The organism is Pseudarthrobacter cellobiosi (assembly GCF_023913755.1).
GTDB lineage: Bacteria > Actinomycetota > Actinomycetes > Actinomycetales > Micrococcaceae > Arthrobacter > Arthrobacter cellobiosi.
On sequence record NZ_JAMXBJ010000043.1, the window covers coordinates 1 to 55,819 of the forward strand.

At 65.6% G+C, this 55,819-nt stretch carries 57 protein-coding genes and 3 tRNA genes (1 of these 60 cut by a window edge); 41 read left to right on the forward strand and 19 right to left on the reverse strand.

All coding sequences use genetic code 11. The annotated features are described in order from the left end of the window. Positions 1-97: 97 nt before the first annotated feature. Positions 98-946: an SGNH/GDSL hydrolase family protein gene (locus NG696_RS09550; protein WP_252564981.1), complete on the reverse strand. Its 849-nt coding sequence runs from the start codon at positions 944-946 to the stop codon at positions 98-100. Between the two features lie 95 nt (positions 947-1,041). Between NG696_RS09550 and NG696_RS09555 the strand changes: the two genes are divergently transcribed. Continuing rightward, positions 1,042-1,692, forward strand: a complete 651-nt coding sequence (locus NG696_RS09555) for an alpha/beta hydrolase (RefSeq protein WP_252564932.1) — start codon at positions 1,042-1,044, stop codon at positions 1,690-1,692. 82 nt (positions 1,693-1,774) lie between these two features. Here NG696_RS09555 and NG696_RS09560 read toward each other — a convergent pair whose 3' ends face one another. After that, positions 1,775-2,008 carry an RNA-binding S4 domain-containing protein gene (locus NG696_RS09560; protein ID WP_056348226.1) on the reverse strand — a complete coding sequence of 78 codons (234 nt, stop codon included), beginning with the start codon at positions 2,006-2,008 and terminating at the stop codon, positions 1,775-1,777. A gap of 33 nt (positions 2,009-2,041) precedes the next feature. Here NG696_RS09560 and NG696_RS09565 point away from each other — a divergent pair, with 33 nt between their 5' ends. The 3 genes from NG696_RS09565 (at position 2,042) to NG696_RS09575 (ending at position 5,609) form a co-directional block, all read left to right on the forward strand. Beyond that, complete coding sequence (locus NG696_RS09565) at positions 2,042-3,064, forward strand: DMT family transporter (RefSeq protein ID WP_252575280.1); 1,023 nt, start codon at positions 2,042-2,044, stop codon at positions 3,062-3,064. A gap of 128 nt (positions 3,065-3,192) precedes the next feature. Further along, positions 3,193-4,578, forward strand: coding sequence for a glycine--tRNA ligase (locus NG696_RS09570; RefSeq protein WP_252564928.1), 1,386 nt, complete (start codon positions 3,193-3,195; stop codon positions 4,576-4,578). Between the two features lie 2 nt (positions 4,579-4,580). After that, the gene (locus NG696_RS09575; RefSeq protein ID WP_252575281.1) at positions 4,581-5,609 is read left to right on the forward strand and encodes a GNAT family N-acetyltransferase; all 1,029 of its coding nucleotides are present in this window, start codon (positions 4,581-4,583) and stop codon (positions 5,607-5,609) included. Between the two features lie 16 nt (positions 5,610-5,625). On the opposite strand, the gene NG696_RS09580 is transcribed toward NG696_RS09575, so the two are convergent. Together NG696_RS09580 and NG696_RS09585 are read right to left on the reverse strand one after the other, a co-directional pair. Next, positions 5,626-6,426, reverse strand: a complete 801-nt coding sequence (locus tag NG696_RS09580) for a DUF1295 domain-containing protein (protein WP_252575282.1) — start codon at positions 6,424-6,426, stop codon at positions 5,626-5,628. Then, positions 6,423-7,163 (reverse strand): alpha/beta hydrolase, encoded by a 741-nt coding sequence (locus NG696_RS09585; protein WP_252575283.1) that lies wholly within the window; start codon positions 7,161-7,163, stop codon positions 6,423-6,425. Before NG696_RS09585 ends, NG696_RS09580 begins: the two co-directional genes overlap by 4 nt. Positions 7,164-7,243: 80 nt before the next feature. On the opposite strand from NG696_RS09585, the gene NG696_RS09590 reads away from it, so the two are divergent. The 6 genes from NG696_RS09590 to NG696_RS09615 all read left to right on the forward strand — a co-directional run bounded on the left by NG696_RS09590 (position 7,244) and on the right by NG696_RS09615 (position 13,565). Beyond that, complete coding sequence (locus NG696_RS09590; protein ID WP_252564921.1) at positions 7,244-8,719, forward strand: YibE/F family protein; 1,476 nt, start codon at positions 7,244-7,246, stop codon at positions 8,717-8,719. A 64-nt stretch (positions 8,720-8,783) separates the two neighbouring features. Continuing rightward, positions 8,784-9,962 carry a tRNA dihydrouridine synthase DusB gene (gene dusB, locus NG696_RS09595; RefSeq protein WP_252564919.1) on the forward strand — a complete coding sequence of 393 codons (1,179 nt, stop codon included), beginning with the start codon at positions 8,784-8,786 and terminating at the stop codon, positions 9,960-9,962. Next, the gene (locus NG696_RS09600; protein WP_252575284.1) at positions 9,946-11,244 is read left to right on the forward strand and encodes a deoxyguanosinetriphosphate triphosphohydrolase; all 1,299 of its coding nucleotides are present in this window, start codon (positions 9,946-9,948) and stop codon (positions 11,242-11,244) included. Before dusB ends, NG696_RS09600 begins: the two co-directional genes overlap by 17 nt. 52 nt (positions 11,245-11,296) lie before the next feature. Next, positions 11,297-13,228, forward strand: coding sequence for a DNA primase (dnaG, locus tag NG696_RS09605; protein WP_252575285.1), 1,932 nt, complete (start codon positions 11,297-11,299; stop codon positions 13,226-13,228). Between the two features lie 67 nt (positions 13,229-13,295). After that, positions 13,296-13,368, forward strand: a tRNA-Asn gene (locus NG696_RS09610). 124 nt (positions 13,369-13,492) lie between these two features. Beyond that, a tRNA-Asn gene (locus NG696_RS09615) sits at positions 13,493-13,565 on the forward strand. A gap of 52 nt (positions 13,566-13,617) precedes the next feature. On the opposite strand, the gene NG696_RS09620 is transcribed toward NG696_RS09615, so the two are convergent. The 3 genes from NG696_RS09620 to NG696_RS09630 form a co-directional block, all read right to left on the reverse strand. Further along, positions 13,618-14,025 carry a hypothetical protein gene (locus NG696_RS09620; protein ID WP_252564913.1) on the reverse strand — a complete coding sequence of 136 codons (408 nt, stop codon included), beginning with the start codon at positions 14,023-14,025 and terminating at the stop codon, positions 13,618-13,620. An 81-nt stretch (positions 14,026-14,106) separates the two neighbouring features. Continuing rightward, on the reverse strand, positions 14,107-14,286 hold the full coding sequence (locus NG696_RS09625) for a hypothetical protein (RefSeq protein ID WP_099093422.1): 180 nt from the start codon (positions 14,284-14,286) through the stop codon (positions 14,107-14,109). A 26-nt stretch (positions 14,287-14,312) separates the two neighbouring features. After that, entirely contained in the window at positions 14,313-15,542 is a 1,230-nt protein-coding gene (locus tag NG696_RS09630) for a multidrug effflux MFS transporter (RefSeq protein ID WP_252564911.1), read from the reverse strand. Between the two features lie 183 nt (positions 15,543-15,725). On the opposite strand from NG696_RS09630, the gene NG696_RS09635 reads away from it, so the two are divergent. From NG696_RS09635 to NG696_RS09660, 6 genes are all read left to right on the forward strand, one after another. Continuing rightward, the gene (locus NG696_RS09635) at positions 15,726-16,580 is read left to right on the forward strand and encodes a phage holin family protein (protein ID WP_252564909.1); all 855 of its coding nucleotides are present in this window, start codon (positions 15,726-15,728) and stop codon (positions 16,578-16,580) included. Positions 16,581-16,640: 60 nt separating this feature from the next. After that, a complete protein-coding gene (locus tag NG696_RS09640) occupies positions 16,641-17,264 on the forward strand; it encodes a CDP-alcohol phosphatidyltransferase family protein (RefSeq protein WP_252564907.1) in 624 nt (207 codons plus the stop codon). Then, positions 17,264-18,172, forward strand: coding sequence for a DMT family transporter (locus tag NG696_RS09645; RefSeq protein ID WP_058929538.1), 909 nt, complete (start codon positions 17,264-17,266; stop codon positions 18,170-18,172). Before NG696_RS09640 ends, NG696_RS09645 begins: the two co-directional genes overlap by 1 nt. Before the next feature lie 126 nt (positions 18,173-18,298). After that, the gene (locus NG696_RS09650) at positions 18,299-19,495 is read left to right on the forward strand and encodes a glycosyltransferase (RefSeq protein WP_252564904.1); all 1,197 of its coding nucleotides are present in this window, start codon (positions 18,299-18,301) and stop codon (positions 19,493-19,495) included. A gap of 142 nt (positions 19,496-19,637) precedes the next feature. Next, a tRNA-Ile gene (locus NG696_RS09655) sits at positions 19,638-19,711 on the forward strand. Between the two features lie 190 nt (positions 19,712-19,901). Then, entirely contained in the window at positions 19,902-21,092 is a 1,191-nt protein-coding gene (locus NG696_RS09660; RefSeq protein WP_252564902.1) for an acyl-CoA dehydrogenase family protein, read from the forward strand. A 47-nt stretch (positions 21,093-21,139) separates the two neighbouring features. Here NG696_RS09660 and NG696_RS09665 read toward each other — a convergent pair whose 3' ends face one another. After that, the gene (locus NG696_RS09665) at positions 21,140-21,637 is read right to left on the reverse strand and encodes a M23 family metallopeptidase (protein ID WP_252564900.1); all 498 of its coding nucleotides are present in this window, start codon (positions 21,635-21,637) and stop codon (positions 21,140-21,142) included. A gap of 403 nt (positions 21,638-22,040) precedes the next feature. Here NG696_RS09665 and rpsB point away from each other — a divergent pair, with 403 nt between their 5' ends. The 6 genes from rpsB (at position 22,041) to NG696_RS09695 (ending at position 27,057) form a co-directional block, all read left to right on the forward strand. After that, positions 22,041-22,943, forward strand: coding sequence for a 30S ribosomal protein S2 (gene rpsB, locus NG696_RS09670; protein ID WP_252564898.1), 903 nt, complete (start codon positions 22,041-22,043; stop codon positions 22,941-22,943). 129 nt (positions 22,944-23,072) lie between these two features. Then, complete coding sequence (tsf, locus tag NG696_RS09675; RefSeq protein ID WP_058929534.1) at positions 23,073-23,909, forward strand: translation elongation factor Ts; 837 nt, start codon at positions 23,073-23,075, stop codon at positions 23,907-23,909. Between the two features lie 127 nt (positions 23,910-24,036). Beyond that, entirely contained in the window at positions 24,037-24,774 is a 738-nt protein-coding gene (gene pyrH, locus NG696_RS09680; protein WP_252564896.1) for a UMP kinase, read from the forward strand. Positions 24,775-24,899: 125 nt separating this feature from the next. Beyond that, entirely contained in the window at positions 24,900-25,457 is a 558-nt protein-coding gene (frr, locus tag NG696_RS09685; RefSeq protein ID WP_056348274.1) for a ribosome recycling factor, read from the forward strand. Further along, positions 25,457-26,380: a phosphatidate cytidylyltransferase gene (locus NG696_RS09690; protein WP_252564894.1), complete on the forward strand. Its 924-nt coding sequence runs from the start codon at positions 25,457-25,459 to the stop codon at positions 26,378-26,380. Before frr ends, NG696_RS09690 begins: the two co-directional genes overlap by 1 nt. A 92-nt stretch (positions 26,381-26,472) precedes the next feature. Further along, on the forward strand, positions 26,473-27,057 hold the full coding sequence (locus NG696_RS09695) for a DivIVA domain-containing protein (protein WP_056348278.1): 585 nt from the start codon (positions 26,473-26,475) through the stop codon (positions 27,055-27,057). Positions 27,058-27,102: 45 nt separating this feature from the next. Here NG696_RS09695 and NG696_RS09700 read toward each other — a convergent pair whose 3' ends face one another. The 5 genes from NG696_RS09700 to NG696_RS09720 form a co-directional block, all read right to left on the reverse strand. Continuing rightward, complete coding sequence (locus NG696_RS09700) at positions 27,103-27,792, reverse strand: hypothetical protein (RefSeq protein ID WP_252564892.1); 690 nt, start codon at positions 27,790-27,792, stop codon at positions 27,103-27,105. 66 nt (positions 27,793-27,858) lie between these two features. Further along, positions 27,859-29,325: a sodium/solute symporter gene (locus NG696_RS09705; RefSeq protein WP_252564891.1), complete on the reverse strand. Its 1,467-nt coding sequence runs from the start codon at positions 29,323-29,325 to the stop codon at positions 27,859-27,861. 7 nt (positions 29,326-29,332) lie between these two features. Further along, a complete protein-coding gene (locus tag NG696_RS09710; RefSeq protein ID WP_252564889.1) occupies positions 29,333-29,683 on the reverse strand; it encodes a hypothetical protein in 351 nt (116 codons plus the stop codon). Beyond that, a complete protein-coding gene (locus tag NG696_RS09715; protein WP_252564887.1) occupies positions 29,680-30,402 on the reverse strand; it encodes a LytR/AlgR family response regulator transcription factor in 723 nt (240 codons plus the stop codon). The genes NG696_RS09710 and NG696_RS09715 overlap by 4 nt, the downstream gene beginning before the upstream one ends. Positions 30,403-30,448: 46 nt before the next feature. Beyond that, positions 30,449-31,639 (reverse strand): sensor histidine kinase, encoded by a 1,191-nt coding sequence (locus tag NG696_RS09720; protein WP_252564885.1) that lies wholly within the window; start codon positions 31,637-31,639, stop codon positions 30,449-30,451. 178 nt (positions 31,640-31,817) lie between these two features. Here NG696_RS09720 and NG696_RS09725 point away from each other — a divergent pair, with 178 nt between their 5' ends. Together NG696_RS09725 and NG696_RS09730 are read left to right on the forward strand one after the other, a co-directional pair. Continuing rightward, positions 31,818-32,198: a DUF485 domain-containing protein gene (locus NG696_RS09725; RefSeq protein WP_252564883.1), complete on the forward strand. Its 381-nt coding sequence runs from the start codon at positions 31,818-31,820 to the stop codon at positions 32,196-32,198. Continuing rightward, positions 32,195-33,811 (forward strand): monocarboxylic acid transporter, encoded by a 1,617-nt coding sequence (locus tag NG696_RS09730; protein ID WP_252564881.1) that lies wholly within the window; start codon positions 32,195-32,197, stop codon positions 33,809-33,811. Before NG696_RS09725 ends, NG696_RS09730 begins: the two co-directional genes overlap by 4 nt. A gap of 166 nt (positions 33,812-33,977) precedes the next feature. On the opposite strand, the gene NG696_RS09735 is transcribed toward NG696_RS09730, so the two are convergent. The 4 genes from NG696_RS09735 to NG696_RS09750 form a co-directional block, all read right to left on the reverse strand. Beyond that, positions 33,978-34,565 carry a hypothetical protein gene (locus NG696_RS09735; RefSeq protein ID WP_252575286.1) on the reverse strand — a complete coding sequence of 196 codons (588 nt, stop codon included), beginning with the start codon at positions 34,563-34,565 and terminating at the stop codon, positions 33,978-33,980. A gap of 6 nt (positions 34,566-34,571) precedes the next feature. Next, the gene (locus tag NG696_RS09740) at positions 34,572-34,976 is read right to left on the reverse strand and encodes a DUF4383 domain-containing protein (protein ID WP_252564878.1); all 405 of its coding nucleotides are present in this window, start codon (positions 34,974-34,976) and stop codon (positions 34,572-34,574) included. A 132-nt stretch (positions 34,977-35,108) separates the two neighbouring features. After that, the gene (locus NG696_RS09745; protein WP_252575287.1) at positions 35,109-35,783 is read right to left on the reverse strand and encodes a collagen-like protein; all 675 of its coding nucleotides are present in this window, start codon (positions 35,781-35,783) and stop codon (positions 35,109-35,111) included. 139 nt (positions 35,784-35,922) lie between these two features. Beyond that, the gene (locus NG696_RS09750) at positions 35,923-36,396 is read right to left on the reverse strand and encodes an Lrp/AsnC family transcriptional regulator (protein WP_111906416.1); all 474 of its coding nucleotides are present in this window, start codon (positions 36,394-36,396) and stop codon (positions 35,923-35,925) included. A 195-nt stretch (positions 36,397-36,591) separates the two neighbouring features. Here NG696_RS09750 and pdhA point away from each other — a divergent pair, with 195 nt between their 5' ends. From pdhA to NG696_RS09765, 3 genes are read left to right on the forward strand one after another with little or no spacing between them, the layout of a single operon-like run. Next, positions 36,592-37,701, forward strand: a complete 1,110-nt coding sequence (gene pdhA / locus NG696_RS09755; RefSeq protein WP_252575288.1) for a pyruvate dehydrogenase (acetyl-transferring) E1 component subunit alpha — start codon at positions 36,592-36,594, stop codon at positions 37,699-37,701. Continuing rightward, the gene (locus NG696_RS09760) at positions 37,701-38,711 is read left to right on the forward strand and encodes an alpha-ketoacid dehydrogenase subunit beta (RefSeq protein WP_252564872.1); all 1,011 of its coding nucleotides are present in this window, start codon (positions 37,701-37,703) and stop codon (positions 38,709-38,711) included. The genes pdhA and NG696_RS09760 overlap by 1 nt, the downstream gene beginning before the upstream one ends. Next, positions 38,708-40,126, forward strand: coding sequence for a dihydrolipoamide acetyltransferase family protein (locus NG696_RS09765; protein WP_252575289.1), 1,419 nt, complete (start codon positions 38,708-38,710; stop codon positions 40,124-40,126). The genes NG696_RS09760 and NG696_RS09765 overlap by 4 nt, the downstream gene beginning before the upstream one ends. Before the next feature lie 223 nt (positions 40,127-40,349). On the opposite strand, the gene NG696_RS09770 is transcribed toward NG696_RS09765, so the two are convergent. Continuing rightward, positions 40,350-41,102: an SACE_7040 family transcriptional regulator gene (locus tag NG696_RS09770; RefSeq protein ID WP_308291960.1), complete on the reverse strand. Its 753-nt coding sequence runs from the start codon at positions 41,100-41,102 to the stop codon at positions 40,350-40,352. A 167-nt stretch (positions 41,103-41,269) separates the two neighbouring features. On the opposite strand from NG696_RS09770, the gene NG696_RS09775 reads away from it, so the two are divergent. The 7 genes from NG696_RS09775 (at position 41,270) to NG696_RS09805 (ending at position 49,369) form a co-directional block, all read left to right on the forward strand. After that, positions 41,270-42,877, forward strand: coding sequence for a carboxyl transferase domain-containing protein (locus tag NG696_RS09775; RefSeq protein ID WP_252575290.1), 1,608 nt, complete (start codon positions 41,270-41,272; stop codon positions 42,875-42,877). Between the two features lie 7 nt (positions 42,878-42,884). Beyond that, positions 42,885-45,107 (forward strand): acetyl/propionyl/methylcrotonyl-CoA carboxylase subunit alpha, encoded by a 2,223-nt coding sequence (locus tag NG696_RS09780; RefSeq protein ID WP_252564866.1) that lies wholly within the window; start codon positions 42,885-42,887, stop codon positions 45,105-45,107. A gap of 2 nt (positions 45,108-45,109) precedes the next feature. Next, positions 45,110-46,273, forward strand: a complete 1,164-nt coding sequence (locus NG696_RS09785) for an acyl-CoA dehydrogenase family protein (RefSeq protein WP_252575291.1) — start codon at positions 45,110-45,112, stop codon at positions 46,271-46,273. 85 nt (positions 46,274-46,358) lie between these two features. Then, positions 46,359-47,153 (forward strand): CoA transferase subunit A, encoded by a 795-nt coding sequence (locus NG696_RS09790; protein ID WP_252564862.1) that lies wholly within the window; start codon positions 46,359-46,361, stop codon positions 47,151-47,153. Positions 47,154-47,155: 2 nt separating this feature from the next. Continuing rightward, positions 47,156-47,923 (forward strand): CoA transferase subunit B, encoded by a 768-nt coding sequence (locus NG696_RS09795; protein WP_252564861.1) that lies wholly within the window; start codon positions 47,156-47,158, stop codon positions 47,921-47,923. Then, entirely contained in the window at positions 47,920-48,525 is a 606-nt protein-coding gene (locus NG696_RS09800; protein WP_252564859.1) for a MaoC family dehydratase, read from the forward strand. Before NG696_RS09795 ends, NG696_RS09800 begins: the two co-directional genes overlap by 4 nt. Before the next feature lie 4 nt (positions 48,526-48,529). Further along, positions 48,530-49,369, forward strand: a complete 840-nt coding sequence (locus NG696_RS09805; protein WP_252575292.1) for an HpcH/HpaI aldolase/citrate lyase family protein — start codon at positions 48,530-48,532, stop codon at positions 49,367-49,369. Between the two features lie 94 nt (positions 49,370-49,463). Here the strand turns inward: NG696_RS09805 and NG696_RS09810 are convergent, their stop codons facing one another. Then, the gene (locus tag NG696_RS09810) at positions 49,464-50,930 is read right to left on the reverse strand and encodes a lipase maturation factor family protein (RefSeq protein WP_252575293.1); all 1,467 of its coding nucleotides are present in this window, start codon (positions 50,928-50,930) and stop codon (positions 49,464-49,466) included. 46 nt (positions 50,931-50,976) lie between these two features. Here NG696_RS09810 and NG696_RS09815 point away from each other — a divergent pair, with 46 nt between their 5' ends. The 7 genes from NG696_RS09815 to NG696_RS09845 all read left to right on the forward strand — a co-directional run. After that, positions 50,977-51,723: a TSUP family transporter gene (locus tag NG696_RS09815; RefSeq protein WP_252564852.1), complete on the forward strand. Its 747-nt coding sequence runs from the start codon at positions 50,977-50,979 to the stop codon at positions 51,721-51,723. 34 nt (positions 51,724-51,757) lie between these two features. Further along, positions 51,758-52,942 carry a 1-deoxy-D-xylulose-5-phosphate reductoisomerase gene (dxr, locus tag NG696_RS09820; RefSeq protein WP_252575294.1) on the forward strand — a complete coding sequence of 395 codons (1,185 nt, stop codon included), beginning with the start codon at positions 51,758-51,760 and terminating at the stop codon, positions 52,940-52,942. Between the two features lie 18 nt (positions 52,943-52,960). Next, a complete protein-coding gene (locus NG696_RS09825; protein WP_252564848.1) occupies positions 52,961-54,292 on the forward strand; it encodes a M50 family metallopeptidase in 1,332 nt (443 codons plus the stop codon). A 48-nt stretch (positions 54,293-54,340) separates the two neighbouring features. Then, positions 54,341-54,730 (forward strand): hypothetical protein, encoded by a 390-nt coding sequence (locus NG696_RS09830; RefSeq protein WP_252564846.1) that lies wholly within the window; start codon positions 54,341-54,343, stop codon positions 54,728-54,730. Further along, complete coding sequence (locus tag NG696_RS09835; RefSeq protein ID WP_252564844.1) at positions 54,727-55,023, forward strand: hypothetical protein; 297 nt, start codon at positions 54,727-54,729, stop codon at positions 55,021-55,023. The genes NG696_RS09830 and NG696_RS09835 overlap by 4 nt, the downstream gene beginning before the upstream one ends. 100 nt (positions 55,024-55,123) lie before the next feature. Beyond that, the gene (locus NG696_RS09840; protein WP_252564842.1) at positions 55,124-55,789 is read left to right on the forward strand and encodes a MarR family transcriptional regulator; all 666 of its coding nucleotides are present in this window, start codon (positions 55,124-55,126) and stop codon (positions 55,787-55,789) included. Next, a protein-coding gene (locus tag NG696_RS09845; RefSeq protein ID WP_252564840.1) for a hypothetical protein crosses the window boundary here: on the forward strand, positions 55,786-55,819 show its start. Its footprint extends 506 nt past the window's final position; only the first 34 of its 540 coding nucleotides appear in the window; its start codon is at positions 55,786-55,788; the stop codon falls past the right edge of the window. Before NG696_RS09840 ends, NG696_RS09845 begins: the two co-directional genes overlap by 4 nt.

Below are 55,819 nucleotides of genomic sequence, written 5' to 3' on the forward strand. Positions count from 1 at the left end.
GCCGTGCCGCCGCTCACGCCGTGCCGCCGCTCACGCCGTGCCGCCGCTCACGCCGTGCCGCCGCTCACGCCGTGCCGCCGCTCACGCCGTGCCGCCGCTAGCGCCGGGCGTCGATAGTACCCAGGGGCCCCTCGCCGGATCCCAACGGAACGCCCGGGCCGAACACAGGGCCCGGCGTCGGACGCTTTGCGGTGATTCCGTCGCCGGAGGAGCGGTGGCGCAGCCGCCGCACCACCCACGGGACAAAATACTCGCGGGCCCACACCAGGTCTTCGGAGCGGGCTGCCCGCCACGTGCGGGCGGGCAAGGGCTTGGGCCGGAGCGGCTCAAGCGTGTGGTTCAAGTTCAGCGATTCCAGCACCATGGCGGCGATGGTGTGGTGTCCCAGCGGCGAAAAATGCAGGCGGTCCTCGTCCCACATCTGCGGATCGTTCAGCTGCTTGAGCGACCACATGTCGGCGATGATGGCGTCATGGCGCGCGGCCACCGTGCGGAGGTTCTCGTTGTAGATGGCCACCTTGCTGCGGATCCGTCCCAGGACCGAGGAACCGGTATCCGGACCGTTGAACAGCACCACCGTGGCACCGCCCATGGCCAGGATCTGGACCACGGAATCAAGTTTTTCGGCGAGGGCGTCGGGGTCGCCGCCGGGCCTGATGAGATCGTTGCCGCCGGCGGAAAGGGTTATCAGGTCCGGCTTAAGCGCCAGGCACGGAGCGAGTTGCTGGTCCACGATCTGCTGCAGCAGCCGGCCGCGGACGGCCAGGTTGGCATAGGCGAAGTCCGCTTGGCCCCTGCCCAGTTCCTCGGCCACCCGGTCCGCCCAGCCGCGGAAGCCGCCGGGGCTTGTTGGTTCGGGGTCGCCGATGCCCTCGGTGAACGAATCTCCCATCGCCACGTAGCGGCTCCAGGGATGGGCTTCCGTGGCCCTGGGCGGGCTCTGCATGGCTTTTGCTTCATTCACGGTCCTATCCTGCCTCCTTGCTCACAAGCTACGCCACCGTAGGTAGTTACCGCCGGGTAACTGTAAGAATGGAAACCATGACTGACGCCCAAGTATTTCCCGCCCCTGTTGTTCTGTGGTCCCGGCCGGAGGACCAGCGCGCCGGAAAGCCGCTGCTGGTGCTGCTCCACGGCTACGGCGCCAACGAACAGGACCTCCTGAGCCTGGCGGATATGCTTCCCGAAGATTTTGTTGTTGCCTCACTCCGGGCGCCATTGGCCACGGGCCCCGGCTTTATGTGGTTCCCCCTGACGGCCTCCATCGAGTACACGCTCGACGCCGTCAAGGCTGGAGCCGGTTATGTGCAGGACTGGATTGACACCGTCAAAGCCGACCACCCGTCGGTGACGCTGCTCGGCTTTTCCATGGGAATGGCCATGGCCACCACGCTGCTCCGGCAGCGCCCCGCTGACTACGCCGCCGTCGTCGGGCTTTCCGGTTTTGTGGTCAACGCGGACGGGGACCCCACCTTCAAGGATGGCGACCTGGACGGTACAGTGCCGCTCTTCTGGGGCCGGGACCAGCAGGACCCCGTGATCACGCCCGACAAGATCGACTACACCATGGGCTGGGTGCGTGGGCATGTCAAGCTCACCAAGGTGCTCTACACGGGCATGTGGCACGGCATCAACCAGCAGGAAATCGGGCACGTCTCCGAGTTCCTGACGCACGAGGTGCTGAACAAATAAGCGTACGACGGCGGCCGGCGGCACAGTGCCGCCGGCCGCTTACGCTGTCCACGCCGCCTGAGGCTGAGTCAGGCCTGTTAAATCAGGCTTCCGGGGCCACTACCTGCACGGTTTGCCCGTTGACGGTGACGGTGTCGCCGTTGTGCAGCTGGCGTCCGCGGCGGTCATCGATCTCGCCGTTGACCTTGACGAGTCCGTTCTTGATCAGCTCAGCGGCTTCCACGCCGTCCTCCACCAGGCTGGCGAGCTTCAGGAGCTGGCCAAGACGGATCATGCTGTCGCGGATGGGGATCTCTTGAATGTCCTGGTTGCTCATACAAGTAATAATGCCTGACGTAAGGTGAATCCGATGACCCACACCCCACGGCTGCCGCGGTTCGCGGGGCTCCCGCTGGCCGTCGGCGCGGGACTGGCCATTCCCGTCCAGGGCCGGATCAACGGCGCCCTCGGCGTCCGGCTCAACGACGGCATCGCCGCGGCCGTGGTGGGTTTCAGCACCGGCCTGGTGGTGATGATGCTGATCTCCCTGATCCTGCCCAGCGGCCGCGCCGGTCTGGCCAGGATCCTGCCGGCGGTCCGGACCCGGGCTTTCCCGCCCGTGTACGTGCTGGCCGGCGGCATTGGTGCCCTTTTTGTCTTCGCGCAGTCCTTCACCGTGGGCATCCTGGGCGTGGCGCTGTTTACCGTGGCCGCCGTGACCGGGCAGACGCTGAGCGGGCTGCTGGTGGACCGGCTGGGCATCGGACCTGCCGGCAAGAGGGCCGTGACTCCCATGCGGATCATCGGGTGCGTGCTGACCGTCGCCGCCGTGGCGTGGGCGGTTTCGCCGCGGCTGGCCGGCTCCCCGGGCTCGCCGGGCTCGCCGGGCGCTCCCGCGGACGCAGCGGGCGGGCTGGAAGCCTTGATTCTGCCGTTGATCCTCCCGGTCCTGGCCGGGTTCCTGATGAGCTTCCAACAGGCGATGAACGGGACGGCCACAGTCCACTACGGATCGCCCGTCGCCGCCACGCTGGTGAACTTCGTGGCCGGCTCGGTGTTCCTGTGGATTGCCTTGGCCGTCAAGGTGGCAGTTTTTGGGCCGGGCAATCCGTTGCCGGCCGAGTGGTGGTACTACCTGGGCGGGCCCATGGGCTGCGTGTTCATCGGCCTGGGTGCGCTGCTGGTCCGCAGCCTGGGCGTGCTGGTCACAGGGCTCGGCATGATCGCCGGACAGCTCCTTGGCTCCCTGGGGCTGGACCTCGTGGTGCCGGCCCCCGGGAGCATCGTGGCCCCGGCCACCGTCCTGGGCACAGTGCTGACGCTGGCCGCCATCATCCTGGCCACACTGCCGTGGCCGCGGGGCGCCTTCCGGAGGCAGCGGCCGGTAGGCTAGGACACGCAGTTCTCTGCATCTTGTTCCTTCGCCCGCCCCGCCCGCACCCAGCGGTGAAGCACCCACGTGCAGCGGGGCCAGATACCCGCGGACCGCACCCAGCGGCCCTGTAGAAATTGGAGTCCACCATGGCAGCAAAATCCGTACTCGACCAGGTCATTTCCCTTTCCAAGCGAAGGGGTTTTGTGTTCCAGGCCGGTGAAATCTACGGAGGCTCCCGCTCTGCCTGGGACTACGGACCCCTCGGCGCTGAGCTGAAGGAAAACATCAAGCGCCAGTGGTGGCAGTCCATGGTCCGCGGCCGCGAGGACGTGGTGGGCCTGGATTCCTCCGTCATCCTGCCCCGCCAGGTATGGGAAGCCTCCGGCCACGTTGACGTCTTCTCCGATCCGCTGGTTGAGTGCCTTTCCTGCCACAAGCGCTACCGCGCGGACCACCTCGAGGAAGAGTACGAGGAAAAGAAGGGCCGCCCCGCCGAGAACGGCCTGAAGGACATTGCCTGCGTCAACTGCGGCACCCGCGGCGAATGGACCGAACCCCAGGAATTCTCCGGCCTGCTCAAGACCTTCCTCGGCCCGGTGGCCAGCGAGGAAGGAATGCACTACCTGCGCCCGGAAACGGCCCAGGGCATTTTTGTGAACTTCAGCAACGTGCTCACCACGTCCCGCAAGAAGCCGCCGTTCGGCATCGGCCAGATCGGCAAGTCCTTCCGCAACGAGATCACACCCGGCAACTTCATCTTCCGCACCCGTGAGTTCGAGCAGATGGAAATGGAATTCTTCGTCGAGCCCGGCACGGACGAAGAGTGGCACCAGTACTGGATGAAAGAGCGCATGTCCTGGTACACCAGCCTGGGCATCCGGGAAGAGAACCTGCGCTTCTTCGAACACCCGCTGGAAAAGCTGAGCCACTACTCCAAGGGCACCACGGACATCGAATACCGCTTCGGCTTCCAGGGTTCCGAATGGGGCGAGCTCGAAGGCATCGCCAACCGCACGGACTTCGACCTCTCCACGCACTCCAAGGCTTCCGGCCAGGACCTGAGCTACTTCAACCAGGCCACCAACGAGCGCTACACCCCGTACGTGATCGAGCCGGCCGCGGGCCTGACCCGTTCCTTCATGGCGTTCCTGGTGGACGCGTACACCGAAGACGAGGCACCCAACGCCAAGGGCGGCGTCGACGTCCGTACCGTCCTGCGGCTTGACCCGCGCCTGGCCCCCGTCAAGGCTGCGGTGCTGCCGTTGAGCCGCAACGAGGACCTCTCGCCGAAGGCCAAAGACCTAGGCGCGCAGCTGCGCAAGAACTGGAATATCGACTTCGATGACGCCGGCGCGATCGGCCGCCGCTACCGCCGCCAGGACGAGATCGGCACCCCGTTCTGCATCACCGTGGACTTCGACACCCTCGAGGACCAAGCCGTGACCATCCGTGAACGCGACACCATGAGCCAGGAACGCGTCTCGCTGGACAAGGTGGAAGGCTACCTGGCCGCCCGCCTGATCGGCGCCTGAGAATGGCCATCGAATACCGCGAATGGCTTGAGGGCGATGACCTGACGCTGCTGGAAATCTGGGGCGGCCCGGAGACCGAACAGGCCAGGCAGTTCCGCGGTGCCCTGGCCGTCTCCTCGCCCGGCACGGACGGCACCCCCTGGCGCCGCTGCATCGTGGCCGAGGACGTCATTGACGGCGTTGGCATTCCGGTGGCGGCGGGCGTGGTCTACGAGGCTTCGCTGCACCCGGAGCGGCTGTGGACCTACATCGAGGTGGCGCGCGATCATCGCCGCGCCGGCATCGGTGCCACGCTCCTGACCATGCTGCGCCGCGAAGCCGAGCAGGCGCCGTCGGGCGTTGCCAGGCTGCGGGCGAAGGTGCAGCCGGGCACTCCGGGGGCCGCGTTCGCCGAGGCGTTCGGGCTCGCGCCCATCCAGCGTTCCCGGCTGGTGGTGGTGGAGCCGGGCGCCCTGAAGCTGCCCGTATTCCCCGCGAAGAACGACGGCGGCGGGCCGGCCAACGACGAAAACGCCGGTTCCGACGTCGTGATGGATCTCGCTACCGGCTCGGTTGAGCTGACCGACGTCGTGGGGCGGTATTACACGTCCATCCATGGCTGGGATTCGCCGGGCGTGCTGTCGGTGGGGCAAGTGCAGAAGCTGTTCTTGGATGACCTCACCGGCGCCCACGGTGCGCTTGTGCTGCGCGCCGAGCCGGAATCCGCCTTTGGCGCCGGGGTTTCCCCCAGCAAGAAGGGCCGGATCCGCGCCTTTGCGGTGAGTTATGCGGAGGCAGCCCAGGACCCGGCGGCGGACGCTTCGGCCCAGGGCGCGAAGGCCACGGATGTGTTTGTGGGCCACGAACCCGCGCTGGAAGCGGACGACGCCGCAGCCGCCGTCCGTGACCTGCTCTCGCTCCTCGCGTACCAGCACCCGGTCATGCTGGAACTGGACGATTCGATGACGGCGCTGCGTGCCGCCGTCGAGCCCTTGCTGGAAGCTGGCAAAGCGCGCCAGGCCGGCGCCGAAACGCTGATCGTCTCGGACTGACCCCACCCGGGGGAGGTCACCGGCGTTTGGGCGGCCACGGGATGAAGCCGCTGGTCCCCTCAACATATTCCCGGTAACCGGGCCGGCCCGACATCGCCTTTTCCGTCAGGGGCTTCCCGGTCTTCCCGGCGAGCGTCCACACCATCAGGGCCGGTGACAGGATAGTCAGGACGCCCGGCCACGAGTCTGCGGCGATCAGGAAAAGCCCCGTCCAGATGGCCGCATCGCCGAAATAGTTGGGATGCCGGGTGTACCGCCACAAACCGGTATCCAGCACCGTGCCGTGGCGGGCCGGATCCTTCTTGAACCGGGCCAGCTGCCAGTCGCCCACGGTCTCGAACACAAACCCCGTCATCCACAGCAGGACGCCGAGCACGGCCACCCACGCCACAGGCCCGGTGGCGAACATCCCCACCTGCAGCGTCAGGGACACAAAAAACATAACCACACCCTGCGGCAGGTAGACACGGCGGAGCGCAAACGCGTTCCTGGATCCGGGCGCCGGGTCCAGCAGGGCCTTGTAGCGCGGGTCTTCATGTCCGTCGCGCGCCCGCCAGCCAATATGGCAGCCCAGCCGCAACCCCCAGACCGCCGTCAGCAGAAGCAACAAGGCGCGGCGGGTGTCATCGCCCGATCCGGCAGACAGGAACCAGGACACCACGGCCACCGCAACGAAGCCGGGGCCCCACGCGATGTCCATCACCGAGTGCCGGCCCTGCCGGACGGCCACGCCAAACGTCAGCGCCAGGACCGCCAGGACTGCCAGTGCTGTCCAGGGCAACGACGCGGCGAACGCCGGCCAGGGAAAAGAGCTCACAGGGCCACCTCAGCGGCGGACCAGGGCACCAGCCCAGCCAGCTTGCTCGAGGCCTGGTGCGTGAATCCGGTGCGCAGAGCGAAAGCCTTCATCACAAAACCGGTGGCCAACGTGTGCCACAGCCGGCCGCGGCGCACCATAAAATGCCCGGAACCGCGCAGCGAAACATACTGTATGGAGGCTGCTGTCCCGGTGGCTCGGCGCGCAAACGCCAAGGACTGGGACGGGCTGGTCATATGGTCTCCCGTGCCGTGGACAATCAGGACCTTGCGTCCGGCGAGCGGCGTGGCGGGTGTCTCCGGGCTGAGCCACGGGGCCAGCGCCACCACGGCGTCCACCTGAGGATGGTCCGCGGCGGTCACGGCGGTGAGGCCGCCCATGGAATGCCCCACCAGATACACGGGAACCCTAGGGTGCTGCGCACTGATTTGCTGGAGGGCCCAGCGGGCATCCTGCAGTGCGGACCTGTCCGGCCCGTTCCAGCCACGCACGCTGTTCCGCAGGGACCACACCGCCAGCCCGTGGTCCTTCCCGGCACGGTGCAGGTGACGGGCGAACGTGACCATGCGCAGCGGGCTCAGGTGGCGGGCCTCCACGGGCTCAAAGCTGTGTGCCTTGCCCCCGTGCAGGACCAGGGCGACGCCCCGCGTTGTCCCGGGGGCCGCCAGCACAGTGAGTGCCGCCTCCCGCCTCGCAGCAGGTTCGTTGGTGTGGAATTCAGTCCTGCGGTCCGTCACGCGTGGTTCCTCTCGGTTCCTGCCATTTACCAACCCTAAGGCGCCGGACGTAGAGTTCAAGGTATGAGGTTCAACTGCTGATGGGCTCCGGTCACACCCACGTTTCAACAGATCATTCGGAGCCGACGGCCCAGGCGATTGCTGCCCGCCGGAAGGCAAACCGCATCCTGGCCGCGGTGCTGGTGCCGCTGACTCTTCTGACCCTGGCGGGCATGGCCGTGCTGTGGCCGTCCGGGTCCAAGGACGGCATCTCCCTCGCCAACCCCTATTCGGCGGCGCCCGGCGTCACCTTCGATACGGGCAAGATCCAGAGCGTCGTGGAAGAAAGCTGCATGCAGGGCTCCACCGCCCCCGGCCAATCCTCGGACACCAGCGGCCAGCCCGCCCCCGCCGGCTCCGACTGCATGTTTGCCTTCACGGAACCGGACCAGGGCGGCAGTCCCGTCAAAGTGGTGATCAATCCCGACGTCGCCAAGTCCCATGGCGTGAAGCCGGGGGACCAGATCAGGTACCTGAACCTTTCCAACGCCCAGGGCGCCGCGGCGTCGCAGGGGTCTCCGGCCTACATCTTTGTTGACTTCGTCCGGACCCTTCCCATCGTGATCCTGGCGCTCCTCTATGCCCTGGTGGTCATCGCGGTGGCGCGCTGGCGCGGATTCCGGGCGCTGCTGGGGCTAGTGGGCGCGTATTTCGTCCTTGCCGGCTTTATGTTGCCCGGGCTGGTGGAGGGCAAACCTCCGCTGCTGCTGGCCCTGGTGGGGTCAACGGTGATCATGATCGGGGTCCTGTATTTTGCCCACGGCTTCTCCGCCAGGACATCAACGGCGCTGCTGGGCACCATGTTCGGCCTGGCCATCACGGCGCTGTTGGCGGCCTGGGCCACCGACGCCGCCAACCTCGCCGGAGTGGGCAGCCATGACGCCACCACCCTGATCAATACCTCGGCCAACATCTCCATTTCCGGGGTGATCCTGTGCGGCCTCATCATCTCCGGCCTTGGTGTCCTGAACGACGTCACCATTACGCAATCGTCCGCCGTCTGGGAACTCTATGAGTTGGCTCCCGGCACCAGCGCCCGCAAGCTCTTCACCTCCGCCATGCGGATCGGCCGGGACCACATCGCCTCCACGGTCTACACCATCGCGTTCGCCTACGCCGGCGCAGCCCTGCCCATCCTGATCATTGTGATGCTGTACGACCGGCCGCTGGGGGACACCCTGACCAGCGCCGAACTGTCCGAAGAAGTCATCCGCACGCTCGTTGGCTCCATAGGCCTGGTCCTCGCCATTCCCGTGACCACTCTGATCGCCGTGCTGGTGGTCAAGGCCACCGGCGTCCGGACGGCCGGACAGGTCGCCGTCGGCGTCCCGGACGGAGACCGCCGCCCCGACGGCACCTCGGGCGCCGCCGCCATCAACGCGGACGACGTCGACGATACCGGTGCGCTCGCGGCGGCCGCGTTCGAGAGGCGGTCACGGCAGTCCACGGAAGGTTCCGACGATCCCGCCACCACCCGGAGGGGACGCCGGGCAGACCGCGGCTGGACGGGCAGCTGAACGACGCCAGGGGACCCAAATGGGCCCGGCGCGCCGATTTGCCCGCCTTTGCGACAATGGACAGGTGACTGTTACCGCAACGCCTCCCGCCCCCAAGCTGGAACTCCCGCCCCTGAAGCTGGGCCCCATCACGGTGGACACCCCCGTGATCCTGGCTCCGATGGCGGGCATCACCAACTCCGCTTTTCGTCGTTTGTGCCGTGAATACGGCGGCGGCCTGTACGTTGCGGAGATGGTCACCTCCCGCGCCCTCGTTGAACGCACGCCCGAATCACTGCGCATCATCTCGCACGACGACGACGAAAAAGTCCGCTCCGTCCAGCTGTACGGCGTGGACCCCGTCACGGTGGGCCAGGCAGTGCGAATGCTCGTCGAAGAGGACCGCGCAGACCACATTGACCTGAACTTCGGCTGCCCCGTTCCCAAGGTGACCCGGCGCGGTGGCGGCTCCGCCCTGCCTTGGAAGATCGACCTCTTCACCTCGATCGTCCAGACCGCGGTCAACGAAGCGTCCAAGGGCAATGTCCCGCTCACCATTAAAATGCGCAAGGGCATCGACGATGACCACCTGACGTACCTCGACGCCGGCCGGATCGCCCGCGATGCCGGGGTCGCCGCCGTCGCGCTTCACGGCCGCACCGCGGCGCAGTTCTACTCCGGCCAGGCCGACTGGACCGCGATCGCCCGCCTGCGCGAAGCCCTGCCGGACATTCCCGTCCTGGGCAACGGCGACATCTGGTCCGCGGAGGACGCTGTCCGGATGGTCCGGGAAACCGGTGTGGACGGTGTAGTGGTGGGCCGCGGCTGCCAGGGACGCCCGTGGCTGTTCGGTGACCTCATGGCGGCCTTCGAAGGAAGCGACAAACGCTACACGCCGGACCTGGGCAAGGTGGCCGAGAGCGTCTTCCGGCATGCCGAGCTGATGGTTGAGACCTTTGGCGATGAAGGCAAAGCGCTCCGGGAGATCCGCAAGCACATGGCCTGGTATTTCAAGGGCTACGTGGTGGGCAGTGAACTGCGGACCAAACTGGCCATGGTGACCAGCCTCGAGGTGCTGCGCGACACGCTGGACCAGCTGGACCTGGGCTCGCCGTACCCCGGCGTGGATGCCGAGGGCCCGCGCGGCCGCGCAGGCTCGCCCAAGAAGCCGGCGCTGCCCAAGGACTGGCTGGAATCCCGTGCCCTGAACGCGGCGCAGTCCCAGGACATCTCCGCCGCGGAACTGGATGTTTCCGGTGGCTGAAACGCGCACTACGGCACAGGCCCTGCCGGGCTACGAGGCCCACGATTCCGCCCGCTGGGTGGAGGAACCGCCCAAAAACAACTACCGCTCCGACTTTGAGCGGGACCGCGCCCGGGTGCTGCACTCGTCCGCCCTGCGCCGCCTCGGAGCGAAAACGCAGGTAGTTGCCCCGGACACCGACGACTTCGTCCGCACCCGCCTGACCCACAGCCTCGAGGTTGCCCAGGTGGGACGGGAACTGGGCCGCGCCCTGGGCTGCGACCCGGACGTGGTGGACACCGCCTGCCTGAGCCATGACCTGGGGCACCCGCCCTTCGGGCACAACGGCGAGTCCGCCCTGAACGAGGTGGCCCATGCCATCGGCGGCTTCGAAGGCAACGCCCAGACCCTCCGGCTCCTCACCCGGCTGGAGCCCAAGGTCCTGGCCACCGACGGGCGCCCGGCCGGCCTGAACCTCACGAGGGCCAGCCTGGATGCGGCGGCGAAATACCCTTGGTCCGCGCTGAACGCACCGGTGATCCACGGCCAGCGCACCAGCAAGTTCGGCGCCTACGAGGACGATCTGCCCATCTTCAACTGGATCAGGGAGGGTGCGCCGGAACGCCGCTCGTGCCTGGAGGCGCAGGTCATGGACCTGGCCGACGACATTTCCTATTCCGTGCACGACGTCGAGGACGCGATCGTGGCCGGGCACTTCCAGCTGCGCTGGATGGACAACCCGGACCACCGGGCCCGTGTGGTGGGCTACGCCAGGCAGTGGTACCTCCCGCACAACGACCCCGCCGCGATCGATGCCGCCCTGGCCCGGTTGGAAGCCACCGACGTGTGGGTCCGCGAGGCCGACGGCAGCCGCAAGTCTATGGCCGCCCTGAAGAACATGACCAGCCAGCTGATCGGCCGGTTCTGCCAGAGCGCCCTGGAGGCCACGCGTGCTGTCTACGGCCCGGAAAACCTCACGCGGTACAGCGCTGAGCTGATGGTCCCGGACGAGACGGTTATGGAGATCGCGGTCATGAAGGGCCTGGCCACCACGTTCGTGATGACCACCGAACACCGCCAGCCCATCTACGAGCGCCAGCGCGAGGTGCTGCACGCCCTGGTCACCGCCCTGAACGCCACGGGGGACCGCCACCTGGAGCCGATGTTCGCGGCTGACTGGCGGGACGCGCCCGACGACGGCGCACGGCTCAGGGTGGTCATCGACCAGGTGGCGTCGCTGACAGACGGCTCGGCGCTGGCAATGTACGAACGGCTCGTGGGGAGCCTTCCCTCGCTGTGGTGACGAACGCCTCACGGCGGATCGGCTTGTCGTGCCCCCGGACTAGGATGGCTTTGTGGCTGGCCTGATCAAACGTGAAGATATCGACGAAGTACGCCAGCGCACGGACATCAAGGAAGTGGTTGACGGCTACGTCACGCTCAAGGGTGCCGGGCTGGGAACCTACAAGGGGCTGTGCCCGTTCCACGACGAGCGGTCGCCGTCGTTCACCGTGCGTCCCCAGGTGGGCAGGTACCACTGCTTCGGGTGCGGCGAAGACGGGGACGTCATCGCCTTTGTGCAGAAACAGGACCACACCTCATTCCATGAGGCCCTGGAAAAGCTGGCGGCCCGCATCGGGTACGAACTACGCTACGAGGACGGCGGCACCGGCCCCAACCGTGAGGAAGTCGGCAAGCGCCAGCGCCTCCTGGATGCCCACAAAATCGCCGATGAGTTCTTCCGCGCCCAGCTGCTGACGCCCGGGGCCGCCGAAGGCCGGAACTTCCTGTTCGGCCGCGGCTTCGACCGCGCCGCGTCGGAGCAGTTCGGCGTGGGCTACGCACCGCAGGGCTGGGACGCGCTGCTGAAACACCTCCGCGGCCGTGGCTTCACGGACCAGGAGCTGAAGCTGACGGGCATGTTCTCCGAAGGCAACCGGGGCATCTATGACCGGTTCCGTGGCAGGCTCATCTGGCCCATCCGTGACATCGCCGGCGACACCATCGGCTTCGGCGCGCGCAAACTCTACGAGGATGACCAGGGGCCCAAGTACCTCAACACCCCCGAAACCACGCTGTACAAGAAGTCCCAGGTGCTCTACGGGATCGACCTCGCCAAGCGCAGTATCGCCAAAGACCGCCAGCTCGTAGTGGTGGAGGGATACACGGACGTGATGGCTTGCCACCTGGCGGGAATTCCGACGGCGGTGGCCACCTGCGGCACGGCATTCGGCACCGAGCACATTAAGATCGCCCGCCGCCTGCTGTCCGACGACGGCACCGGGGGAGAGGTCATCTTCACCTTCGACGGTGACGCCGCCGGGCAGAAGGCGGCACTGCGCGCCTTCGAGGAAGACCAGCGCTTTACCGCCCAGACCTATGTGGCGGTGGAGCCCACCGGCGCCGACCCCTGCGACCTCCGCCAAAGCAGAGGGGACGCCGCCGTGCGGGATCTGATCGCCACGCGCCGGCCGCTGTTCGAGTTTGCCATCAAGGCCACGCTCAGGCGCCACAACCTGGACACCGTGGAGGGCCGGGTGGCCGCGCTGCGGGAATCCGCTCCGGTGGTGGCCCAGATCCGCGACGCAGCCATCAGGCCCGAGTATGCCCGGGAACTGGCCGGCTGGCTCGGCATCTCGGTTGAAGACGTCAGCCGGGCTGTGGGCGTCGCCATGAAGCGTGCCGCCCCGGGCGGGCCGGCTGCACCGGGAACGCCTTCCACAGCCGGCGCCCCGGGTCAGATGCCGTCCGCCCAGGCGGGCGGACCCGGCGTGGCTGCCGGGCCGACGTCGGGCGCTGTCCCTTCCTACCAGCGGCCCGACCCCCGCGACCCCGTGGCCTCCATGGAGCGGCAGGCGCTGGAAGTGGCGCTGCAGGAGTCCGCCCTTCTGGGCGGCGGCATCTGGGAGCGCTTCGCGGCCGCACGGTTCGTCACGCCGGCGTTCCAGGCCGTGCACGACGCCATGCGCGCCTCGGGTCCCGGACTTATCGGTGAGCCGCTGCGCTGGGTGGAACAGGTGATGCACGAAGTCCCGGAACCCCTCCGGCCGCTGGTGTCCGAGCTTGCCGTGGTGCCGCTTCCCGCGAGCACCGCTGAAGCCGTCCAGAAGTACTGCAAGGACATTCTGTCCCGGCTGTTCGAGCTCCAGATCACGCGGGTCAAGGCGGACAAGATGGGCCAGCTGCAACGGCTGGATCCGGCAGCGAACCCGGAGGATTTCCAGCGGCTCAACAGGGAACTGATGATGCTCGAAATGGAGCGCCGGGCACTGCGCTCGGACGCCTGAAACGCGCCGATTTCACTCCTGATTTCGCTTCCAGCCGGTGTCTTTGCTAGGCTGGTACCCGCTTCATTCCTCCTTAGCTCAATTGGCAGAGCATTCGACTGTTAATCGAAGGGTTGCTGGTTCAAGTCCAGCAGGAGGAGCGCACAATCCCCGTTCCGGGTATCCGGAACGGGGATTTTTTATACCCGGGGAGGGTATTTCGTGGTGCACCGCCGCCGATTTCCCATTCCCGGGAAACCTTTGCTAATGTCATACCTGCTTCATTCCTCCTTAGCTCAATTGGCAGAGCATTCGACTGTTAATCGAAGGGTTGCTGGTTCAAGTCCAGCAGGAGGAGCAAACAAACAAAAGATCCCCGGCCTCTCTGTGAGGGCGGGGATCTTTTGCATTCACACAAAGTCCATTTCCACCTGCAGGAACCGTTCAGCCTCGGCGATGGCCGCGTGGAAGGCGTCCTGCTCGGTGGGGAACTTGCGGGGCTCCCGCGGATGCCACTCATGGGGTGCTGAGTACACCCGGACGAAGCCGGAGGCCGGGGGTGCGTAGAAGATGCCGAAGCGCTGCACGGGCCACTCAGGCGAGGTCTCCGGGGCCACCAGGAGGGCGGAGTTGAAGGCGGCGTTGAACCACTGCGCGATGGGCCGCCGCCGGTCGTCCGTGAAGAGTCCGGCGGCATAGAGGGCGGCGGACTGCTGGCCGGTTTGGGCGCACAGCCGGTCCCACCACATGGGCAAAATGCCTGAGTCGCAACGTTGCCATGTGGCCGGGGGCGGCGAGTGGAACTGCCAGCTGGGCACGGAATTATTTTATCGTGGGAAAGCTCCCGGGCGGCAGGGGTGGGCCTCGGTGGACCGGGATTTGGCGCCAGGTCCCAACAGCTACGGACGGTTCCAGGGGCCCGGGTTGACCCGGTACAGCAGGGCAGCACCTGCCAGCGCGCCGAGGATGATGCCGATGGCGCCACTGCCGAACACGCGCCCAAGGAAGTAACCGGCGACGGCGCCCAGCACCGCCCCGAGGAACAGTCCCCGGGGGTTCCGGTGCGGTTTGCGTTTCATGGGTTTCATCATTGGATCGACGGGGTTCAGTGGATCGAGGGCACGGTGCGCGGCCTGACGACCAGCCAGAGGCCCGCCATCGCCAACAGGATGCACACGGCCTGCACGGCACCCATGGGGGTGGAGCTGGTGATGCCCAGCCAGCCCGCCACCGGTGAAACCAGGCCGGCCATCAGGAAAGTCGCGGCACCCAGGAGCGAGGCAGCCGTCCCGGCCTGTGCGCCGTGGCTGCTCAAAGCCAGCACCTGGACACAGGGGAACGTGAAGCCTGCGCCCATGATGTAGAACCAGAGTGGAACCATTACGCCCCAGAGCCCCAGGCCGGCCTGGTCAAAGACCACGATCAGCACGGCCATGAGAAACATCCAGGCCGTGGAACAGGCAAGGATCCATTGCGGCGGGACAGTTCGGATGAGCCTGGAGCTGATCTGGACGCCGGCCACAATGCCCAGGGAATTGATGCCGAACAGCAGGCCGTACTCCTGCGGCGAGAACCCGAAAATATCCTGGAACAGGAACGGCGACGCGGACAGGTAGGTGAAGAGGCCGGCGAAGTTCATGCCGCCCACTACCAGCAGGCCCACGAAGATCCGGTCCGTAAAAAGAACCTTGTAGCGTTGGCCGGTGGTCATACCGGTCAGGCCGCGCTTCTCCGGTGGCAGTGTTTCGCGGACCAAGACGAGCGCGGCGATGATCACCAGGGTGCCGTAGCCGGCCAGGAACACGAAGATTCCAGGCCAGGGCATCACCAGGAGCAGCTGCGATCCGATCACCGGGGCCAGGATCGGTGCCAGCCCGTTCACCAGGGCCATGCGCGAGAACATCCGGACCATGGCATAGCCGGAGAACAGGTCCCGCACCATTGCCATTGCCACCACGCCGCCGCCCGCAGCACCCACGCCCATGAGGACGCGGAAGAGGCCCAGCGTGGAGATGTCGGTGGACAGGGCTGCTCCCACGGAGGAGGCGATGTGCACGGCGGTGGCCAGGATCAGCGGGAGCCGCCGGCCGAACTTGTCGCTGAAGGGGCCCACCACCAGCTGGCCGAGGGCAAAGCCCACGGTGGTGCCGGCCAGGGTCAGCTGGACCTGGGCCTCGGTGACCCCCAGGCTTGCTTCCAGTGCCGGGAACGCAGGCAGGTACAGGTCGATCGTGAACGGACCCAACGCGGTGAGGGCGCCGAGGAGGAGGATGTACAACAGTTTCCGGCGGCGGGTCAGCGAATCGCCCGGATTCGAGGGAGTGGTCACGGACATCAATCCTAGGCCCGGAAGTTCCATCTTTCCGGGGTTGCAGGCGCGCCGTGCGGCCAACCCGGAAGTTTGCCCTGAACCTGAATGATAGTTTTGGGGGCGGGACCGTGCTGCCGCGGGCTCCCACAGCACACGGATGCCGAACCGACCAGGCAGCAGACTACGCAACAAGTTAGGCGGGAACCGATGAGCGGACGTCACACCGGGCGCACCAGCCAGGGATTGCGGATCACCGCGCTGCCCAGGACGCTGAAACTTCTTTTCCGTCTGGCCCCGCGCCAACTCAACGACGAAATCGCCTTCGCCAAGATCGAGCTCAAGCGCAAGGGCATCCAGGTCGGCGTCGCCGCCGCCTTCGTCGCCGTTGCGCTTATTTTTGTGGCGTTCCTGGTGGTTGGCCTGATCGTGGCCGCCATTATGGGCCTGGCCACCATCATGCCGGCGTGGCTCGCCGCGCTGCTCGTCTGCGCCCTGTTTCTGGTCATCGCCCTCATCGGCGGCCTAATCGGCGTCCGCAAATTCAAGCAGGCCATGCCCCTGGTCCCGGCCGAGACCATCCGCGGAATCAAACACGATCTCGGCATCGTCAAGGAAGGCTCCGACTTCAACGCCACGCTGCTCGATCCGGCCAGCCCGGAGGCCAAGGCCGCCAAGGCTGCCAAGGACGAAGCTGCCGCGAAGGCCAAGGCCGAGAAGGAAGCCAAGGCCGAGGCGCACAAAAAAGAGTTCCCGCAGGCGTCCGAGCCCGAGCTTCACCACCGCCTCGAGCAGCGCCGGCGCCACCTGGCCCAGGTCCGCGACGAACTGGATACCGAGCTCGACATCAAGCCGCAGGCCATATTCCTGATGGGCGCTGCCAAGGAAAAACTGGGGGAGGGCAAGGCCGCCCTTGAACATGGAGCCGCCAAGGCCAGCCAAAAGTTCGCTGCCTTCTCCGGATCCCCGGACGGCGCCGGCCTCCGCTGGAAGCCACTTGCCGCACTTGCAGCCTCCGCAACGATCTTTGTGGTGCTCCTGCGCAGGCTGCTGCGGAACCCCTAACAACACAACACGTCACACTGGGCTCTGAAGTCACACTGGGCTCTAAGGAAGGGGGACGGATTGAGGTTCATCGGCGCTGGTGCGCGGCCCGGCCGCCCCCAGATTGACCACGACCGCGTCTTCACCATCCCCAACGCCCTGACAGTGCTGCGCTTTATGGGCGTACCACTTTTTGTCTGGCTGGTCCTGGCCCAGAAGGAATATGGGACCGCCGTTGTGGTCCTGGTGGTCATGGCGGGAACCGACTGGATTGATGGCTACGTGGCCCGCCGCTTCGACCAGGCGTCCAAGCTCGGCCGCGTCATGGATCCGCTGGCTGACCGGCTTGCCCTGATCGCGGTGGCGGTCACCCTGGTGATTGCCGGCGTCGTCCATTGGCTGTACCTGGCCGCACTCCTGGTGCCTGACGCCGTGCTCCTGGTGCTGACGCTCTCCTACTTCCGGGGCCATCCGGACCTGCCAGTGAGCCGTGTGGGCAAAGTCCGCACCGGACTCCTGCTCCTGGGCACACCCCTGCTGGTCCTGTCGCGATTGGACACCCCGTTTGCCGGGCCGCTGTACATTGCAGCCTGGATCGTGCTGGGACTTGGGCTCACCGGCCACTGGATTGCCGCGTACAACTATTTCTGGGCCATTCTGCGGAAGGGCCGTCAGCAGTCCCATCACGACGGCGGCACCGCCTGATGGTGTGGGTGGCGGTCCTGCTGGCGGTGCTTGGGGCATTCTGCCTTGCCCTGGGTGCGCAGAAGCAGGGGAGCGCCGTCAAAGCCGACACCGGCGGGCTGGCGCTGAGTTCAAACGGCTTCCTCCGCCTACTCCGCAATCCGCGGTGGGTGCTGGGACTTCTCCTGCTGTGCCTCGGGATGGGAATGAACGCGGTGGCCCTGGTCTCCGCGCCGCTGACGGTGGTGCAGCCGATAGGCGCCATTGCGCTGGTCATTACCACCGTGGTGAACGCCCGCGACCAGGACATCACCATCAACCGGGCCACCATGGTGTCCATCGCGGCCTGCGTGACCGGTTCCGCACTCTTTGTCCTACTCGCCGTCAACGTGACGCAGGAGAACCACCATGTGAGCCAGGAGGACGAGCTCACCATTGTGCTGCTGCTGGCACTGGCCGTCGGCGTGTTCGGCACCCTGGCGGTCATGTTCCGGCACCGGATGAGCGCGTTTGTCTACATCCTCGGCGCCGGCGTTCTGTTCGGCTTTGTCGCGGTACTGACGCGCATCATCGGCAAGCACCTGCTGGACCCCAACGGGCTGGCGCTGCTCAATGTCCAGTGGTATTCGGTGGTGGCCATCGCGGCGGCCGGCGGCCTGGGTTCCTGGTTTGTGCAGAGCGCCTACTCGGGCGGCCCGCCGGACCTTGTCATCGCCGGGCTGACAGTCATCGACCCGATCGTGGGCATCGCCATCGGCATCGTGATCCTGGGCGAGCTCCGCCCGGACGTCCACGCCGTGATGGCGATTGCCATGGCTACGGCTGCTTCGCTTGCTATCGTGGGGGTGATCGCCCTTTCCCGGCACCATCCCGAGGTCACCAAGCGCAGGAAAGATGCGCGGAAGGCGGCGGGCAGGGCGTCCCACTAGCTTGTTTACCCAACTCGTGCACTTTCATTACCAGCCGATTCCAAAAGGCCCCGTGCTACCGTGCCGGCGGCCAACCGGTGCGGCCAGCGACAGCTGCCCGTGCCGTGACCTTCAGGAGCTCTTCACGTGACAACGCCCTCTGACCAGCCTCCCCTGACCATCCTGATCGCCGCGGATACGTATCCGCCCCACATCAACGGGGCCGCGCAGTTCAGCTACCGTCTGGCCAACGGTATGAGCGGACGCGGCCACAACGTGCATGTGCTGGCTTGCCGGGCGGACGACGGCGCGAGCTTCACCGAGTTCCGCTCCGAGGCCACCGTGCATCGGCTCCGTTCCCACGGGGTCTTCACGCACGAATACTTCCGCATCTGCTTCCCCTGGGAAATCAAGAAGGAGATCGGCCTCCTTTTCGATCGGATCAAGCCCGATGTTGTGCACATCCAGAGCCACTACATGATCGGCGAGCACGTCCTCTACGAAGCGGCGAAGCGGGGCATCAGGATCGTGGCCACCAACCACTTCATGCCTGAAAACCTGAACCCGTTCCTGCCGTTCCCGCAGTGGTTCAAGGACATCATCGGCAAGATCTCCTGGAAGGACATGGGCAAGGTCATGGGCCAGGCCGACGTCGTCACCACGCCCACACCATTGGCGGCCAAGGCCATGCACCAGCACGCTTTCCTGCACAAGGTGCTCCCACTCTCCAACGGCATTGACTCCGCAGCCTATGAGCTGCAGCCCGGCGAAGTGATCGAACCGCACGCCCATCCAACAGTGGTGTTTGTGGGGCGCCTGGCCGAGGAAAAGCACGTGGACGTGCTCATCAATGCCGTGTCCAAGACCCCCGCGGAGCTCAACGTCCACCTGGAAATTGTGGGCGGCGGCGAAGTCCGCGCCGCTCTTGAAGCGCAGGCGGAACGGCTCGGACTGGGGGAGCGGGTGAAATTCCTGGGACTGGCCAGCGATGAGGACCTCCGGGAGGCCTACATCAAGGCGGACCTGTTCTGCATGCCGGGGACCGCGGAGCTTCAGTCACTGGTGACCCTTGAGGCCATGTCTGCCTCCACGCCCGTCCTGTTGGCGGATGCCATGGCACTGCCGCACCTGGTGCGCGACGGCGAGAACGGCTACCTGTTCACACCCAACGACAGCGACGACCTCGCAGCCAAGATCACGCGGATCCTGCAGCTGCCAGCCGAGGAACGGGCGGCAATGGGTCAGGCCAGCCGGCGGATGGTGGAGCCGCACAGCATCGAGGGGACGCTGCAGACCTTCGAGGACCTCTACCGGGGTGCGAGCTACGACGACAAGGCGGTCTGACAGCGGTCTTGCAGTGGCCCGCCCCAGTCTGGGGCGGGCCTTGGCATCCTGACTGCGTGGTCCTGATGCCCGCCAGTGTTTGCTAGAGTGTTTTTGCCCTGCTGAAGCCGAAGTCCTCCGCGGACCACGCCGGCAAGGGCAGGGGGCTATAGCTCAGCTGGTTAGAGCGCGGGACTCATAATCCTAAGGTCCTCGGTTCAAGTCCGAGTAGCCCTACCCAAGCACGACACCGCAGGAACCAAACCATCGTGGAACCGCGGCTGACGAGAGATCGTCGGCCGCGGTTTCTTTCGTTTTCCCGCAATCTGCGGTATGTTACTGACCAGTAACTTACCGCTGCCGCTGAGTCCCGGCCTGTCCTGCCATGGCTGGCCTGTCCGCGCTGCTGATCTTTGCGAGGGAACCAATGTCCAAAGCCTCTGTTGACATCAACAACCTTCCGTACGCCGACGGCGACTTCTTCGCCTTCGAGCAGCTTCTCACCGCCAAGGAGCAGGACCGGCTCGCCGAGATCCGGGGTTTCCTCGCCCGCGAAGTCCGGCCGATTGCCGTGGACTGCTGGAACCGCGGCGAGTTCCCCATGGAGCTCATTCCCAAGCTGGCCGAAATCGACCTGGTGAGCCCCGTGCGGCGCCAGGGCTACTCCAACCTGTTCGCCGGCCTGGTCCACGCCGAGGCAACGCGCGCCGATACCTCCATCGCTACCTTCATGGGTGTGCACGACGGACTGTTCACCGGCTCCATCGAGGCCCTTGCCTCCCAAGAACAGCAGGACGCCTGGCTCCCGGATATTTATTCGCTGAAGAAGATCGGCGCGTTCGGTCTTACGGAGCCGCTGGGAGGTTCCGACGTAGCCGGCGGCACGCGCACCACGGCACAGCGCGACGGCGACACCTGGATCCTCAATGGCGCCAAGCGCTGGATCGGCAACGCTACATTCTCGGATTGGGTGGTCATCTACGCCCGCGACCTCGCCGACAACCAGGTCAAGGGTTTCCTTGTGGATACGGCGCTGCCCGGCTTCATCGCCACCAAGATTGAAAACAAGATCTCCCTCCGGACAGTCCAGAACGCAGACATCGTCCTGGAGGACGTGGTGGTTCCGGACTTCTTCAAGCTGGCGGGCGCCAACAGCTTCCGCGACACCAACAAGGTCCTGAAAGTCACGCGGCTGTCCGTCGGCTGGCAGGCAGTCGGCCAGCAATTGGCCGCCTTCGACGTGGCCCGCCGCTACGCTGTGGAACGCCACCAGTTCGGCCGCCCGCTGGCATCATTCCAGCTCGTCCAAAGCCAGCTGGTGCAGATCCTCGGGAACGCCGTCAGCTCCATGGGCATGATGGTCCGGCTTTCCCAGCTGGAGGATGCCGGCCAGGCCAAGGATGAACAGTCCGCCCTTGCCAAGGCATTTACCACCGCACGGATGCGCGAGAGCGTCGCGATCGGCCGCAGCCTCCTGGGCGGCAACGGCATCGTGACCGACTTCGAGATGGCCAAGATCTTCGCTGACGCGGAAGCCATCTACTCGTATGAGGGAACCCACGAGATCAACACCCTCGTGACCGGCCGCGCCATCACCGGGATCTCGGCGATCGTCTAGAGCCGTCAGCCGTCAGCCGTCAGCCGTCAGCCGTCAGCGCTCGGCGGTCAGCCAGTGTCCAGCCCCAGGGGCAGCAGAATGGACGGGCGGAGGTCGGTGACGAATTCCAGCGGATTGACGTAGGCGTCCCCCTGCCTCACGCCCCAATGGACGCAGGCAAGAGCGCTGCAGTGCCCGGGTTGCAGCGTTCCGATGATCTCGCCCTTCGCCACCGCGGCCCCGGCCGTGAGCGAGCTTTCGACTGGCTCAAAACTGCTGCGGAGACCGCCCCCGTGATCGATGGTAATCACGGGGCGGTCCACCACTACTCCCACGAAACTGACGGTGCCGGACTCTGGCGAGGTGACCGGGACGCCGTCGTGCGTTGCCTCAAGGTCCACGCCGCGGTGCCCGCTCATCCACGGCTTGTCCGGCGGGTCAAAGGCGCGCAGCACAGCGGGCCTGGGGGAGAGCGGCCACTCCCAGGAAGCGCGCGGCGCTGTATCCGCTGGAGCCGCCGCGGCCGGCAGTAAGAGCACTGCCGCGAGGGCAACTATTGCTTTCATAAACCCAGCTTTGCGTGCCGGATCCCTCAGCGGGAGTGCGCACTTTGGCCATGTGGAAAACGCCCGTCGAAGGCCCTCGGGTTGTCCTTCGGCTATTGGCTCCTGTTGTACACTTGATGGAGCAGTTTGCTGTGCCCTCAACGCTTGCGTCGGCACGCCTCATTCAGGAATGCGGGGGAGCAGCAACTGACTACGCGTATCCAGCCCTCCAAATCTGAAGCCCCGGCTTTATATGAGGAGGATTGTGTCTCTTGCGGTCAGGGCCTCGCGGTCCTGATGAGAGTCGCAATGGATGCCAGGAGCACGGCCCGCCTTGGGCCACGCTAAATAACCGTCAACTATTGGCAGGGTAAGAGAGCCTGAAAGGCTCTCTCATGAATGACCTGCCGGAAGGAGCGCCGGCATGCCCGTCGTAACTATGCGCCAGCTGCTTGACAGCGGCGTCCACTTTGGACACCAGACCCGCCGTTGGAACCCGAAGATGAAGCGATTCATCTTCACGGAGCGCAACGGCATCTACATCATTGACCTTCAGCAGTCGCTGTCCTACATCGACCGTGCTTACGAGTTCGTAAAGGCCACCGTTGCACACGGCGGCACCGTACTCTTCGTCGGCACCAAGAAGCAGGCCCAGGAATCCATCGCTGAGCAGGCTACCCGTGTTGGACAGCCTTACGTGAACCAGCGCTGGCTCGGCGGTATGCTGACCAACTTCCAGACCGTTTCCAAGCGCATCCAGCGCATGAAGGAACTGGAAGAGATCGACTTCGACGACGTCGCCGGTTCCGCGTACACCAAGAAGGAACTGCTGCTCCTTCGCCGTGAACTCACCAAGCTGGAAACCAACCTCGGCGGTATCCGCAACCTGACCAAGGCACCTTCCGTGCTCTGGATCGTGGACACCAAGAAGGAACACCTGGCCGTTGACGAAGCCAAGAAGCTGAACATCCCGGTTGTGGCCATCTTGGACACCAACTGCGATCCTGACGAAGTCGACTTCCCCATCCCGGGCAACGACGACGCCATCCGCTCGGTGAACCTGCTGACCCGCGTTGTCGCCGACGCCGTTGCTGAGGGCCTCATCGCCCGCCACAACCGCGCCACGGGCACCACGGAAGCTCCGGAAGAGCCGCTGGCTGAGTGGGAGCGCGAACTCCTCGAAGGCAGCAAGACTGAAGAAGCACCTACCGCTGAGGCTGCTCCGGCTGCTGAAGAAGCTGCCGCTCCGGCAGCCGAAGAAGCTGCTCCGGTTGCCGAGGAAGCTCCGGCTGCTGCCGAGGCTCCCGCCGCCGACGCTGACAAGTAACACTAGTAAATCCGGATTCTCCGGCGCTGCCTGCAGCGCCGGCGCACCTGACAGGATGGCGGCTCACCCGGTGAGCCGCTGTCCTGTCGGTCCGTACACCACATACATTTTCTAGACAGAGGGGTTCACATGGCGAACTACACTGCCGCTGATATCAAGGCTCTGCGCGAGCGCACCGGCGCCGGCATGATGGATGTCAAGAAGGCTCTTGACGAAGCCAACGGTGACGCCGAAAAGGCCATCGAGATCATCCGCATCAAGGGCCTCAAGGGCGCTACCAAGCGCGAAGGCCGCTCCACCGCTGAAGGCCTGGTGGCCGCAAAGGTCAGCAACGGCGTCGGCGTGATGATCGAGGTCAACTGCGAGACCGACTTTGTTGCCAAGGCTGACAAGTTCATCCAGCTGGCCGACAAGGTCCTGGCCGTGGCTGTGGAGTCCGGCGCTGCCGACCTCGACACCCTCCTGGCCATCGAAGTTGACGGCAAGCCGCTGTCCGAGGTTGTCGTCGAAGAGGGCGCAATCCTTGGCGAAAAGGTAGTTGTCCGCAAGCTGTCCCGCATTGAGGGCGGCACTGTTGACGCTTACCTGCACAAGACGTCCAAGGATCTCCCGGCCCAGGTCGGCGTCCTGTTCGCTGTTGACGGTGAAGGCGAAGCCGCTGCCACCGCCGCACACGACGTTGCAGTGCACATCGCAGCGATGTCCCCGAACTACCTGACCCGCGAAGACGTTCCGTCCGACCTGGTCGAGTCCGAGCGTCGCATTGCCGAAGAGACCGCCAAGGCTGAAGGCAAGCCCGAGGCTGCAATGTCCAAGATTGTGGAAGGCCGCGTTACAGGCTTCTACAAGGGTGAGGTCTTGGTTGACCAGGCTTTCGCCAAGGACGCCAAGAAGTCTGTGGCGCAGGTCCTCGAAGAGGCCGGCGTCAAGGGCACGTCCTTCGCACGTTTCCGCGTCGGCTCCTAGTCGAATCCGCAAAGGGGTGGCCACTTCGGTGGCCGCCCCTTTTGCATGCACCGGCTAAACGTCCGATGAGACCTTTGGCCACCCCGCACGATAACCTTTTTCAGAGTTCACCAACGGGAAGGCACCCATGGAAGCCGTCAATTCTTCAAGCCAGCCAGAGAAAAGCAGGCGCCGCGTCCTCCTGAAGTTGTCGGGCGAGGTCTTCGGCGGCGGCAAGCTGGGCGTTGATCCCGACACCGTGCGCGGCGTCGCCAAGCAGATCGCCGCAGCGGTCCCCGAAGTGGAAGTTGCCATCGTCGTCGGCGGCGGTAACTTTTTCCGCGGCGCGGAACTGTCCCAGAGCGGCATGGACCGCTCGCGCGCCGACTACATGGGCATGCTCGGCACCGTCATGAACTGCCTGGCACTGCAGGACTTCCTGGAGCAGGCCGGCGTTGAAACCCGCGTCCAGAGCGCCATCACCATGGGGCAGGTGGCCGAGGCGTACATTCCCCGCCGGGCCATCCGCCACATGGAAAAGGGCCGTGTGGTCATCTTCGGAGCCGGAGCCGGCCTGCCGTACTTCTCCACGGACACAGTGGCCGCCCAGCGCGCTCTGGAGGTCCACGCGGACGTCGTCCTGATGGCCAAGAGCGGCGTGGACGCCGTCTACACCGCGGATCCCAAGAAGGACCCCACTGCCGAGAAGCTGGACACCCTGAGCTACGACGACGCCCTGCGCCGCGACATCAGGGTCATGGACCAAACCGCAATGACCATGTGCAAGGACAACAACCTGTCCATGGTGGTTTTCGGGATGGAAGGCGAAGGGAACGTCACCCGCGCCATCCTGGGCGAAAAGCTCGGTACCCTGGTGACCCCGTAGCTGCAGCTAGGATGATCTGAGCACGGTTCCACGCCCGCAACCGGGCAACAATGGAACCAGGAACACTGAACCAAGATTGTGCAGGGAACCGGTACCCGGACTGCACTGATTTCTGAGGAGAGACCGTGATCGAAGAAACCTTGCTCGAAGCCGAAGAGAAGATGGACAAGGCGGTAGAGGTAGCCAAGGAAGACTTCGCCTCGATCCGCACAGGACGGGCAAACCCGGGCCTTTACAACAAGGTCCTGGTGGACTACTACGGTTCGCCCACCCCGCTGCAGCAGCTTGCCTCCTTCGCCATTCCGGACGCGCGCACCATCCTCATCACGCCGTTCGATAAGACCGCACTGCGCGACATCGAGCGGGCCCTGAGTGATTCCGAGGTGGGCGCCAACCCCTCCAACGACGGCAACGTCATCAGGATCACCATCCCGGACCTGACCCAGGAACGCCGCAAGGAATACGTCAAGATCGTCAAGACCAAGGGCGAGGACGCGAAGATCTCCATCCGAAACATCCGGCGAAAGGCCAAGGAAACGCTGGACAAGCTCGTCAAGGACGGCGAAGCCGGCGAGGACGAAGGCAGCCGCGCCGAAAAGGAACTGGATGGCCTGACCAAATCGCACGTGGACGGCATCGACGAGCTGCTCAAGCGCAAGGAAGCAGAGCTGCTCGAAGTCTGATGAGCCAGGCAGAGCAGGCCCCCACACAAAGGGCGCGCACCAGGGGGAAACAGTTGCGGAGCAATCCGACGCCCAAGGCTGGCCGGAATCTTCCGGCAGCCATTGTGGTGGGCCTGGCCATGCTGATCGGCGTGCTGGGCGGGCTGGTTTTCCTCCCGCTCGGATTCGTGGCTGTCACCACCGGGTTCGCGGTCTTCGGAGTCTGGGAGATCTTCCGTGCCCTGGAGGCGAACGGGACCAGGATGCCCATCGTCCCGGTCATGGTGGGTACAGTCGCCATGCCGTTCGCCGCCTATCTCGGCGGTCTTGAGAGCCTGCTTTTCGCCATGCTCCTGAGCTGCGTGGCAGTCCTCCTCTGGCGTTCAGTGGAGAGCCCCGCCGGATCAGCGAACAGCATCTTTGCCGGCGTGTTCACGCTGGGCTGGGTCCCGTTCTTCATCAGTTTCGCGACGTTGCCGCTGCACGCCGTCGGCGTCGCCACTCCGGTGGGTCTCTGGCCTGGCGGAACCGTGCCGCCCGGGGCCTGGCAGGTGGCCGTGATGCTGCTGCTGGTGGTCTCGAACGACACGTTCGGCTACCTCGTGGGCGCATCGCTGGGCAAACACCCTATGGCCCCGAAGATCAGCCCCAAGAAATCATGGGAAGGCTTCGCCGGCTCCATTGCCGGGGCCATGCTGATCGGCATCCTTGCCAGCATTTTCCTGCTGGACAAACCCTGGTGGGTTGGTGTGATCCTCGCCGTGGGCGTCGTTGCAGCGTCCACCGCAGGAGACCTGGCCGAGTCGATGGTCAAGCGTGAACTCGGGATCAAGGACATGAGCAGCATCCTGCCCGGACATGGGGGCGTCATGGACCGCCTGGACTCCATCGTCTTCGCCTGTCCCGTGGCCTTTGTGCTGTTCGCACTGGTTGCGGGCGTCTGACGCGACCCTCTCGGACCATCTCCGCCGGACCGCCGGCAGCGCCAATAGACTGGTGCGTAACCTGACCCAGCTGAAGCAACAAAGGAACAACAGTGGCATTGGACTTTCAACGGAAAATCCCCGCGTCGTTTGAGCGCGTGCGGGGCAACGAATTCGGGTACAACGCCAAACAGGTGGACCAGTTCCTCCAGCGGGCCAGGGTGGCACTCGAGACGCCGAAGGCCGCCATCCACGCCGTCACCAGCGCCGATGTCCGGAGCGTCTCTTTTGACCCGGTCAAGGGAGGTTACGCTGCCGCCGTCGTCGACGCAGCGCTGGACCGGCTCGAAGATGCCTTTGCCCGCCGCGAACGGGACGAACTGATCGCCGCCAAGGGCGAGGATGCCTGGCTGCGGGAGATCGGCAGCCTCTCCGGGATCCTCCGGGGCCGCCTCCACCGGCCTGACGGTGAGCGCTTCCGGCGCCCGTCAAAAAAGAAGGCCCGCAGTTACAACATCCTGGACGTGGACAATCTTTGCTACGACCTGATCGGCTACCTCGAAGAGGACAAGCCGCTCAGCGTGGACAATGTCCGCCGGGTGGTCTTCCGTCCCGCCGTGGGCAAGGACGGTTACGAAGAGACCCAGGTTGATGCCTTCCTGGACCGCGTGGTTGAACTCATGGCGGCCATCGACTGACGTCGCTGACTGGCTGCTGGGACTGACTCCGTAGACTGATCGGCTTCAGTCCCCGCCCGGTGGTGTGGGGGAGAGCGGTGCGAAGCGCTGCCAAACGTCACGGTACTGCCGGTTGCCGTGGAACGATGAGGCTCCAGCAAATGCGAGCCCGCAGACGGAACCCACCAGGACCGCCGCAGCTGTCGGCCAGCCCAGCAGCGTCATGAATGTGCCCAGCAGGATTGCTGTCAGGGCGGCGTTGGCCATGGTGATAAACACCATGCTGCTCCCTGCCACGTGGCTCCACGTGCTCCTGCCCCCGAGGAAATAATACGTCTGGTCCATGCCGGCCTCGTCGTCGTGCCGGCCGGCCAGCATGTACTTCGCAATGCCGGGATCCAGGTCCACATACGCGGCCCTCAGCCGGTTCATGGCCAACACGTACATCAGGTCCTCCATGCCAACATTCATGACGCGGACCTGCGTCAGGAGACCGATCAGCAGGTCGGTGGCCAGAACGATCATCGCCAGCATCACAAAGGTGTCCGAGAACCTGGTGGCCTGGCCCACCAACGCAAGGCTCACCAGGCTGGCCGACGTGAACATCAGGAACATGCTGATGCGGGTCAGCACTTCCCCTTGAGTGGTGCTGCGGGATGCAAGCAGGCTCCAATGCTCGGTGGCGAGCAACTGCGCCCGGACCGACAACGGGACGCCGTCCGCCTCGTTGGGGGTGCTCCCGTCCTGCGTGGACATGCCGCAGTTGTCCTCCCTCCAGCCGCCCGGCGCGAGAGCCCCCCGACCGCTGGCGCGGCAGGGGACTCAGCGTTCGGTCATCAACGGCCGTTCGGGAGTGTGCAGCCGGGTCATGACGCGGCTCATGGTCAGCGGAATCCGGTGTTTTGTCCCCCGGGAGACAAGCACTGTCACGGCGAAGGCGGCGGGAACTGTCCACGCCGCCGGCTGGGCCAGCCAGAAGGGCGTACCGGCAGCGCCCAGGACCGTTCCCCACACCATGGCGCCGCCGCAGAGGACGCCGCCGGTCACCATTCCGGCAATGGCGCCGGCGTCGGTGAGTCCCCGCCACCAGATGCCCAGCAGGAGTACCGGGCACACACTGGAGGCGGTAAACGCGAACACCAGGCCCACACTGCCGGCCAGAGCCAGGGAATCAGTCATCACGGCAAATCCCAGCGGAACCACAGCGGAGACGACGGCGGCGAGCCGGAATCCCCGCACGCCGCCGCCCAGGACGTCCTGGCTGATCACGCCAGCCAGGGAGACCACCAGGCCCGAGGTGGTGGACAGGAACGCGGCGAAGGCCCCGGCCACCACCAACGCTGAGAGCAGGTCGCCCGCGGTTCCACCGATCAGCTGCCCCGGCAGCAGGAGAACCACCGCGTCGGCCTGCCCTGACCGGGCGAGTTCGGGCGCGAACATCCGCCCCACCAGCCCGTAGGCAGTGGGAAACAGGTAAAAAACGGAGAGCAGCCCGAGCACGATCAGGGTGGTCCGCCGTGCCGAGTGCCCGTCCGGATTCGTGTAGAAGCGGACCAGGACATGTGGGAGTCCCAGCGTGCCGAATAGCAGCGCCACCAGCAGCGAGATGTTCTGGTACGGCCCGGCGGGGGCCAGCCCGGTGGGATTCACGACGGCGGGGGCCGCGGGGGCACTCCCGTCACCGGCGAGCGTGAACACGATGAACAGGACGGGCACGGCAAGGGCCGTGAGCTTCAGCCAGAACTGAAAGGCCTGCACAAAGGTAATGGAGCGCATGCCGCCGGCCACAACTGTCAGGCACACCACAACCACCACGGCCACGGAGCCCACCCAGGCCGGCAGCCCCGTGGTGATCCGGATGGTCAAGGCCGCGCCGTGGAGCTGAGGCACAATGTACAGCCAGCCCACTACAACCACCACCACGCTGGTCACACGGCGGACTGCGCGCGAATCCAGCCTCGCCTCGGTGAAGTCCGGGATCGTGTACGCGCCGGAGCGGCGCAGCGGTGCGGCCACAAAAAGCAGCAGCATCAGGTAGCCGGCGGTGTAGCCCACGGGAAACCACAGCGCGTCGGTACCGGACAGCAGGATCAGTCCGGCCACGCCCAGGAAACTCGCCGCAGAGAGGTACTCCCCGCCGATGGCCGAGGCGTTCCACCATGGCTTGACGGTCCGGGAAGCCACGTAGAAATCGCCGGTGGTCCGGGAAATCCGCAGACCGTAGAACCCGATGGCGGCTGTTGCCAGCGAAACCAACACGAGAGCGATCACACCCACTGCGGGATTCATGAGGTGGTCACTTGTCCCCGGCCAGGTCGCGGTAGCGGGCCTCGTTCCGTGCGGCGGTCCGGATATAAAGCCAGGCGCTGAGGCCTATGACGGGATAGATGCCTGCACCGAGCAGGATCCAGTCGAACGGGATACCCGCGATCCGGGTCTCGGCGAGGCCCGGTAGGGCTGCCAGCAGCAACGGGAACGCGCACAGGATCAGCATAAAGCCGATGGCCACCACCAGGGCCAGCCGCAACTGGGAACGGATCAGGGAGCGGACGAAGACCTGTCCCACATCTGATTCCTCCGCCGCCTCGCGGGACTCCCCGGAGGGCCGGGGCGCAGAGCGCGGGGCGGTGACGCGGACCCGGGTCATGCCTGCGGCCGGATGCGGGTGGCTTCCAGCTTTTCCCTGACCAGGGGAAGGTGGCGGCGGCTGATGGGCAGGCCGGCGCCGGCCACCGAGACGCTGGGCTTATCCGCCGCCAGCTTCATGGACTGCACATGCTTCAGGGCCACGAGGTAGGACCGGTGCGTCCGAATAAACCCGGCTTCCGCCCACTGCTGCTCAAGGTCTGCCAGCGGCACGCGGATGAGGTAGCTGGCATCGGCGGTGTGCAGCCGGGCGTAGTCTCCCTGCGCCTGGACGTACGTGACGTCGTCGCGCCTGATCATCCTGGTGGTGCCGCCCTGGTCAACGGTGATCATCTCAGGGGCGGCGCCGCCGCCGTCGCGCAGCAGCTCGCTGATTCGGCCCACCGACCGGGAGAGCCGCTCGGCCCGGACGGGCTTGAGCAGGTAGTCCACGGCGGCCAGTTCGAAGGCTTCCAGGGCGCAGTCCTCGTCTGCGGTCACAAACACCACGGCCGGCGGTTTGCTGCTGCGCGTGATGGCGCGTGCAACATCCAGGCCGGACACGGCGGGCATGTGAATATCCAGGAAGACGGCGTCAATCGTTTCGGTGTTCAGGGCCCGCAATGCCTCAGCGCCGGAAGTCGCCCGGTGGATGACCCCGATCCGGTCATCCTTGCCCAGCAGGTAGGCCAGTTCCTCCACGGCGGGTAGCTCGTCGTCGGCGACGAGGACATTAATCATGGTCCTACATTAGCCGCAGGAGGCGGCTGGGATCAGGCCGCCAGGTTCAGGCGTCGTGGCCGGGCTGGGACTTGGGCACGCGCATGGTGATCAACGTTCCCTCGCCCGGCGCCGTCTCGATCACCAGGCCGTGCTGGTCCCCGTAAACCTGCCGTAGCCGGGCGTCCACGTTGCGCAGCCCCACGTGGTCGCCGTCGTGGTGCCCGGCCAGCATCGACTGGAGCTCGGCAGGGTCCATCCCCACGCCGTCGTCCTCTATGGTCACTTCCGCATAGGCGCCCGAATCATTGGCCGTGATGGTGATGTGGCCCGTCCCTTCCTTGGCCTCCAGGCCGTGCCGGACGGCGTTCTCCACCAGCGGCTGCAGGCTCAGGAACGGGATGACGGTGCTCAGGACTTCCGGCGCGATCCGCAGGCTGACCTGGACGCGGTCACCGAAACGGGCACGTTCCAGCAGCAGGTACCGGTCAATGCAGCGCAGTTCCTCCGCCAGCGTGGTGAAGTCGCCGTGGCGCCGGAACGAGTACCTCGTAAAATCAGCGAACTCCACCACCAGCTCGCGCGCCCGCTCCGGATCCGTGTTGATGAACGACGCGATGGCGTTCAGCGAGTTGTAGATGAAATGCGGACTGATCTGGGCACGCAGCGCCCGCACTTCGGCTTCCATCAGCAGCGTCCGGGACGCATCCAGCTCAGCCAGCTCCACCTGGACGGCCACCCAGTCCGCCACTTCGCTGGTGGCACGGACCAGGCCTGCGCCCGCCGCCGGGGCAAACGCAGCCACGACGCCCACCACCCGTGAGCCCGCACGAACCGGCGCGATGACGGCGGCGAAGCTTCCGGAGGCAAGGCCCGCCCCCAGGTCCCGCGCCTGGAGCACCGCCGTCCGCCCGCCGAGCAGGACGTCGGCGGCCAGGTCCATCAACCGGGGCTTCAGTTCCTCGGCGGCACCGTCCCAGGCGAGCACCCCGGCCGTATCGGTGATTGCCAGCGCATCGCAGCCCAGCAGGTTCCTTAGCTGCCGGCTCGCCTTGGCGGCGCCCGCAGGATTGAGGCCCGTACGCAGGTGCTGGCCGGCACTCGATGCAGCGTGGAGCGTGTTGTACGTGGCGCGCTCGGCGTCGGTGCCCAGCTCACGGAAGGACCGGAGCAGCTTGATGCCAACGCCGCCGACGACGGCGATCGCCAAGGTGATCACCGCAACGGCGGCGGCAGTCAGGAGCGGGGAGTCCGGCATGGTGCCCAGCGTAGCGCCGGGTGCCGTTAGTCGCAGCATCGTAGCCGTTGAGCGACCGTTTCGGCCATGGCTCTGGAATTGACACCTGCCGCACCGCAGAGTGATTGCAGTCACATTGTCCGCATCCTGCCTGCAGGCTGGCCCGTGTGAACCAAGCAAGTCTCAATGAGGAGGAACGATGGGTAACGATGCCCACACTCCGGACGCAGCGGCGTCCGTGGACTTCGAACAGGTCCAGTCGACAGAGCGGTTCCAGGAACTGCGCAAACGTCACCGCAGCTTTGTGTTCCCCATGGCCGTGGCATTCCTGCTGTGGTACTTCGCGTATGTCCTGCTGGCTGACTACGCCGTCGAGTTTATGTCCACCAAACTGTGGGGCAACATCAACGTCGGCCTGATCCTGGGCTTGCTGCAGTTCGTCTCCACGTTCGCCATCACCGGCTGGTACGTCAGCTACTCCAACCGGAAGCTGGACCCCATCGCGGCCGAGATCCGCAACGAAATCGAAGGCCATGAGTTTGATAAGGACGGCAACATCGTGAGCGGAGTGACCAAATGATCGGAATTGCCACGGCCGTTGACGTTGCCGACCTGAAAGAGACCACGCTGCTCAACATGGGCATCTTCGGCCTGTTTGTCGCCGTCACCATGGTGATTGTGCTGCGGGCCAGCCGGAACAACAAAACCGCGGCGGACTACTACGCCGCCGGCCGGTCCTTCACCGGATCCCAGAACGGAACCGCCATTGCCGGCGACTACCTGTCCGCTGCCTCGTTCCTGGGCATCACCGGCGCCATCGCCATCAACGGCTATGACGGCTTTATGTACTCCATCGGGTTCCTGGTGGCCTGGCTCGTGGCGCTCCTGCTCGTGGCCGAACTGCTCCGGAACACCGGAAAGTTCACCATGGCCGATGTCCTCTCCTTCCGCCTCAAGCAGCGCCCGGTCCGCATCGCGGCCGCCATCTCCACGTTGGTCGTCTGCTTCTTCTACCTGCTCGCCCAGATGGCCGGAGCAGGCAGCCTGGTTTCCCTGCTGCTGGGCATCAGCGACTGGGGCGGACAGGCCTTGGTAATCATCGTCGTCGGCGCCCTGATGATCATGTACGTCCTGATCGGCGGGATGAAGGGCACCACCTGGGTCCAGATCATCAAGGCGGTCCTGCTGATCGCCGGCGCTGCCGTGATGACACTCTGGGTCCTCGCCATCTACGGCTTCAACCTCTCCAGCCTCCTCGGTGCGGCTGTTGAAACCGCCGGCAACCCGGCTGTCCTGAACCCGGGCCTGCAGTACGGCAAGTCTGACACCTCCAAGATCGACTTCATGTCCCTCGGACTCGCCCTGGTACTGGGCACCGCTGCCCTTCCCCACGTGCTGATGCGGTTCTACACCGTGCCCACGGCCAAGGAAGCCCGGAAGTCCGTAGTCTGGTCGATCTGGCTGATCGGGCTCTTCTACCTGTTCACCCTAGTGCTGGGCTACGGCGCCGCCGCACTGGTGGGTGCCGACACCATCAAGTCCGCACCGGGCGGGGTCAACTCGGCCGCACCGCTGCTGGCCTTCTTCCTGGGCGGGCCGTTGCTGCTGGGCTTCATCTCCGCGGTCGCCTTCGCCACCATTCTCGCTGTGGTGGCCGGGCTGACAATCACCGCAGCAGCGTCCTTCGCCCACGACATCTACGCCAGTGTCATCGCCAAGGGCAAGGCCGACGCCGACACCGAGGTCAAGGTGGCCCGGCGCACCGTAATCGTTATCGGCGTGCTGGCAATCCTGGGCGGCATCTTCGCCAACGGCCAGAACGTGGCCTTCCTCGTGGCGCTCGCCTTCGCCGTCGCTGCATCCGCTAACCTGCCCACCATTGTCTACTCCCTGTTCTGGCGTAGGTTCACCACGCAGGGTGCGGTTTGGAGCATGTACGGCGGACTGGGCTCGGCCATCCTTCTGATCATCTTCTCGCCGGTCGTATCCGGCGGGGCGACCTCCATGATCAAGGACGCCAACTTCGCCTTCTTCCCCTTGAGCAACCCTGGCATTGTGTCCATCCCGCTGGCATTCCTGCTCGGCTGGCTCGGCACGGTGCTGGACAAGAAGCGCGAGGACCCTGCCAAGCAAGCCGAAATGGAAGTCCGCTCCCTGACCGGTGTGGGCGCGGAGAAAGCCGTGGACCACTGATCGATGACTGAGTACGGAACAAGCCGACAGTCCGGAGCAACCTGGGACTCCGGAACAGGCTGATAGTCAGAGAGCCCCTGTGCCGCAAGGCATAGGGGCTCTCTGACGTTCCAGCTCCAGCTGGGGGCGACGTTCAAAAGGCGGCGACGCTCAGCTTGCGGTTGCGTCAGCGCTGATGGTGGCCCGTCGGCACGGCCGGACCGCCGTGCTGACCATGCGGCACCGCAAACTGGCCCGCTGTGGAGGCGGCGAGTCCCGGCGTCGCGATTCCGGCCACCAGCACGGCACCGGCGAAAGCGGTGAGCAGCAGGATGCCCGGGCGGGCAGCGGCGGGCGCCATGCCGTCGTCGTCCTTTCCCCGGAGCCGGCGCCTCTTCAGCCAGGCGCCCGAAGCGACAATCATGAGCGTCAGCAGGAGCGCCACGAGGTGGCTGAGGTGAAGGCTGGACGTGTCGCTGCTGAAGGCAAGGGCCGACACGTGCGCCCCGGATGCCATCAGCAGGAACGCCACGGTCCGCCCGGACCCGACAATCCGTCCGCGGTGCAAAGCCAGGACCGTCCAGAGGATCAGGGCCACTCCCCAGCCGCCGGAGACGACCGCGAGGGCTGGCTGCCAGACGGAGCCGGACACTCCCGGCTCCGCGAGGAGGCTTGAGGAAACGGCGAGGTTCACTGAACCGGCCCCGAATCCTGCGAAGCCGCCGAAGAGCCGGACGGCCGGGACAGCCCATCCCTCTCCTGGCTCGGCAGCCATGGCCGGCTACGCCCGGACGGCTGTTGCGGACTTGTCCATGGACAGACCCACGCCCAGCAGCAGGACTGCGCTGGCCAAGTGGAGTACGTTGTCGGCACCGTTGAGCGCGATGATGTTCAGTGGCGAGGTCAGCAGGAACAGCCCAAGCACACCGACCAGGAGATAGACGGCACCCACGCCGGTGTTGACCGTACGGGCCATGGCCGTGCTTTTCAGGCCCGCGTACAGAAGCGCGCCGCCGATCGCGAGGTGGATGACGTTGTGCAGCGGATTCACTTCAAAAATGATGAGGTTGGCGCCCTCCGTGGCGAAGAAGCCGATGCCGGAGGTCACCACGAAACCCAGGAGGCCGACAAGAAGATAAACGGCACCGAAGACGGTGGCGACAAGGCGGTTCGGAGAAGTGCGCATGGCCCGAATCCTTCCGGTAAGGCGGGGGGCGTTATGTCCCGGCCAGACTGCGGGATCCCGGATGGGATCCTCGTAGAAGCAATTCGGACCATGTCCCCGGGCGGATGGGGTGCGGGCTTGGGTTGTGTGGCGCTACGCCTGGGGCTTGAGCTTGATGTTGATCATTTTCAGCTCGTCGGTGCCTTCGAAGCGGTAGACGAGGTCGATTTTCTTGTCGCCGTCGCAGGTGATGAGGCCGGCTACGTCGGCCGCCTTGGTGCCGTTCTCGGTGCTGGCCTTCACCTCGTTGTAGGCAGTCTTGCAGGTGCTATCCATCTCCAGGGTCTTGATACCGGCGATGAAGTCCTCCTTGGTCAGCTGCTCATGGAGGGCGGGGTCAAGATAGTCGTCGTAGGCCTTGGAACTGTCGCCGGCAATCACCAGCTTGGTGAAGCTGTCAGCCAGGCCCCGGGCATGGTTCGTGGCTCCGTTGACAATGTTGACCAGGATGAGGACGCCGACGACCGCCAGCAGCAGGACACCGCCCACAACGCCGAGGATGGTCCACAGCTTCCGGCGGCTTTGCGCCGGGGGCTCTTGTCCGGGCAGGCCGAATGGCCCCTCTGACGAGTATTGCCCGGGTGCACCGTACTGCGCGGGCGGGCCGAACTGCGACGGTGCACCGTATTGCCCCGGCGCACCGTGCTGTGGCGGGTTGCCGGGCAGCGGTGGCGCACCATGCTCGCCGGGGTTGCCGGGCTGCCCCGTTGGTTGCGCGGGCCAGGCCGCCGGCTGGACCGGCTGGTACGGTCCCTGAGGATTGCTCACGATGGAGCCTTTCCGGCAACGCACTGGCACTGCCTTATTGTTGGGACCCGCTGAACGGCACCCATGGATTCACCTTGGAACAGCCTATAACCCAGCCCGCCGGGGCTGGGTATCGGGGCGGTAATAAGGGCTGCTGGCCCTAAGCGTCTCCGGATCCCCGCTCGAGCAGCGGCTGGATGCGGAACGGGATGAGTTCGCCCATGGCCAGTGCGGTGTCCGTCCTGTCCACTCCATCGCACGCCAGGATTTTCCCGTTGATCCGGAAGAGGTCCTCGGCGTCCAGGGCCACTACCCGGAGCAGGAGGTCAGCGGAGCCGGTGAGGCCGTAGCCTTCCAGGATTTCCGGAATGCCGGCGAGGTCATGGGCCAGCTGTCCCAGTTTCTGCTGCTGGACATGGACGGAAATGAACGCCATGAGCGGATAGCCCAGGGATGCCGGGTTGATCCGCCGTTCGAAGGACAGGAAGACGTGCTTCTTCTCCAGCTGGGCCATGCGCGCCTGAACGGTGTTCCGGGACAGCCCCAGCTTCTGGGCCAACGCCACCACGGTCCGCCGGGGGTCGCGGGCCAGGGCCGAGAGCAGCCGCGTGTCTGTGCCATCCAAAGCTTGCATACTGCGCAACGTTAGCACGGTGAGGGCAGTGCAAACAGGGCATTATGCGCAATATCCGCCGCGGTGGTTGTACCCATTGAGCATTGTGAGTAGGGTCACAAATATCCGGGGCAACGGCGCCCGGGCGGCCGGCGGCGGGCGGGACCACAAGTCCCCAGGCTCCGGTCAAACGACGTGAGAAGGTTGCGTGCCATCGTGTCTACAGACAGGAACCTGATCCAGCTGGTTACCCCGGCAGGGGAGCGGATCAGCCACCCGGAGTTCGATCCCTGGGTGAAGGACATCGGGGATGAGCAGTTGTGTTCCCTTTACGAGGACCTGACGGTCATCCGGCGGATCGATGTTGAGGCCACCGCCCTCCAGCGTCAGGGCGAGCTCGGTCTTTGGCCCCCGTTGCTGGGGCAGGAGGCGGCGCAAGTCGGTTCCGGCAGGGCCCTGCGCGAGGACGATTTTGTCTTCTCCAGCTACCGGGAAAACGGTGTGGCGTACTGCCGCGGCGTGGACCTGACGGACATTACGCGGGTGTGGCGTGGCACGGCCTCCTCCGGGTGGGATCCGTACTCCGTGAATATGGCCACCCCGCAGATCATCATTGGCGCGCAGACCCTGCATGCCACCGGTTACGCCATGGGCATCCAGAACGACGGCGCGGACTCGGTGGCGGTGACATACTTCGGCGACGGTGCCACCAGCGAAGGCGACGTCAACGAGGCCATGGTCTTTGCCGCCAGCTTCCAGGCACCCGTGGTCTTCTTCTGCTCGAACAACCACTGGGCAATTTCGGAGCCCGTGCGGTTGCAGTCCCATATTCAGATCGCGGACCGGGCCACCGGATTCGGCATTCCGAGCCTCCGGGTGGACGGCAATGATGTGCTGGCCGTTATGGCAGCCACGCGCGTGGCATTGGACCGTGCCCGGCACGGTGGCGGACCCACCTTCATCGAAGCGGTCACATACCGCATGGGACCGCACACCACCGCTGACGATCCCACCCGCTACCGTGACGCCAACGAACTGGAGGACTGGGCTGCGAAGGACCCCATCCTGCGGGTCAAGGCCCTGCTGGAACGCAAAGGACTCCTCACCGATCAGGTCCAACAGCACGTTCACGACAAGGCAGAGGCGGTCGCCCGCGAAATCCGTTCGGGCTGCATCGGCATGCCGGATCCGGAGCCGATGGATATCTTCAAGCACGTGTACAGCGAGCCCAACTCGTGGCTGGACCGGCAGCAGGACCACTACGCCCGTTACCTGGCTTCCTTCGGCGATCCCGCGGGAGCCACCTCAGAAGAAGGTGCACGCTGATGACCCAGATGACCTTTGCCCGCGCCATCAATTCCGGCCTGCGCAAATCCCTCGAAAACGATCCAAAAGTCATCCTCATGGGCGAGGACATCGGTACCCTCGGCGGTGTTTTCCGGGTAACCGACGGCCTCCAGAAGGATTTCGGCACCCACCGTGTGGTGGACACCCCGCTGGCCGAGTCGGCCATCATGGGCACCGCCGTCGGCCTCGCCTACCGCGGTTACCGCCCGGTGGTGGAGATCCAGTTCGACGGCTTTATCTACCCTGCCTTCGACCAGATCGTGAGCCAGGTGGCAAAGCTGCACTACCGCACCCAGGGGGCCGTGAGGATGCCCATCACCATCCGCGTCCCGTTCGGAGGCGGCATCGGCTCACCCGAGCACCACTCCGAGTCGCCCGAGGCGTACTTCACGCATACCTCGGGGCTTCGCGTGGTCAGCGTCTCCAACCCGCAGGATGCCCACACCGTGATCCAGCAGGCCATCCTGTCCGATGACCCGGTACTGTACTTCGAACCCAAGCGCCGCTACCACGACAAGGGTGAAGTGGATGAGGGCATCGATCCGCGCACCGCGCTGCCCATGGACTCCGCCCGCGTTGTCACCGAGGGCGCGGACGTGACGCTCGTGGCCTACGGGCCGTTGGTGAAGACGGCCAAGGACGCAGCAACCGCGGCCGCCGACGAAGGCATCTCCATCGAGGTCATCGACCTGCGCTCGCTGGCACCCGTGGACTACGCCACCGTTGAAGCATCCGTCCGGAAAACAGGCAGGCTGGTGGTCACCCATGAAGCCGGCCAGTCCGGTGGCCTGGGCGCCGAAGTTGCGGCCAGCATTACCGAGCGGTGCTTCTACCACCTCGAAACGGCCCCCGTCCGTATCACCGGGTTCGATATTCCCTACCCGTACTCCAAGCTCGAAATGCACCATCTGCCCGGCCTGGACCGGATCCTCGACGGCGTGGACCGCGCCCTCGGACGCCCGAACTCCCTCAGCGGGTTGGAAGGATGAGCGCCACCATGATCAAGGAATTCAGGCTCCCGGACCTCGGCGAAGGCCTCACGGAATCAGAAATCCTCAGCTGGAAGGTGGCAGTGGGGGACACGGTGACGCTGAACCAGGTCATCGCCGAGGTGGAAACTGCAAAGGCCGTAGTGGAGCTGCCGTCACCTTTCGCGGGCGTGATCACTGCGCTCCATGAAGAGCCGGGAACAATCGTGGAGGTGGGCAAGCCGATCGTCTCCTTCGAAGTAGCGGACGACGGCGGCGCCTCACCTTCAGGGGCTGCGCCCGCCGGGGCGGCCACTGCTGCGGCGGGGACCGCGAAACGCGAGCCGAACCTGGTTGGGTACGGCGCCGTCGTCGAAAGCTCAGGCCGACCCGCCCGCCGGGCCCGCACCTTCACAACCCCGGCGGTTGAGCCTGATAAGACGGAAACCCCGGTGGTTGAGCCTGTCGAAACCGAGCCAGTCAGACTCGAAAACCCTGTGGTTGAGCCTGTCGAAACCGACACCGCGGAGCGCCCACGCTCCACCCCGCCGGTCCGGAAACTGGCCAAGGACCTCGGCGTCGAGTTGGCCGCGGCCGCGGGCACCGGAGCCGGCGGCCTGATCACGCGGGAGGATGTCCAGAATTTTGTTGGCGGCGGCGAATTGTCGGCACCGGTACGCCATCTTTCCGCCGTATCCGATTCGGTTTCCCCCGCGGGACTGGCGCCACAGGGTGGGCGGGAAGTCAGGACTCCCATCAAGGGTGTCCGCAAGTTTACGGCCGCCGCGATGGTGGCAAGTGCGTTCACGGCTCCCCACGCGACGGAATTCCTCACGGTGGATGTCACGCCCACCATGGACCTGCTGGCCAAGCTGAAGACGAGCCGGGCCTTTTCCGGCTACAAGCTCACGCCGCTGACGTTGGTGGCGAAGGCTGTGCTTATTGCGCTGCGGCGGAACCCGTCGCTGAACTCGCGATGGGAGGAAGCCAGCCAGGAGATCGTGCAGTTCAACTACGTGAACCTGGGCATCGCCGCCGCAACTCCGCGCGGGCTCACCGTGCCGAATATCAAGGACGCGGATACCCTGTCGCTGCTGGAACTCTCCGAAGCCCTGACCGGGCTGACCGAGACGGCACGGGCCGGCAAGACCGCGCCGGCAGACCTGTCGGGCGGCACTATCTCCATCACGAATATCGGGGTCTTCGGCATCGACGCGGGCACTCCCATCCTGAACCCCGGCGAGGCTGCCATCCTGGCCATGGGGGCCGTGCGGAAAATGCCGTGGGAATTCCAGGATGAGGTGGCCCTGCGCCAGGTCATGACGCTGAGCCTGTCCTTTGACCATCGCCTGGTGGACGGGGAGCAGGGCTCGCGGTTCCTCGCCGATATTGGCGCCATCCTGGCCGAACCCGGCATGGTGCTCACGATGGTCTAACCCACGAGTTTTTGTCCAGATAATCCGGGTTTTGGGCGGTCTAACTCGGTTTATCTGGACAAAAACTCGTGGGTCTGGGCCTGCGCAACGTCCTGCGTCATGTCGTGACCGGTAGGAGCGGCCTTGGCCCGCATAACCGGTGCTGCCCAGCACCGCTTATGCGGGCCAGGGCCGCTCCTGTGACCAGAAACCTGCAGGGCCCGCTCTTGAAATCGTGTCCTGGTCAGGAGGCTTGGGGAACGTTCACCGTGAGCGCCGCAAGCGCCATGCTCTCGAGAAGTGGCCGGGCCGTTTTGGGAGCGATTTTCCGTCCGTGGTTTCGCACCGAGTGTGGCGTGGAGTTGATCAGGCCGAACGTGGCGTGGGCCCGCATTCGCAGTTCGACGGCGTCTGTGCCCGGATGCAGCAGCGCCAGGACCTCCACCCAAATCTCCACGTAGTTCCGCTGGAGTGCCCGTACCTCGGACTGGTCCTTCTGGGAGAGATTGCTGAAATCCCGGTCCTGCACCCGGATCACGTCGGGCTTGCCAAGGGCAAACTCCACTTGGAACCCCACCAGCCTACGGAGCGCTGCGAGGGGGTCTGTAGTCTCGGCAATGACGCGCCGGCCGCCGTCGAGCAGCTCGCGGCTGACGGTAAGCAGCAGGTCTCCCAACACCGCCTGCTTGCCCTGGAAGTGGCGATAGACGGCCGGGCCGCTGACACCGGCTGCCGCGCCCAGGTCTTCCAGCGATACCCGGTTGAATCCGTGCAGGGCGAAGAGCCCCGCGGCGGCGGCAAGCAGCGCCTGGCGGCGGTTCTCCTTCGCCTGGCTGCGGGGCGTTCCGGGAGCTGCGTGGGCTGCCGCGGCCGCGGGTGTTCCTGGAGCTGCCGGCGTCGCCGAAGCGGCCTGCGCTGCCGAAACGGATCGTGTTGCCGAGTTCGGTTGCTCAGACTGGGCCGGTGCGGACGGCTTGACCGGTCGGGTGGTGGGCACGCTTTTCCTCCTAGGAACAGCAGATTCTAGCAATGTCCTGTTGTGTTGGACATCACAGTTAATAAAGACTAACCTGAATTCCAGTTATAAAGCATTAACCGAGCTGGCTTCTAAGGCTCTCGCCGGAGCCTTGGTGGCTTTCAATAGATGACGAACGGATGCAGTCGATGGAGACTCTCGCCAGCCGGCTTGATGCCGCAAGTGAAGCGTTTGCTGCAAACAACGCTGCCCAGCTCGCGCTGGCCGCCGAGCTCCGGACCAAGCTGGCTGAGGCCGCGTCGGGCGGGCCGGAGAGGTCGCGGGAGCGCCATGTGGCGCGCGGGAAGCTGCTGCCCCGGGAGCGCATTGACCGGCTGCTGGATGATGGCAGCCCGTTCCTGGAGATCGCGCCGCTGGCAGCCAACGGCATGTACAACAACGAGTCGCCGGGAGCCGGGGTTATTGCCGGCATCGGCCTGGTCCACGGCCGCCAGGTGCTCGTGATCTCCAACGACGCCACCGTCAAGGGCGGCACCTACTACCCGATGACGGTGAAGAAGCACCTCCGCGCCCAGGATATAGCGCTGGAGAACCGGCTACCGTGCATCTATCTGGTGGATTCGGGCGGGGCGTTCCTCCCGAAGCAGGACGAAGTCTTCCCGGACAAGGAGCACTTCGGCCGAATCTTCTTCAACCAGGCGAAGATGTCTGCCGCGAAGATCCCGCAGATCGCCTCGGTGATGGGCTCCTGCACGGCAGGCGGCGCTTACGTTCCGGCGATGAGCGATGAGACGGTGATCGTGCGGAACCAGGGCACTATCTTCCTGGGCGGTCCGCCGCTGGTGAAGGCTGCCATCGGGGAGATCGTCACGGCGGAGGAACTGGGCGGCGGTGACGTGCACTCGAAGATCTCCGGCGTCACCGACCACCTGGCGGAGAACGATGAGCATGCCCTGCAGATCGTCCGGGACATCGTCTCCACCCTGCCGAGGCCGTCTGCCCCTGCCTGGGATGTGGCCACCGTCGTCGAGCCCCTCGCGGATCCGGCGGAGTTGTACGGCGCCGTCCCCACGGACGTCAACGCGCAGTACGACGTCCACGAGGTCATTGCCCGGCTGGTGGACGGCAGCAGGTTCCACGAGTTCAAGAAGGAGTACGGCACCACCCTGGTCACAGGTTTTGCCAGACTGCACGGGCACCCGGTGGGGATCGTGGCCAACAACGGTGTGCTCTTCAGCGAGTCCTCGCTCAAGGGCGCGCACTTCATCGAACTCTGCGACCAGCGCGGCATTCCGCTTATTTTCCTGCAGAACATCTCCGGGTTCATGGTGGGCAGGGATTCCGAGCAGGGTGGCATTGCCAAAAACGGCGCCAAGATGGTCACCGCCGTCGCCACCGCCCGGGTGCCCAAGCTGACCGTCGTCATCGGCGGGTCCTTCGGCGCCGGCAACTACTCCATGTGCGGGCGGGCGTACTCGCCGCGCTTCCTGTGGATGTGGCCGGCAAGCCGCATCTCGGTGATGGGAGGGAACCAAGCCTCCGGCGTTCTCGCAACCGTCAAGCGTGACCAGTACGAGGCCCGTGGCGAAGAATGGTCCGCCGAGGACGAGGAAGCCTTCAAGGCCCCGATCAAACAGCAATACGAGGACCAGGGCAGCCCGTACTATTCCACCGCCCGCCTCTGGGACGACGGCGTGATCGACCCCGCGGATACCCGCACCGTCCTGGGACTGGCGCTCGACGTCGTCTCCCGCACCCCCCTGCCGGAGACCTCCTTCGGCCTTTTCCGGATGTGAGCCAGCCATGACCGTTTCCATGCCCGCCGTTCCTTCCGCAATCCGGCAGAAGCCGCTGTTCAGCACCGTACTCGTCGCCAACCGCGGGGAGATCGCCTGCCGCGTCATCCGCACACTGCGTGCCCTGGGCATCCGATCCGTAGCCGTCTACAGCGACGCCGACGCCGGGGCCCGCCACGTTCGCGAGGCTGACACCGCCGTGCGGATCGGCCCTGCCGCCGCGGGAGAAAGCTACCTGAAGATCGAGGCGATCCTCCAGGCCTGCCGTGATACCGGCGCCGAGGCAGTCCACCCCGGCTACGGCTTCCTCAGCGAGAACGTCGATTTTGCCCGCGCCCTCGAAGCCGCCGGCATCACCTTCATCGGCCCCGGCGTTGAGTCCCTGAACGTCATGGGAGACAAGATCCGGTCCAAGAACCACGTGGCCGGCTACGGAGTCCCCGTAGTGCCGGGCATCGCCGAACCGGGCATGACTGACGCGCAACTCATGGAGGCCGCGCCCGCCGTCGGGTTCCCGCTGCTCATCAAACCGTCAGCGGGCGGCGGCGGCAAGGGCATGCACATCGTGGAGCGCCACGAGGACCTCGAAGCCACGCTGGCCGCCGCCCGCCGCGTCGCCGCGAGCGCCTTCGGCGATGACACCCTTTTCCTTGAACGGCTGGTCCGCACGCCGCGGCACATCGAGGTCCAGGTCCTGGCGGACAACCACGGCAACGTGATCCATCTGGGGGAGCGGGAGTGCTCGCTGCAGCGCCGCCACCAGAAGGTGATTGAGGAAGCGCCGTCGCCGCTGCTGGAGTCATTGCACGACGACGGGGCCACCCGGGCTCGGATCGGCGAGGCCGCCTGCCAGGCGGCCCGCAGCGTCCACTACAGCGGCGCGGGAACTGTGGAGTTCTTGGTCTCCGACGAGGCCCCTGACGAGTTCTTCTTTATGGAGATGAATACCCGTCTCCAGGTGGAGCACCCGGTGACCGAAATGGTCACCGGCGTGGACCTGGTCGAATGGCAGGTTCGCATCGCCTCCGGTGAGGAACTGACCGTCCGCCAGGCCGACGTCGAACTTAACGGGCACGCCGTCGAAGCCCGCGTCTACGCGGAAATCCCGGAGCGGAACTTCATGCCGTCCACAGGGACCGTGCTCCTGCTGGACGAAATGCCCGATCACGGAGCCGGCATGATCCGGGTGGATTCGGCCCTGCTTGAGGGCCTGGAGATCTCCTCCAGCTACGATCCGATGATCTCCAAAGTCATCGCGTGGGGCCCGGACCGCTCCGTTGCCCTGGATACCCTGGACGCGGCACTCGCCGGCTACACAGCCCTTGGCATCGACACGAATGTTGAGTACCTGAGGCTGCTGATCAACGACGACGACGTCCGCGCCGGGCATCTCGACACCGGCCTGATCGAGCGCAAGATGCCGGACTTCGCCTTCCGGCGGATTGACGACGCCGAAGTGGTCGCGGCCGCCTTGTACGCCGTTGTGAGCGGGGAACAGGACAGCACGGTGACGCCCTCCGGTCCCTGGCAGGCCAGCGACGGCTGGCGGATCGGCGCGCCGGCGCCCCGGCGGATCAGCCTGGGAACGCCCGACGGCGGCATCGCAACAGTGAGTGTCACAGGCGGTGTGGCCGCCGGCCCGGTCCAGGTCTGTGTCGGTGACGGGCCATGGCGGACGGCCTCGCTGCGACTGCCGGGCCGCGGGAGCCTGGTCCTTACCCTGGACGGCGAAACCACGGACTACTCGCTGGCGCCGGCGGACGCGGGCCCGGTCAACTTCACCCCGGACAACCTGCCCTCAGGAGTTCCCGCGGAACTGTTCCTCGGCAACGGAGGCTGGTCCTGCCGGCTGGAGGTGCTGACGAGGGAGTCACGGCTTGTCCGGGTTCTTGCCGCCGTCGAGCGCGAGGCAGGTACCGCGGACCCGGAGGTGCGCTCGCCTATGCCCGGAACGGTGGTGTCCGTTGCCGTCAGCAACGGCGACACCGTGGAAGCCGGCCAGGTTCTCCTCTCCGTGGAAGCCATGAAGATGGAACACCAGCTGGTGGCAGAGGTGGCCGGCACGGTCCACATCAGCGTCAAGGCCGGTCAGCCGGTCAAAGCGGACCAGGTGCTGGCCACCATCCACCCTTCAACCACCGATTCAGATGCAGATTCACTTCAGGATTCCAACACGGAGTCGAACAAGGATTCCAACAAGGACTCCAACAACACAGGCAAGGGAGCCTAGCCATGGCAGATTTTGAGCTCAGCGAGGAATACCAGGACCTCAGCGACACCGTCCGGGATTTCGCGGACAACGTGGTGGCGCCGGTCTCGGCCAAGCATGATGAGGAGCACAGCTTCCCGTACGAGGTGGTGTCCCAGATGGCGGACATGGGCCTGTTCGGGCTGCCGTTCCCGGAAGAGCACGGTGGGATGGGCGGGGACTACTTCGCTTTGGCGCTCGCCCTCGAACAGCTGGGCCGGGTGGACCAGTCCGTGGCCATCACGCTGGAAGCAGGCGTCTCCCTCGGCGCAATGCCGGTGTACCGGTTCGGCACCGAGGCTCAGAAGGAGGAGTGGCTCCCGCTGCTGGCATCGGGCAAGGCGCTCGCCGGGTTCGGACTCACGGAGCCGGAAGCAGGCTCTGACGCCGGCGGGACCAAAACCCACGCCCATCGTGAGAACGGTGACTGGGTGATCAACGGCAACAAGGAATTCATCACCAACTCCGGGACCGACATCACGCGTCTGGTCACGGTCACCGCGGTGACGGGTCAGAAGGAACGCAAGGATGGCAGCCTCAAGAAGGAGATTTCCACCATCCTGGTGCCCACCACCACGCCGGGTTTCAGGGCGGAGAAGGCCTACAACAAAGTGGGCTGGAACGCCTCGGACACGCACCCGCTGACGCTCAAGGACGTCCGGGTGCCGGAGGCGAACCTGCTCGGTGAGGAGGGGCGGGGTTACGCGAATTTCCTTTCCATCCTGGACGAGGGCCGGATTGCCATCGCGGCTTTGGCGACGGGGGCGGCCCAGGGCTGTGTTGATTTGTCGGTGAAGTACGCCAAGGAACGCAGCGCGTTTGGCCATCGCATCGGCAAGTATCAGGCCATCTCCTTCAAGATCGCCCGCATGCAGGCACGGGCTCATACGGCCCGCCTGGCGTACTACGACGCCGCGTCGAGGATGCTGGCGGGGAAGCCGTTCAAGACGCAGGCGGCCATCGCTAAGATGGTCGCAGGCGAGGCGGCCATGGACAACGCGCGGGATGCCACCCAGGTATTCGGCGGCTATGGCTTCATCAACGAATTCACCGTGGCACGCCACTACCGCGACTCCAAGATCCTTGAAGTCGGTGAGGGCACCACGGAAGTCCAGCTGATGCTGATCGCCCGCGAACTCGGACTGTAACCAGCCCGCTGGTCGGGAATGCCACGCAGTGGTCGAGCCTGCTACGCGGTGGCCGAGCCTGTCGAGACCCTTGAAAGGACCAACGATGATCAACAAGGTTGTTGCCAGCGCCGAGGAAGCCATTGCGGACATTCCCGACGGCGCGTCGCTCGCGGTGGGAGGGTTCGGCCTCTGCGGAATCCCGGTAGCACTGATCGATGCCCTGCACCGGCACGGCACCAAGGACCTCGAAACTGTCAGCAACAACTGCGGCGTGGACGACTGGGGGCTGGGCGTCCTGCTCCGTGACGGCAGGATCCGGCGGACCGTCAGTTCCTACGTCGGCGAGAACAAGGAGTTCGCGCGCCAGTACCTGTCCGGTGAGCTTGAGGTGGTCCTCACCCCGCAGGGAACGCTCGCGGAAAAGCTCCGGGCCGGCGGCGCCGGGATCCCCGCTTTCTACACCAAGGCGGGGGTCGGCACGCAGGTGTCCGACGGCGGCCTGCCGCAGAAGTACGACGCCGACGGCGGCATCGCGATTGCCTCCGCCGCCAAGGAAGTCCGGACTTTCAACGATGTGGACTACGTCCTGGAGGAATCCCTGACACCCGATTTCGGCTTGGTCCACGCCTGGAAGGGTGACCGCCACGGCAACCTGGTTTTCCACGCCACCGCCATGAACTTCAACCCGCTCTGCGCCATGGCAGGAAAAATCACCATCGCCGAGGTGGAGGAGCTGGTGGAACCGGGCGATCTGGACCCCGAACACGTCCACACGCCCGGCATCTTTGTCCAGCGGGTGGTGGTTGTGCCCTCCGGTGAGAAGAGGATCGAAAAGCGGACCGTCGCCCTTGCCCAGGCCACTGGAACCGAAAGCGCCACCGAACAGGCAGGAGCGTAGCCATGGAGTCCAACAGCACGCAGGGAGCGCCTCCCCGCCCCGAAGCCGTCCGGCCCGAATACCGGCGTGCCGCCGTCGGCCATCCGGAAGGCACCAATCCGGACGCCAAAGGGTGGACGCGCAACGAACTGGCCGCCCGGGTGGCCCGGGAACTCAGCAACGGGCAGTACGTCAACCTCGGCATCGGCATGCCCACCCTCATTCCCAACTACATCCCGGCAGGCGTCGAGGTGGTGCTCCACTCGGAGAACGGGATCCTGGGCGTGGGACCGTACCCCACCGAGGACGCAGTGGATCCGGACCTCATCAACGCCGGCAAGGAAACCGTCACGGTTAACAAGGGGGCCGCATTCTTCGATTCCGCTTCGTCGTTCGGCATGATCCGCGGCGGGCATGTGGATGTGGCCGTGCTCGGCGCCATGGAGGTGGCGCAGAACGGCGACCTGGCCAACTGGATGATTCCGGGCAAGATGGTCAAAGGCATGGGCGGGGCCATGGACCTGGTCTTCGGCGCCAAGAAGGTGATCGTGATGATGGAGCACATGGACCGCAACGGCAAGCCCAAGATCGTGGAGCACTGCTCGCTGCCGCTGACCGGCAAGGCCTGCGTGGACCGGATCATCACCGACCTCGCCGTGATCGACGTCGTCACCGAAGTCGGGCGGTCCCGGTTGGTTCTCCGCGAGCTGGCTCCCAACGTCTCCGTGGAGGACGTGGCGGCGGCCACCGGCGCCGAACTGTTCGAAGAGGACCAGGAGCTCACCGTATGAGCGCGGCTTCGGCAGGCTCAACCCCCGACGACCCGGGCGCAACCACCGACGCCCCCCGGATCATCGAACAACGCGGCCTGTACTTTGACGAACTCGAAGAAGGCGTTGTCTACGCGCACCGGCCCGGCCGCACCGTGACCGAGGCGGACAACGTCCTGTTCACCACGCTCACCATGAACACCCAGGCCCTGCACCTGGATGCCGCCTGGAGCGCAGGGCAGCCGTTCGGCCAGCGGCTGGTCAACTCCATGTTCACGCTGTCCACCCTGGTGGGGCAGTCCGTCTCCCAGCTCACCCAGGGCACCATCATCGCCCAGCTGGGCCTGACCGACGTCTCCTTCCCGCACCCGCTGTACCACGGCGACACGCTCTACACCGAGACGGTTATTACGCAGAAACGCCTCTCGGGATCGCGACCCGGCCAGGGGATTGTGACCATGCAGCACACCGGGCGGAACCAGGACGGCACCGTGGTGGCGCTGGCCACTCGGAGCTGCCTGATGTGGACCCGGGACGCCCATGTGGCGCAGTCTTCTGGACAATACGTGCAGCCTGCGGGAGCTGAAAAGGGGAGCGTGCCGGGCCCCAAAAGAGGACAATGACCGTATGACATTTGTGATGGGTCCCGCCCTGCTCTTCTGCCCTGCCGACCGCCCGGAGCGCTTCCCCAAGGCCGCCCAACGCGCCGACGCTGTCATCGTGGACCTCGAGGACGCCGTGGCACCCGCGGACAAACAGCGGGCGCGCGGCGCCATCCTGGCCCAGCTGGGCGCTGCCGGGGAGGGGCCCGAACTTGACCCCAGCCGCACCATCATCAGGATCAACCCGGCGGGCACCGACCAGTTCGAGAAGGACCTGCACTGCCTGGCCCACACGCCGTACCGCACCGTGATGCTGGCCAAGGCCGAGAGCGCGGCCCAACTCGAAGCCCTGGCGGACTACCACGTCATCGCCCTGTGCGAGACCGCCGTCGGAGTCCTCAACGCGCCCGCCATCGCGGCGGCCCCCAACGTGGTGGCACTGATGTGGGGCGCCGAGGACCTGCTGGCTTCCCTTAGCGGTACGTCCAGCAGAACGGACGACGGCGGCTACCGCGCCGTGGCGCTGCATGCCCGGTCCGCGGTGCTGCTCGCCGCCCGGGCTTTCGGGAAAGAAGCCGTGGACGCCGTGTACGTCAACATCCCGGACCTTGACGGGCTGGCTCTGGAGGCCGCTGATGCAGCAGCGTCAGGATTCGGCTCCAAAGCCTGCATCCATCCCACGCAGGCGGCCGTTGTACGGGGCGCCTATGCCCCGTCCGAGGCCGACGTCGCCGCCGCCACAGAACTGCTGCAGGTCGCGGCTGTTGCCGGATCCGGCGTGTTCCAGCACGGCGGCAAAATGATCGATGGCCCCATCCTCAAGCACGCCGAAGCCACCGTCCGCCGGGCAGGCATCCGCTCGTAGGGCCACCAGGGCAGCAATCACAGGAGCGCCGAATCGCCAGGGGCTGGAATCTCCCGGTCCAGAATCACTGCGCCCCGAATCGCCAGGGCGGGAATCACCGCCGCCGCCCGCGGGAACCGCCAAGGGACAGTGGCGGGATGGCCTCATAGAGCGGCATCCGGACCCAGCGCTCGCCCGTCTCCCGGAACTCTGCCCTGGTGGCGAAACGGTACAGGTAGCTGTTGACGCGCACCCAACGCGGCGGATCGCCGTCGAACGGGTCGGCGTGGAGTAGCCGCAGCGTCCGCTGGTCCGCCTCCAGCAGTTTCGTGAGGAACGCGTAAAACCACTCCTCGTGGATGGTGCGCAACGGCAAGAACCACATCAGCCAGTCCAGCCGCAGGTGGTAGGGCGCCCACTGGCGGGGCAGCCGGCGGAGATCTCCGGGTTTGCCCTTAAACCCATATTCGCGCCAGTCTGCTGAGTCCTCAGGTTCTTCGTCCAGGGTGCCCTCCACCAGGATCTCGACGCGGTGCTTGGTCACGGTGCCAAACGCGCCGTACGTGTTGACCAGCTGCCAGCGGTTGAAGCTGGCATTCATCAGCTGCCCTTTGGAAAGCAGGTTGCGCAGCGGCCAGTAGCTGAGGACCACCAGCAACAGCGTGGCCATCAGGGTGATGGCAAGCCAGTACGGGGGATTGCCGCGGCTGTCTTCCGGGGGATTCCAATCCAGCGGCAGGAACGGCAATACGGCGTGGGCCACGGGGTCGCTGACCGCGGCGAAGGCCAGCACAATGGCCATCCAGTTCAGCCATGCGAAGTTGCCGCTGGCCACCAGCCACAGCTGGGTGAAAATGATGATCCCGGCGGCCCCGCTTGCCAGTGGCTGTGGTGCGAAGAGAAAGAACGGCACCACCAGCTGGGCGAAATGGTTCCCCAGGACTTCCAGCCGGTGGAAGGGTTTGGGCAGGAGGTGTGCCTGGCGGCTCAAGGGCCCCGGCATGGGCTGGGTTTCATGGTGGTAGTAGAGGGCCGTCAGGTCACGCCACTCCCGGCCGCCGCGGATCTTGATCATCCCGGCACCGAACTCCAGCCGGAAGACGAGCCAGGCCAGAAGGATCAGGATGATGCGGGGCGGCTCCGTCTGGTCCGAGCCAAGGAACGCCACCGTGAACCCGGCCTCCAGCAGCAGCATTTCCCAGCCGAAGCTATAAAACGTCTGCCCCACGTTGACGATCGACATGTAAAGCAGCCACAGGGCCAGAAATGCGATCAGTGGAACCCACGGCGGCCCGAGCTGGGGGATGCCGGCCACCAGGAGGGCGGAAACTGCCAGCCCGGTGGCGCAGACACCACGCAGCAGCCGGTCCGAATAGCGCCAGCGGAACAGCGTGGGCCGCCGGCGCGCGCTGAACCCATCCAGATAGTCCGGAACCGGCAACAGGCCACGTTCGCCCAGCAGCGCAGGGAACTGGTTCAGGGAGGACAGGAACGCAACAAAGAACAGTGCCGCCACACCTCGCTGCAGCACCTGCCGGGCGAATCCGTACTCCGGCGCATCGAACCAGGAAACCCAGTCCACGCAATCCACGTTACGCCCGGCGTCGCCGTCCGCCCACTAGGATCGGATGGTGTTTGCATTGGTGCTCATTGCCGTTGTTGCAGGGGCACTGGCCCAGCGGCTGGCCGGCCTCGGATTCGGCCTTCTCGTCTCTCCCGTACTGGTGGTGCTGCTCGGACCCTTCGACGGCGTCATGATCATCAACCTGTGCGGCGCAGCGTCATCCCTCCTGATCCTTTCCCGGGTCTGGCGGCATGTGGAGTGGAAGCGCTACTTCGGGCTGGCGCTCGCCGCCCTGGCAGGGGTACTGCCGGGTGCCTGGTTGGCCAGCAACGTGGCCGAGGCGCCGCTGGAGATCTGCATCGGCATCCTCCTCATCATCGCCCTGCTGGCTTCGCAGCGGCTGACCCACAGCTCATGGCGTGCCGGTGGCCCCGTTCCCATGGTCTCCCTCGGCTTCACCAGCGGACTGATGAACGCGGCAGCGGGCGTCGGCGGGCCGGCCATCACCGCGTACGCCATTGCCACCCGGTGGGAGCAGAAGAGTTTCGGCGCCACCCTCCAGCCCTATTTCGTGACCACCGGACTGTCTTCCCTGGTGATCAAGTACGTACTATCCGGTGGACATGTTCCCGGCCTGGACGGCTGGCAATGGTTCAGCATCCTTGCCGCCATGGTGGCGGGAATCATCGCGGGCGATCTGCTGTCCGGCAAGGTCAAACCGGCTGCCGTGCGGCGGATCGTTGTGGCCATCGCCTACATCGGAGCCGTATCCACGCTGGCCAAGGGTTTCATCGAGCTGGCGACGGGCTGACCGGTTGGCGGGCAAGGTGCGGGATACTTAACCAATGCAGCCTCGCAGAATCGTCATCCTCGGATCCACCGGTTCCATCGGCACCCAGGCGATTAACGTCGTCGACGGCGCCCCCCACCTTTTTGAGGTGGTGGCGCTCAGTGCCGGCGGCGGAAACCTCGAGCTGCTGGCCCGCCAGGCCGTCCACACGGGTGCCGCCGTCGTGGGCATCGCCGGGGGGGATCGGCGGCAGCTGCGGGACCTGATCTCCGAGGCTGCCCGCCACGCCGGACGGCAGGACTATCGCCCCGAAATCATCGCCGGCCCCGACGCCTCGGCCCGCATCGCCGCAGTAGAGGCGGACGTGGTTCTCAACGGCATTACCGGGTCCATCGGGCTCGCGCCGACCCTCGCCGCCCTGAAGTCAGGTGCAACGCTGGCGCTGGCCAACAAGGAATCGCTGATCGTGGGCGGAGCGCTCGTCAAGGCCGCCGCCCGTGAGGGGCAGATCGTGCCGGTGGATTCCGAGCACTCAGCGATAGCGCAGTGCCTGCGCTCAGGCTCCGCGGCCGAGGTTGAGAAGCTCATCCTGACGGCGTCCGGAGGTCCGTTCCGCGGCCGGACAAGGGAACAGCTCCACGACGTGACGCCGAAAGAGGCCCTGGCGCACCCCACGTGGGACATGGGGCTGATGGTCACCACCAACTCGGCCACGCTCGTCAACAAGGGCCTTGAGCTCATAGAGGCCCATCTGCTGTTCGACGTGCCGCTGGACCGGATCGACGTTGTGGTCCACCCGCAGTCGGTGGTCCATTCCATGGTCCAGTTCATCGACGGGTCCGTCATCGCCCAGGCGTCCCCACCGGACATGCGGCTCCCCATTGCCTTAGGGCTGGGCTGGCCGGACAGAGTCCCCAAAGCGGCCTCCCCATGTGACTGGACCAAAGCCACCAGCTGGACGTTCGAACCGCTGGACACCGTCGCTTTCCCGGCCGTGGACCTGGCCAAGGACGCCGCCGAGCAGGGGAGTACTTTTCCCGCCGTCTTTAACGCGGCAAACGAGGAAGCAGTCATGGCGTTCCACTCGGGACGCATCCGCTTCACCGAAATCGTGGACACCATCGATGCTGTCCTCAGCGAACATTCAGGATCCTCCGGGCTGACGCTGGAGTCGGTACTGGATGCTGAAGACTGGGCACGTACGCGCGCCCACGAACGTTTAGCAGTCAGCAGTCTCTAGGAAGCAGCAGATCCACGCATGAGCCCCGTCCTCCTCTTTATCCTCGGCGTCGTCTTTGTGGCGATCGGCATTGCCGCGTCCATTGCGCTGCACGAAGTGGGGCACCTGGTGCCCGCCAAGCTGTTCAAGGTGCGCGTCACCAAGTACATGATCGGCTTCGGCCCCACCCTGTGGTCCAAGCGGAAGGGCGAAACTGAATACGGGGTGAAAGCGATCCCGCTGGGTGGCTACGTGTCCATGATCGGCATGTATCCGCCCAACAAGGACGACGGAACCGTCCGCCCGTCCAGCACCGGCATGTTCCAGACCCTGGCCACGGAAGCCCGGTCCATGGCACACGAGGAAGTGGGCCCGGAGGACGCCAACCGCGTGTTCTACCGGCTGCCGGTGTGGAAGAAAATCATCGTAATGCTGGGCGGGCCGGCCATGAACCTGCTGATCGGAGTGGTCCTGACCGCCGTTCTGCTGATGGGCTTCGGCATGGCCACGGCCACCACCACCATCGCCGACGTCTCCAAGTGCCAGGTGGCGGCCGGTCAAACGGTGGATCCCGATTCCCCGGACTGCCAGCTGACCCCCGCGGCCGCTGCCGGGCTCCTGCCCAACGACGTGGTCACTTCTTTTGACGGGAAAGCTGTGACTGGCTGGGACGAGCTGACCGAATGGATCCGGGCCTCCGCGGGCAGGGAAGTCAGCATCACAGTGGAGCGCGACGGCGCGCCCGTCACCACCACGGTGACGCCGGTGCTGTCCGCCCGCCCCGTCGTCGGCGTGGACGGACGCCAGGCAAAGGACGACGCAGGCACTCTCCTGTACCAGGACGTCGGCTTCCTGGGCATCGGTGCGCAGACCGAACTGGTTCCCCAGCCGGCGTCGTCCGTCCTGCCCATGGCGGGCGAAAACATCAAGCAAGTGGCCGGCGTCGTCTTCAATCTGCCCGCCCGGGTGGTGGGCGTTGCCAAGGCGGCCTTCAGCGAGGAAGAGCGCGACCCCAACGGCCCCATCAGCGTGGTGGGCGTGGGGCGTGTGGCCGGTGAAGTGGCAGCCATGGAGGAAGTGCCGCTCCAGTCCAGGATTGGCGCCCTGGTAGGGCTGCTCGCCGGCCTGAACTTTGCGCTCGCGGTCTTCAACCTGATCCCGCTGCTTCCGCTCGACGGCGGCCACGTGGCCGGAGCGCTGTACGAGGGGGCGCGCCGACGGGTGGCCAAGCTGTTCGGCAAACCGGATCCCGGCGCCTTCGACATCGCCAAACTGCTTCCCGTGACGTACGTGGTGGCCGCGTTGCTGATGGGCATGAGCGCGCTGCTGATCTACGCCGATATCGTGAAGCCGGTGAACCTGTTCGGCTGACTCCTGCGGACGTCTGCCTGGACGGATGCCCCGGATCTACCATGAAACATGGGCACGTTCGCCGTCCAACCGCAGAACACCAGCCGCTGGATCCGGGCAGGGTTGTGGGCGCTGCCTGTCTCGTGGCTTGTCACCGCCTGGTCCACGCTGGAGCCGCAGCCGGACCATGCGAAGGCCCCGGAGGCCTGGGCTCGTTTCGTCAGCTCCGACTCGTACCAGTTCAGCCATCTTTTCGGCAGTACCGCAGGCACCATCCTGGCCGAGTTCGGTCTCTTTGCTTTGGGCTGTTCCATGGCCAACATCAGGACGGGGCGCCTGGCGCTGGCCTCGATGGTCACAGCTGTTGCCGGCACGGCTTTGCTGCTCGTGCCGGCCGTGATTTCCACGTTTGCCACCCCGCCACCGGAAAGGCATACCTGGGCGGAAACCAGGACGTGATGCAGCTGGAATTCCCGGCGTCCATGACCGGGGCGTTCCTGCTGGGCCTGCTGCTCGCATTCGTTGGCACGGTGCTGCTGGGGATCGCGGTATGGCGTTCCCACGTGCTGCCGCGCTGGGCCGGGGCCCTCTGGGCGGCCGGCGCTGTGGCGTTCTTCGTCCTGGGCGTTGTCCTGGGGCAGGCAACTACGGGAAGCAGCCTGCCGTCCCAGGCCGCCGCGGCCGTACTGATGGCAGGCGCCGGTGGGTGGATCGCCTGGAGCGGAGCCCGGCAGGCAACGGGCACCGCCTGACCGGATCGGGTGATTCTCATAAATCAGTCTTTATTGGCTGATATTTAATAATCAGCTATTTTTGATTGATTATGAGTGATCACCTGCGTACGGTTAAGGCATGTATGTACTGACCATCGACCAGCGAGGCAGCACTGCCGACGTCGACCGTGTTCCCGATCTGATCGCCGCACTGCGCAGCCTCACACCGGCGCCCTTCGAACGGTCCGTGGGTGATGAACTCCAGGGTGTGGTGGAACATGCCGAGGACGTAGTGGAGATCGCCTTGTACGCACTCCGGAGCGGGCACTGGTACGTCGGGATCGGGATCGGGGCCGTACAGCTCACCCCGGGCGGAAGCCCCCGGGAAGGTTCCGGGAGCGGCTTTGTGGCAGCGCGAAAGGCCGTGGAACTCGCCAAGGGCTCGGCTGGTCAGGTGCCATTGTCGGTGGTGTCCGGCAGTATTGGCCGTGGACGGGAGATGCCTCCCCACGCCAAGAAAGGAGCCATGACCAGTGCAAATGCCCAGGCGGTGCTTCGCCTGATCGGACGGGTGGTGCAGCAACGCACACCAGCCCAGTGGCGGGTGGTGGACCGGTTGCGCGCGCTCCAGGGCGGCGATGGAAAGCACGGCAGCCAGAAACACGTGGCCCAGGAATTGGGAATCACGGAGCAGTCGGTGAGCCGTGCGGTGCTCCGATCCGGCTGGCAGGAGGAATGGGCCGCCAGACCTGCCGCGGCCATGCTCCTTGACTACGCCCATTCCCAGATTGAAGGAGACCGGTGAACGCACTCTGGATTACAGTTGCCCTCTTGG

Bases quoted from the DNA above. Each gene is read 5' to 3' on its own strand.
- NG696_RS09790 (WP_252564862.1), top strand. From the start codon at position 46,359: ATGATCAACAAGGTTGTTGCCAGCGCCGAGGAAGCCATTGCGGACATT.
- pyrH (WP_252564896.1), top strand. From the start codon at position 24,037: ATGGAAGCCGTCAATTCTTCAAGCCAGCCAGAGAAAAGCAGGCGCCGC.
- NG696_RS09750 (WP_111906416.1), bottom strand. From the start codon at position 36,396: ATGCAAGCTTTGGATGGCACAGACACGCGGCTGCTCTCGGCCCTGGCC.
- NG696_RS09795 (WP_252564861.1), top strand. From the start codon at position 47,156: ATGGAGTCCAACAGCACGCAGGGAGCGCCTCCCCGCCCCGAAGCCGTC.
- NG696_RS09735 (WP_252575286.1), bottom strand. From the start codon at position 34,565: ATGGCTGCCGAGCCAGGAGAGGGATGGGCTGTCCCGGCCGTCCGGCTC.
- NG696_RS09760 (WP_252564872.1), top strand. From the start codon at position 37,701: ATGACCCAGATGACCTTTGCCCGCGCCATCAATTCCGGCCTGCGCAAA.
- NG696_RS09825 (WP_252564848.1), top strand. From the start codon at position 52,961: ATGAGCCCCGTCCTCCTCTTTATCCTCGGCGTCGTCTTTGTGGCGATC.
- NG696_RS09730 (WP_252564881.1), top strand. From the start codon at position 32,195: ATGATCGGAATTGCCACGGCCGTTGACGTTGCCGACCTGAAAGAGACC.
- NG696_RS09765 (WP_252575289.1), top strand. From the start codon at position 38,708: ATGAGCGCCACCATGATCAAGGAATTCAGGCTCCCGGACCTCGGCGAA.
- NG696_RS09600 (WP_252575284.1), top strand. From the start codon at position 9,946: ATGTTTCCGGTGGCTGAAACGCGCACTACGGCACAGGCCCTGCCGGGC.
- NG696_RS09565 (WP_252575280.1), top strand. From the start codon at position 2,042: ATGACCCACACCCCACGGCTGCCGCGGTTCGCGGGGCTCCCGCTGGCC.
- NG696_RS09625 (WP_099093422.1), bottom strand. From the start codon at position 14,286: ATGAAACGCAAACCGCACCGGAACCCCCGGGGACTGTTCCTCGGGGCG.
- NG696_RS09815 (WP_252564852.1), top strand. From the start codon at position 50,977: ATGGTGTTTGCATTGGTGCTCATTGCCGTTGTTGCAGGGGCACTGGCC.
- NG696_RS09805 (WP_252575292.1), top strand. From the start codon at position 48,530: ATGACATTTGTGATGGGTCCCGCCCTGCTCTTCTGCCCTGCCGACCGC.
- tsf (WP_058929534.1), top strand. From the start codon at position 23,073: ATGGCGAACTACACTGCCGCTGATATCAAGGCTCTGCGCGAGCGCACC.
- NG696_RS09780 (WP_252564866.1), top strand. From the start codon at position 42,885: ATGACCGTTTCCATGCCCGCCGTTCCTTCCGCAATCCGGCAGAAGCCG.
- NG696_RS09555 (WP_252564932.1), top strand. From the start codon at position 1,042: ATGACTGACGCCCAAGTATTTCCCGCCCCTGTTGTTCTGTGGTCCCGG.
- NG696_RS09550 (WP_252564981.1), bottom strand. From the start codon at position 946: ATGCAGAGCCCGCCCAGGGCCACGGAAGCCCATCCCTGGAGCCGCTAC.
- NG696_RS09830 (WP_252564846.1), top strand. From the start codon at position 54,341: ATGGGCACGTTCGCCGTCCAACCGCAGAACACCAGCCGCTGGATCCGG.
- NG696_RS09630 (WP_252564911.1), bottom strand. From the start codon at position 15,542: ATGTCCGTGACCACTCCCTCGAATCCGGGCGATTCGCTGACCCGCCGC.
- NG696_RS09590 (WP_252564921.1), top strand. From the start codon at position 7,244: ATGGGCTCCGGTCACACCCACGTTTCAACAGATCATTCGGAGCCGACG.
- dxr (WP_252575294.1), top strand. From the start codon at position 51,758: ATGCAGCCTCGCAGAATCGTCATCCTCGGATCCACCGGTTCCATCGGC.
- NG696_RS09575 (WP_252575281.1), top strand. From the start codon at position 4,581: ATGGCCATCGAATACCGCGAATGGCTTGAGGGCGATGACCTGACGCTG.
- NG696_RS09740 (WP_252564878.1), bottom strand. From the start codon at position 34,976: ATGCGCACTTCTCCGAACCGCCTTGTCGCCACCGTCTTCGGTGCCGTT.
- rpsB (WP_252564898.1), top strand. From the start codon at position 22,041: ATGCCCGTCGTAACTATGCGCCAGCTGCTTGACAGCGGCGTCCACTTT.
- NG696_RS09710 (WP_252564889.1), bottom strand. From the start codon at position 29,683: ATGACCCGGGTCCGCGTCACCGCCCCGCGCTCTGCGCCCCGGCCCTCC.
- NG696_RS09775 (WP_252575290.1), top strand. From the start codon at position 41,270: ATGGAGACTCTCGCCAGCCGGCTTGATGCCGCAAGTGAAGCGTTTGCT.
- NG696_RS09560 (WP_056348226.1), bottom strand. From the start codon at position 2,008: ATGAGCAACCAGGACATTCAAGAGATCCCCATCCGCGACAGCATGATC.
- NG696_RS09800 (WP_252564859.1), top strand. From the start codon at position 47,920: ATGAGCGCGGCTTCGGCAGGCTCAACCCCCGACGACCCGGGCGCAACC.
- NG696_RS09715 (WP_252564887.1), bottom strand. From the start codon at position 30,402: ATGATTAATGTCCTCGTCGCCGACGACGAGCTACCCGCCGTGGAGGAA.
- NG696_RS09570 (WP_252564928.1), top strand. From the start codon at position 3,193: ATGGCAGCAAAATCCGTACTCGACCAGGTCATTTCCCTTTCCAAGCGA.
- NG696_RS09700 (WP_252564892.1), bottom strand. From the start codon at position 27,792: ATGTCCACGCAGGACGGGAGCACCCCCAACGAGGCGGACGGCGTCCCG.
- NG696_RS09725 (WP_252564883.1), top strand. From the start codon at position 31,818: ATGGGTAACGATGCCCACACTCCGGACGCAGCGGCGTCCGTGGACTTC.
- NG696_RS09690 (WP_252564894.1), top strand. From the start codon at position 25,457: ATGAGCCAGGCAGAGCAGGCCCCCACACAAAGGGCGCGCACCAGGGGG.
- NG696_RS09720 (WP_252564885.1), bottom strand. From the start codon at position 31,639: ATGCCGGACTCCCCGCTCCTGACTGCCGCCGCCGTTGCGGTGATCACC.
- NG696_RS09785 (WP_252575291.1), top strand. From the start codon at position 45,110: ATGGCAGATTTTGAGCTCAGCGAGGAATACCAGGACCTCAGCGACACC.
- NG696_RS09635 (WP_252564909.1), top strand. From the start codon at position 15,726: ATGAGCGGACGTCACACCGGGCGCACCAGCCAGGGATTGCGGATCACC.
- NG696_RS09660 (WP_252564902.1), top strand. From the start codon at position 19,902: ATGTCCAAAGCCTCTGTTGACATCAACAACCTTCCGTACGCCGACGGC.
- NG696_RS09705 (WP_252564891.1), bottom strand. From the start codon at position 29,325: ATGAATCCCGCAGTGGGTGTGATCGCTCTCGTGTTGGTTTCGCTGGCA.
- NG696_RS09665 (WP_252564900.1), bottom strand. From the start codon at position 21,637: ATGAAAGCAATAGTTGCCCTCGCGGCAGTGCTCTTACTGCCGGCCGCG.
- NG696_RS09645 (WP_058929538.1), top strand. From the start codon at position 17,264: ATGGTGTGGGTGGCGGTCCTGCTGGCGGTGCTTGGGGCATTCTGCCTT.
- NG696_RS09840 (WP_252564842.1), top strand. From the start codon at position 55,124: ATGTATGTACTGACCATCGACCAGCGAGGCAGCACTGCCGACGTCGAC.